This window comes from Mucilaginibacter sp. BGA-UO-ETr-C110, assembly GCF_059567985.1.
Map to the genome: position 1 here is coordinate 115344 of NZ_JCAQPB010000001.1, position 56318 is coordinate 171661.

At 41.3% G+C, this 56318-nt stretch carries 67 protein-coding genes (2 of these 67 cut by a window edge); 43 read left to right on the forward strand and 24 right to left on the reverse strand.

The genetic code is table 11. The annotated features are described in order from the left end of the window. A protein-coding gene (locus tag AC57BQ_RS00495; protein WP_496404436.1) for a glycosyltransferase family 4 protein crosses the window boundary here: on the reverse strand, positions 1-1030 show its 5' portion. It extends 56 nt beyond the left edge of the window; the window shows 1030 of its 1086 coding nt (coding positions 1-1030); it begins with the start codon at positions 1028-1030; its stop codon lies off the left edge, out of view. Positions 1031-1387: 357 nt separating this feature from the next. Between AC57BQ_RS00495 and AC57BQ_RS00500 the strand changes: the two genes are divergently transcribed. From AC57BQ_RS00500 to AC57BQ_RS00510, 3 genes are all read left to right on the forward strand, one after another. Further along, entirely contained in the window at positions 1388-1873 is a 486-nt protein-coding gene (locus AC57BQ_RS00500; protein ID WP_496404437.1) for a hypothetical protein, read from the forward strand. A gap of 5 nt (positions 1874-1878) precedes the next feature. Then, entirely contained in the window at positions 1879-2262 is a 384-nt protein-coding gene (locus AC57BQ_RS00505; RefSeq protein WP_496404438.1) for a hypothetical protein, read from the forward strand. A gap of 292 nt (positions 2263-2554) precedes the next feature. Continuing rightward, entirely contained in the window at positions 2555-4471 is a 1917-nt protein-coding gene (locus tag AC57BQ_RS00510) for a hypothetical protein (RefSeq protein ID WP_496404439.1), read from the forward strand. 291 nt (positions 4472-4762) lie between these two features. Here AC57BQ_RS00510 and AC57BQ_RS00515 read toward each other — a convergent pair whose 3' ends face one another. From AC57BQ_RS00515 to AC57BQ_RS00525, 3 genes are all read right to left on the reverse strand, one after another. Then, complete coding sequence (locus AC57BQ_RS00515) at positions 4763-6070, reverse strand: DUF3472 domain-containing protein (protein WP_496404440.1); 1308 nt, start codon at positions 6068-6070, stop codon at positions 4763-4765. A 476-nt stretch (positions 6071-6546) separates the two neighbouring features. Next, positions 6547-7590 (reverse strand): hypothetical protein, encoded by a 1044-nt coding sequence (locus AC57BQ_RS00520; protein ID WP_496404441.1) that lies wholly within the window; start codon positions 7588-7590, stop codon positions 6547-6549. Between the two features lie 173 nt (positions 7591-7763). After that, a complete protein-coding gene (locus tag AC57BQ_RS00525) occupies positions 7764-9170 on the reverse strand; it encodes a C45 family autoproteolytic acyltransferase/hydrolase (RefSeq protein ID WP_496404442.1) in 1407 nt (468 codons plus the stop codon). Positions 9171-9631: 461 nt separating this feature from the next. Between AC57BQ_RS00525 and rplC the strand changes: the two genes are divergently transcribed. From rplC to dnaK, 30 genes are all read left to right on the forward strand, one after another. Continuing rightward, positions 9632-10249, forward strand: a complete 618-nt coding sequence (gene rplC, locus AC57BQ_RS00530; protein ID WP_090462764.1) for a 50S ribosomal protein L3 — start codon at positions 9632-9634, stop codon at positions 10247-10249. A gap of 1 nt (position 10250) precedes the next feature. Further along, the gene (rplD, locus tag AC57BQ_RS00535) at positions 10251-10883 is read left to right on the forward strand and encodes a 50S ribosomal protein L4 (protein ID WP_090462767.1); all 633 of its coding nucleotides are present in this window, start codon (positions 10251-10253) and stop codon (positions 10881-10883) included. 2 nt (positions 10884-10885) lie between these two features. Further along, a complete protein-coding gene (gene rplW, locus AC57BQ_RS00540; RefSeq protein WP_076377423.1) occupies positions 10886-11176 on the forward strand; it encodes a 50S ribosomal protein L23 in 291 nt (96 codons plus the stop codon). A gap of 7 nt (positions 11177-11183) precedes the next feature. Further along, complete coding sequence (gene rplB, locus AC57BQ_RS00545) at positions 11184-12011, forward strand: 50S ribosomal protein L2 (protein ID WP_090462770.1); 828 nt, start codon at positions 11184-11186, stop codon at positions 12009-12011. Next, on the forward strand, positions 12011-12277 hold the full coding sequence (rpsS, locus tag AC57BQ_RS00550; protein WP_076377419.1) for a 30S ribosomal protein S19: 267 nt from the start codon (positions 12011-12013) through the stop codon (positions 12275-12277). The genes rplB and rpsS overlap by 1 nt, the downstream gene beginning before the upstream one ends. Before the next feature lie 6 nt (positions 12278-12283). Beyond that, on the forward strand, positions 12284-12712 hold the full coding sequence (gene rplV, locus AC57BQ_RS00555) for a 50S ribosomal protein L22 (protein WP_090462773.1): 429 nt from the start codon (positions 12284-12286) through the stop codon (positions 12710-12712). A 6-nt stretch (positions 12713-12718) separates the two neighbouring features. Beyond that, a complete protein-coding gene (rpsC, locus tag AC57BQ_RS00560; protein ID WP_090462776.1) occupies positions 12719-13594 on the forward strand; it encodes a 30S ribosomal protein S3 in 876 nt (291 codons plus the stop codon). Positions 13595-13641: 47 nt separating this feature from the next. Next, entirely contained in the window at positions 13642-14064 is a 423-nt protein-coding gene (gene rplP, locus AC57BQ_RS00565; RefSeq protein ID WP_076377413.1) for a 50S ribosomal protein L16, read from the forward strand. Positions 14065-14187: 123 nt separating this feature from the next. Next, positions 14188-14397 carry a 50S ribosomal protein L29 gene (gene rpmC / locus AC57BQ_RS00570; protein WP_496404443.1) on the forward strand — a complete coding sequence of 70 codons (210 nt, stop codon included), beginning with the start codon at positions 14188-14190 and terminating at the stop codon, positions 14395-14397. Positions 14398-14413: 16 nt separating this feature from the next. Continuing rightward, entirely contained in the window at positions 14414-14668 is a 255-nt protein-coding gene (gene rpsQ / locus AC57BQ_RS00575) for a 30S ribosomal protein S17 (RefSeq protein ID WP_090462782.1), read from the forward strand. 1 nt (position 14669) lies between these two features. Continuing rightward, positions 14670-15038 (forward strand): 50S ribosomal protein L14, encoded by a 369-nt coding sequence (gene rplN / locus AC57BQ_RS00580; protein ID WP_073405786.1) that lies wholly within the window; start codon positions 14670-14672, stop codon positions 15036-15038. A gap of 1 nt (position 15039) precedes the next feature. Further along, positions 15040-15384, forward strand: coding sequence for a 50S ribosomal protein L24 (gene rplX / locus AC57BQ_RS00585; RefSeq protein ID WP_090462785.1), 345 nt, complete (start codon positions 15040-15042; stop codon positions 15382-15384). Continuing rightward, complete coding sequence (gene rplE / locus AC57BQ_RS00590) at positions 15384-15947, forward strand: 50S ribosomal protein L5 (protein ID WP_090462789.1); 564 nt, start codon at positions 15384-15386, stop codon at positions 15945-15947. Before rplX ends, rplE begins: the two co-directional genes overlap by 1 nt. After that, positions 15940-16209 carry a 30S ribosomal protein S14 gene (rpsN, locus tag AC57BQ_RS00595; protein WP_090462792.1) on the forward strand — a complete coding sequence of 90 codons (270 nt, stop codon included), beginning with the start codon at positions 15940-15942 and terminating at the stop codon, positions 16207-16209. Before rplE ends, rpsN begins: the two co-directional genes overlap by 8 nt. Before the next feature lie 158 nt (positions 16210-16367). Continuing rightward, the gene (rpsH, locus tag AC57BQ_RS00600; RefSeq protein WP_076377401.1) at positions 16368-16766 is read left to right on the forward strand and encodes a 30S ribosomal protein S8; all 399 of its coding nucleotides are present in this window, start codon (positions 16368-16370) and stop codon (positions 16764-16766) included. Between the two features lie 16 nt (positions 16767-16782). Then, positions 16783-17340 carry a 50S ribosomal protein L6 gene (gene rplF / locus AC57BQ_RS00605; protein ID WP_090462794.1) on the forward strand — a complete coding sequence of 186 codons (558 nt, stop codon included), beginning with the start codon at positions 16783-16785 and terminating at the stop codon, positions 17338-17340. A 5-nt stretch (positions 17341-17345) separates the two neighbouring features. Continuing rightward, a complete protein-coding gene (gene rplR / locus AC57BQ_RS00610; RefSeq protein WP_496404444.1) occupies positions 17346-17696 on the forward strand; it encodes a 50S ribosomal protein L18 in 351 nt (116 codons plus the stop codon). 12 nt (positions 17697-17708) lie between these two features. Further along, on the forward strand, positions 17709-18227 hold the full coding sequence (gene rpsE / locus AC57BQ_RS00615) for a 30S ribosomal protein S5 (RefSeq protein WP_076377395.1): 519 nt from the start codon (positions 17709-17711) through the stop codon (positions 18225-18227). Between the two features lie 6 nt (positions 18228-18233). Then, a complete protein-coding gene (gene rpmD / locus AC57BQ_RS00620; RefSeq protein WP_183556590.1) occupies positions 18234-18413 on the forward strand; it encodes a 50S ribosomal protein L30 in 180 nt (59 codons plus the stop codon). Positions 18414-18417: 4 nt separating this feature from the next. Continuing rightward, positions 18418-18864 carry a 50S ribosomal protein L15 gene (gene rplO / locus AC57BQ_RS00625; RefSeq protein WP_076377391.1) on the forward strand — a complete coding sequence of 149 codons (447 nt, stop codon included), beginning with the start codon at positions 18418-18420 and terminating at the stop codon, positions 18862-18864. Between the two features lie 6 nt (positions 18865-18870). Then, positions 18871-20211, forward strand: coding sequence for a preprotein translocase subunit SecY (gene secY / locus AC57BQ_RS00630; protein WP_496404445.1), 1341 nt, complete (start codon positions 18871-18873; stop codon positions 20209-20211). A gap of 8 nt (positions 20212-20219) precedes the next feature. Next, a complete protein-coding gene (gene map, locus AC57BQ_RS00635) occupies positions 20220-21011 on the forward strand; it encodes a type I methionyl aminopeptidase (protein ID WP_183588340.1) in 792 nt (263 codons plus the stop codon). 64 nt (positions 21012-21075) lie between these two features. Further along, positions 21076-21294, forward strand: coding sequence for a translation initiation factor IF-1 (gene infA, locus AC57BQ_RS00640; protein ID WP_022833270.1), 219 nt, complete (start codon positions 21076-21078; stop codon positions 21292-21294). Positions 21295-21301: 7 nt separating this feature from the next. Next, positions 21302-21418: a 50S ribosomal protein L36 gene (rpmJ, locus tag AC57BQ_RS00645; protein ID WP_074487407.1), complete on the forward strand. Its 117-nt coding sequence runs from the start codon at positions 21302-21304 to the stop codon at positions 21416-21418. Positions 21419-21490: 72 nt separating this feature from the next. Beyond that, positions 21491-21868, forward strand: coding sequence for a 30S ribosomal protein S13 (rpsM, locus tag AC57BQ_RS00650; RefSeq protein ID WP_496404446.1), 378 nt, complete (start codon positions 21491-21493; stop codon positions 21866-21868). A gap of 132 nt (positions 21869-22000) precedes the next feature. Continuing rightward, positions 22001-22390, forward strand: a complete 390-nt coding sequence (gene rpsK, locus AC57BQ_RS00655; protein WP_076377383.1) for a 30S ribosomal protein S11 — start codon at positions 22001-22003, stop codon at positions 22388-22390. A gap of 68 nt (positions 22391-22458) precedes the next feature. After that, complete coding sequence (gene rpsD / locus AC57BQ_RS00660; protein ID WP_076377381.1) at positions 22459-23067, forward strand: 30S ribosomal protein S4; 609 nt, start codon at positions 22459-22461, stop codon at positions 23065-23067. A gap of 95 nt (positions 23068-23162) precedes the next feature. Continuing rightward, complete coding sequence (locus AC57BQ_RS00665) at positions 23163-24155, forward strand: DNA-directed RNA polymerase subunit alpha (RefSeq protein WP_090462806.1); 993 nt, start codon at positions 23163-23165, stop codon at positions 24153-24155. A gap of 137 nt (positions 24156-24292) precedes the next feature. Further along, on the forward strand, positions 24293-24889 hold the full coding sequence (gene rplQ / locus AC57BQ_RS00670) for a 50S ribosomal protein L17 (RefSeq protein WP_496404447.1): 597 nt from the start codon (positions 24293-24295) through the stop codon (positions 24887-24889). 982 nt (positions 24890-25871) lie between these two features. Beyond that, the gene (dnaK, locus tag AC57BQ_RS00675) at positions 25872-27782 is read left to right on the forward strand and encodes a molecular chaperone DnaK (protein WP_496404448.1); all 1911 of its coding nucleotides are present in this window, start codon (positions 25872-25874) and stop codon (positions 27780-27782) included. 86 nt (positions 27783-27868) lie between these two features. Here the strand turns inward: dnaK and AC57BQ_RS00680 are convergent, their stop codons facing one another. The 3 genes from AC57BQ_RS00680 to AC57BQ_RS00690 form a co-directional block, all read right to left on the reverse strand. Further along, positions 27869-28045, reverse strand: coding sequence for a hypothetical protein (locus AC57BQ_RS00680; protein ID WP_496404449.1), 177 nt, complete (start codon positions 28043-28045; stop codon positions 27869-27871). A 151-nt stretch (positions 28046-28196) separates the two neighbouring features. Further along, complete coding sequence (locus tag AC57BQ_RS00685) at positions 28197-29099, reverse strand: nucleotidyltransferase family protein (protein WP_496404450.1); 903 nt, start codon at positions 29097-29099, stop codon at positions 28197-28199. A 99-nt stretch (positions 29100-29198) separates the two neighbouring features. Beyond that, entirely contained in the window at positions 29199-30314 is a 1116-nt protein-coding gene (locus AC57BQ_RS00690; protein WP_496404451.1) for a M42 family metallopeptidase, read from the reverse strand. Between the two features lie 280 nt (positions 30315-30594). Here AC57BQ_RS00690 and AC57BQ_RS00695 point away from each other — a divergent pair, with 280 nt between their 5' ends. Beyond that, the gene (locus AC57BQ_RS00695; protein WP_496404452.1) at positions 30595-31461 is read left to right on the forward strand and encodes a DUF6340 family protein; all 867 of its coding nucleotides are present in this window, start codon (positions 30595-30597) and stop codon (positions 31459-31461) included. Here the strand turns inward: AC57BQ_RS00695 and AC57BQ_RS00700 are convergent. From AC57BQ_RS00700 to AC57BQ_RS00710, 3 genes are all read right to left on the reverse strand, one after another. Then, the gene (locus AC57BQ_RS00700; protein ID WP_496404453.1) at positions 31451-31864 is read right to left on the reverse strand and encodes a GNAT family N-acetyltransferase; all 414 of its coding nucleotides are present in this window, start codon (positions 31862-31864) and stop codon (positions 31451-31453) included. The genes AC57BQ_RS00695 and AC57BQ_RS00700 overlap by 11 nt on opposite strands. A gap of 66 nt (positions 31865-31930) precedes the next feature. Next, entirely contained in the window at positions 31931-32488 is a 558-nt protein-coding gene (locus AC57BQ_RS00705; RefSeq protein ID WP_496404454.1) for a hypothetical protein, read from the reverse strand. Further along, the gene (locus tag AC57BQ_RS00710; RefSeq protein WP_496404455.1) at positions 32478-33041 is read right to left on the reverse strand and encodes a hypothetical protein; all 564 of its coding nucleotides are present in this window, start codon (positions 33039-33041) and stop codon (positions 32478-32480) included. Before AC57BQ_RS00710 ends, AC57BQ_RS00705 begins: the two co-directional genes overlap by 11 nt. A gap of 127 nt (positions 33042-33168) precedes the next feature. Here AC57BQ_RS00710 and pruA point away from each other — a divergent pair, with 127 nt between their 5' ends. After that, positions 33169-34806: an L-glutamate gamma-semialdehyde dehydrogenase gene (gene pruA / locus AC57BQ_RS00715; protein ID WP_496404456.1), complete on the forward strand. Its 1638-nt coding sequence runs from the start codon at positions 33169-33171 to the stop codon at positions 34804-34806. Between the two features lie 126 nt (positions 34807-34932). On the opposite strand, the gene can is transcribed toward pruA, so the two are convergent. The 5 genes from can to AC57BQ_RS00740 all read right to left on the reverse strand — a co-directional run bounded on the left by can (position 34933) and on the right by AC57BQ_RS00740 (position 39614). Continuing rightward, the gene (gene can / locus AC57BQ_RS00720) at positions 34933-35595 is read right to left on the reverse strand and encodes a carbonate dehydratase (RefSeq protein WP_496404457.1); all 663 of its coding nucleotides are present in this window, start codon (positions 35593-35595) and stop codon (positions 34933-34935) included. Positions 35596-35620: 25 nt separating this feature from the next. Continuing rightward, positions 35621-36367 (reverse strand): YoaK family protein, encoded by a 747-nt coding sequence (locus AC57BQ_RS00725; protein WP_496404458.1) that lies wholly within the window; start codon positions 36365-36367, stop codon positions 35621-35623. 494 nt (positions 36368-36861) lie between these two features. After that, entirely contained in the window at positions 36862-37584 is a 723-nt protein-coding gene (locus tag AC57BQ_RS00730; protein ID WP_496404459.1) for a carbonic anhydrase, read from the reverse strand. An 8-nt stretch (positions 37585-37592) separates the two neighbouring features. Beyond that, on the reverse strand, positions 37593-39200 hold the full coding sequence (locus AC57BQ_RS00735) for a SulP family inorganic anion transporter (RefSeq protein WP_496404460.1): 1608 nt from the start codon (positions 39198-39200) through the stop codon (positions 37593-37595). An 81-nt stretch (positions 39201-39281) separates the two neighbouring features. Next, on the reverse strand, positions 39282-39614 hold the full coding sequence (locus tag AC57BQ_RS00740; RefSeq protein WP_496404461.1) for a hypothetical protein: 333 nt from the start codon (positions 39612-39614) through the stop codon (positions 39282-39284). A 251-nt stretch (positions 39615-39865) separates the two neighbouring features. On the opposite strand from AC57BQ_RS00740, the gene AC57BQ_RS00745 reads away from it, so the two are divergent. The 7 genes from AC57BQ_RS00745 (at position 39866) to AC57BQ_RS00775 (ending at position 47610) form a co-directional block, all read left to right on the forward strand. After that, positions 39866-41407: an acyl-CoA carboxylase subunit beta gene (locus tag AC57BQ_RS00745; protein WP_090462859.1), complete on the forward strand. Its 1542-nt coding sequence runs from the start codon at positions 39866-39868 to the stop codon at positions 41405-41407. Between the two features lie 62 nt (positions 41408-41469). Beyond that, positions 41470-42207: a hypothetical protein gene (locus tag AC57BQ_RS00750; protein ID WP_496404462.1), complete on the forward strand. Its 738-nt coding sequence runs from the start codon at positions 41470-41472 to the stop codon at positions 42205-42207. A gap of 39 nt (positions 42208-42246) precedes the next feature. Next, positions 42247-43392, forward strand: a complete 1146-nt coding sequence (locus AC57BQ_RS00755) for a redoxin domain-containing protein (protein WP_496404463.1) — start codon at positions 42247-42249, stop codon at positions 43390-43392. 22 nt (positions 43393-43414) lie between these two features. Beyond that, the gene (locus AC57BQ_RS00760; RefSeq protein WP_496404464.1) at positions 43415-43762 is read left to right on the forward strand and encodes an MmcQ/YjbR family DNA-binding protein; all 348 of its coding nucleotides are present in this window, start codon (positions 43415-43417) and stop codon (positions 43760-43762) included. Between the two features lie 122 nt (positions 43763-43884). Beyond that, on the forward strand, positions 43885-44295 hold the full coding sequence (locus AC57BQ_RS00765; protein WP_496404465.1) for a VOC family protein: 411 nt from the start codon (positions 43885-43887) through the stop codon (positions 44293-44295). A 245-nt stretch (positions 44296-44540) separates the two neighbouring features. Beyond that, on the forward strand, positions 44541-46085 hold the full coding sequence (locus AC57BQ_RS00770) for an MAC/perforin domain-containing protein (RefSeq protein WP_496404466.1): 1545 nt from the start codon (positions 44541-44543) through the stop codon (positions 46083-46085). A gap of 76 nt (positions 46086-46161) precedes the next feature. Further along, on the forward strand, positions 46162-47610 hold the full coding sequence (locus tag AC57BQ_RS00775; RefSeq protein WP_496404467.1) for an MAC/perforin domain-containing protein: 1449 nt from the start codon (positions 46162-46164) through the stop codon (positions 47608-47610). Positions 47611-47786: 176 nt separating this feature from the next. Here the strand turns inward: AC57BQ_RS00775 and rpsJ are convergent, their stop codons facing one another. The 6 genes from rpsJ to AC57BQ_RS00805 form a co-directional block, all read right to left on the reverse strand. Then, the gene (gene rpsJ / locus AC57BQ_RS00780) at positions 47787-48092 is read right to left on the reverse strand and encodes a 30S ribosomal protein S10 (protein ID WP_022830652.1); all 306 of its coding nucleotides are present in this window, start codon (positions 48090-48092) and stop codon (positions 47787-47789) included. A gap of 161 nt (positions 48093-48253) precedes the next feature. After that, positions 48254-50365: an elongation factor G gene (gene fusA, locus AC57BQ_RS00785; RefSeq protein ID WP_496404468.1), complete on the reverse strand. Its 2112-nt coding sequence runs from the start codon at positions 50363-50365 to the stop codon at positions 48254-48256. 148 nt (positions 50366-50513) lie between these two features. Further along, positions 50514-50981, reverse strand: coding sequence for a 30S ribosomal protein S7 (gene rpsG / locus AC57BQ_RS00790; protein WP_076377343.1), 468 nt, complete (start codon positions 50979-50981; stop codon positions 50514-50516). 19 nt (positions 50982-51000) lie between these two features. Then, positions 51001-51414 (reverse strand): 30S ribosomal protein S12, encoded by a 414-nt coding sequence (rpsL, locus tag AC57BQ_RS00795; RefSeq protein WP_002993550.1) that lies wholly within the window; start codon positions 51412-51414, stop codon positions 51001-51003. A gap of 155 nt (positions 51415-51569) precedes the next feature. Beyond that, a complete protein-coding gene (locus tag AC57BQ_RS00800) occupies positions 51570-52571 on the reverse strand; it encodes a hypothetical protein (RefSeq protein WP_496404469.1) in 1002 nt (333 codons plus the stop codon). 125 nt (positions 52572-52696) lie between these two features. Continuing rightward, positions 52697-53974: a hypothetical protein gene (locus AC57BQ_RS00805; RefSeq protein WP_496404470.1), complete on the reverse strand. Its 1278-nt coding sequence runs from the start codon at positions 53972-53974 to the stop codon at positions 52697-52699. A gap of 86 nt (positions 53975-54060) precedes the next feature. On the opposite strand from AC57BQ_RS00805, the gene AC57BQ_RS00810 reads away from it, so the two are divergent. Beyond that, on the forward strand, positions 54061-55266 hold the full coding sequence (locus AC57BQ_RS00810; RefSeq protein ID WP_496404471.1) for a LamG domain-containing protein: 1206 nt from the start codon (positions 54061-54063) through the stop codon (positions 55264-55266). 74 nt (positions 55267-55340) lie between these two features. Here the strand turns inward: AC57BQ_RS00810 and AC57BQ_RS00815 are convergent, their stop codons facing one another. The 3 genes from AC57BQ_RS00815 to AC57BQ_RS00825 form a co-directional block, all read right to left on the reverse strand. Next, a complete protein-coding gene (locus tag AC57BQ_RS00815; RefSeq protein ID WP_496404472.1) occupies positions 55341-55529 on the reverse strand; it encodes a hypothetical protein in 189 nt (62 codons plus the stop codon). A 221-nt stretch (positions 55530-55750) separates the two neighbouring features. Next, positions 55751-55891 carry a hypothetical protein gene (locus AC57BQ_RS00820; protein WP_176851899.1) on the reverse strand — a complete coding sequence of 47 codons (141 nt, stop codon included), beginning with the start codon at positions 55889-55891 and terminating at the stop codon, positions 55751-55753. A 92-nt stretch (positions 55892-55983) separates the two neighbouring features. Next, positions 55984-56318, reverse strand: the 3' end of a protein-coding gene (locus AC57BQ_RS00825) for an acyltransferase family protein (RefSeq protein WP_496404473.1). 622 nt of this gene lie beyond the right edge of the window; 335 of the gene's 957 nt are visible here — the last part of the coding sequence; the start codon falls outside the window, past its right edge — the gene reads right to left on this strand; it ends in the stop codon at positions 55984-55986.

Here is a 56318-nt window from a genome sequence, read left to right on the forward strand (position 1 = left end):
AGCTAAATTGCTTTATATAATTATTTGCTTGTTTGGCTATCTGCATCCTTAAATTATCATACTCAATTAAGGTGATTATCTTTTCTGCCATTTGTTCAAACTGGCCCACATCAACAAAAAATACAGTTTGTTCATCGATCATAAAATCTACATGACCACCTACTTTTGTACAAACACAAGCACAACCACAGGCCATTGCTTCCATGGGAGGCAAGCCCCATCCTTCATGAATGCTAGGCGATATGAAGATTGCCGACTTATTATAAATCTCCCTTAAATTATTGGGCTGGTAATGATATTCAAATGTATCAGGAAAAGGTATCATCGGCTTTTCATAAACACCAAACAAATGCACTTTAATTTCCGGATATTTCTGGGCAACAGTTTTTAAAGCCTCCAATCCATATGTTGTCCCCTTTCTTTTATCGTCAGAGTATAGCATGCAAATGTTAAACCTGTTTTTTTGTTCAATGGGGGTTTCAATAAAAAATTGCCGGGGATCAATGGCATTAGGGATTACCGGAGGTCTTTTATTTGTTTTGGATTCGAGCAGGTTTGCCAGGTAATTGGCTATAACAATATGATGCAGGTTTAAATGGAACGATTTATCCACCAGTTCGGGATAAATGGTCATTACCGCCTCGTAATCCTGTATCAGATTAAATTTCTGACCTTTTCTTTTATTTAAGAAACTGATCTCTGTGGCTGTTGCCCACCATGTACAAAGGATGATATCGGCATTGCGTATCAGTACATTATCAACTTTTAAAATTTCAAAGCTTTTAACGGAGGAGGCCAAATCATACCAAACAGGTCTCTTTTCTTCCGGAATGTGTTTCTGGAAGAAAAAATTGCTTTTTTTGAGATCGATTTCTGTAGTCCAAGAGGTATGTATAGCGTGATATATAACCACATCATGACCTTTTTTGGCAAGTTGGTTGGCGTATTGGTACATTACTTTAAGCCCTCCGCCAGGCCCATTGGATAAAAAAGGCAGCACAATATTTATCTTTAATTTTCTATCTATCATTCTGACAGGATCTTATAGCGGCAGGCGCAAGCGTTTTGATGATTTTAACATTGCCCGGGTTTGAATGTAACAGGTTTAGTGCTTTTGAGTCACACCTTAATGACGGGTATTTATTCTCTTTATTATTGGCTTCCAAGATATAAAATTCTTTTGTGCGGGTTTAATCTAAAGGCCACATCGGATATTCGTACCGGTTGCAGCAAAAAGTGGTGATGCTGCGCTTACAATATTGCCCGTACATCAGACAGTTCGCTAATTAATATCATAAAATAGATTAGCCCTGTAGCATATGGTCAGGTTGGGCACGTAATGTATATAATCGTAATACCCGATGCCCTAGTTATAGCCAATTTGCTCATGAAAAACTTAAGCCGATACATTGCTTGCCTGTTTCTTTTATTAACCGCTGTATCCTGTTCAAAGAATAAGGATAAAACCAAGGTTTGCCCTCCTGTACCGCTTGCATTAATATTACAGGCTATTAAATTTCAGGTGGTTGATAAAACCAGCGGACAAGATCTCTTCTTTTCGGCAAACGCCCCTTATGCCTTAACTGATATTAAAATTGTATTCCGGAACAGCTCCAATAAATTAGATTCTGTTTCTCCGCCGCTGAAAGAAGAACTGCCCGCCGGCTCGCATTTTGTATATCCAATTCCTTATACCAGGATCCTGGATACCTGTTATATTAAAATTAAAAGCCTGAAAGTTGATACCGTAATTAGCACCATTGCAGTAACTAAAACGGAATGCAGTACCTCGTATTCTTTAAATAAGGTACAGGTAAACAAGAACGCGCCTATTGCTTATTCATACAGTAACGTCATCGTTATTAAAAAGTAAAGCGTATGAATGGCGAAAAATTTTCGGGTTTGGTGAATTATCTGCAAGAAGTTCCTGCTGTTGATGTTTTTGGCAGCGGGATATTTGAAAATGGCCTGTGGTGGGTTAAGTTTAGTATCGATATCAAGCACCAGTATGCCTGGCAGGTGGTGCAGGAAATTGGCCATGTGGTTAACTATGTATCACTTGATGAGCGGCTGCCAACTGTGTTTTACCCGGTTTCGCCACCTCCGTACATGAACGGTGGACCTGGTGATTTCCTTTCATGGATAATTGAAACCGAAGATGCCGATTTTACGCCCGACGATATGAAAGATTGGCTTTTTGGCCGCTTGCCCCAACCGGTAAGTGATTTAACAGCCTGGAATACCAGTGATGAGGAAGTTTAGCTGAAAGCCTAAAGCGGAAGACGTAAAGCTTTTTAGCCCCTCAATCTTTGCAGTCGCCTCGGGCCTCTCGTAGCGTATCCCTGTAGCTCGGTGCTGACAAACTGGTGTCACCATGCTGAGGGTTTATATGCCGTACCTTTGTAATGATCCGGTTAATGGCGCGGGTTTCCACAACTCTTGGTAAACCGGCTACGCTAAGTTTCAAATACTTACGTTATAAATTGCATTAACCTGCCTGGCCAAGACAAGATCATTGTTAACCTATTTTTTTACTTAATCACATTATCACACAATGAACGAAGATTTAGAAAATGCTACCGGCGATTATCAAGGAATAGCCACTCCCACAGACGCTGCCCCACCTGCGGGCGATGCACCGATATACTGGCTGGCTACCACGCCCGGCGTTTACACCAATTACGGTGGGATAGTGGTGCCGGTAAATACTATTGGCATCATATCCCGAACAGGTGCCATTTATTCCCTGGCACCAATTACGCTTACGCAGATGTTTAAAATCATTACTCCTGATGGTACACATGCTACGGTACAGGACTGGACACCAGATTTTAAAGGACAGATTGGGGTGGATGGTACAGGCGGTAACGAGGTTTTTTACCTTGCCCGGTCGGTAACTTCGCCAACCACCAAATGGGAAAAGCTGTATACCTCCTTTTCGCTTAACGCGGTACTGAGCAACTATGCCTTAACAACCGCGTTATCGGCGTATGCCTTAAACAGTTCGCTGGCGGCCTATGCTACAACTGCCAATATGCTCAAAGTGCTGGCCACCGCCAATCCTAATGATGGTAATGCCGGGAATCAGCCTTTATATAAAGGTCAGCTCGGTGTAACCATCGATGGCACAAACGAAGTTTATTATATAGCCCGCTCCACCGTATCGCCAACCGCCAAATGGGTCAGGATCAATACCGATGCAGCTGATGCTGTGTCGGCAGGTATCAAAAACCAGGTAGCGGCTAATTCCCTTGTCGATAACGCAAAAATTGTTTCGAAGTTTGATACCGAGCGATACGCGCATGCATCATACATCCAACTTTCGGGCGATTACGGATTTGTGGTATACATGTGTAATGAAACGGGTACCGCCGAGGGCGACCCCGGGCAGTTTATCCGCCTGGCGAAGTTTCATATACTAACGCCCGAACAAAAAACTATTAAAACTGTGGCTGTACCTGGTGGTATCTATGGCGCTGTTACTTTAGATAATATAGGTTTGCAGGTGCCTAACCTGATAACTATTGGTAGCGGAAACAATCAGGATGTGCTCCGGGTATTTTTCAGAGGTACGGCAGGTGGTGTTCAGGCTATTTATTACCGGGATTATACCATATCAACCGATACCTTTGGGGATGCGTTCCAGGTACAGTGCAAGTATAAGACCAGGGCTGATGGAGATACCATTCATACAGGGCCTTTTAACCAAACAAATGCTTACGCTCATTATGACTGGTTAAGAAAAGATACCGACGCCCCAGATCAGGCCTTGCCTGGTACGTACAAGGAGGTTTTTATTTCGAGCGAAATGAGGAGGTTTACCGATGGCAAATTATATTCCTGTGTAAGTTTAGGTAGCGGATTAAATAAAACCACAACGTGCGTGTTAATATCGTCTGATGATAACGGAGCTACATGGACCTTATATTACGGCCCTGATCCAAGAACGATGCCCGGTACAACCGAAACGGATTATAAATACTTTTGGGAAGCTGCGGTAAGTGAAGATGCCACTTATATTTATATTCATGCAAGAGGGGCATCATTTGGCCCGGCCAAAGGGGTATGGCTGCAAAAGATTGCGAAGGCGGATTTGTATACCACAACAAACTCGTTAGTAAATGTATACCCCAATAGCGGCCAAAAACCAACATTGATCGACTACCCGGGTATTGGCCCCATCCTGATCACACAATCGGATAAAGCTGTGCTGCCGGTAACATCATTCCGGACTGGGGTAGATTTTGTGTTGATCAACGCCGGTTATACTACGTATACCCGCTTGTTTACGGCCCTGGATTTTAATGGTATCCATACCTTTTCTTCGGTACTGAAAAACAATGGAGAGGTTTATCTTACCTATTCTACATCAAAAAGACGAATAGCGCAACAAAGACCGGCGCCTGTAGGGGACTCCTACCAAAATACATCTGAAATAGCTATAACCAAGCTCGACAGAAGGTATTTTTAAGGAAGATCAATAATATACCAAAAAGAAGGGGCTGTCATCCTGAGCTCCGTCGAAGGATCGAGCGCTGAGGCCTGCCCACCATGGTTCGACGGGCTCACCATGACACCCGTCCCTTTAGGGTTTTCTGAAAGGAATCCAAAGGGGACAAAAGGTGCTTCTGAAGTAGTTAACATACAAAACTATTTTCGATTGAGGACACTGAGGTTTGGATTGGGCGGCCCTCAGGGCACAAAAAGGCCACGCTGCAAAAGCAGCGTGGCCTTTTTGTTATATCCAAAGTTTTATTAAGAACTATGGCAGCGTAGTGAAATTGATGCTTGGCGGTGTACCGGTTGCCGTACGTGTAAATGTTTGGTTAAGGCTTACATAATTGGCAAAGAAGCCTCCGTTTTGTAAATAGAAGTTGCTGCCTGAAATACCCCCTCCATAATCCATCCTTTGCTCATTGTTGGCCGTAGCGTCGCCGTCAAAATAGGCGCTGGTTAGTTCGGTCCAGATGCCGGTTGAGCTCTTTACCCATTGATTACCAAAATTTCCTTTACGGCCCAGGTAGCCGTTGGTGTCCGTAAAATTCTCTACAAATGAATACAGTCCTGTTAAATAGGTATTGGTAGATGGTCTTAACCAGGAGGTGATAAATTTCCAGGAACCAACTTCGGGAGCATAAAACCATGATGAAAAGGTAGTATTGCCAGAAGCATCGGGCACGGCCTCGGTCAAAAATTTATAGGTAGTACCGGCTACCCAGTTATAATCCAGGTAAGCCTGGCCGCCTTCGCCTTCACCGCTAAAGGTTTGTACTACAACACCGGCACCTGCCCGTGTGCTGGTTGTGGTACCGCCGGTTGGGTTCCATACTGAAAACAGGATGCGGCGTTCGCTTGAGGAATTTACCTGCATCCCAAAATATCCCTGACTAAAACCATTGGCCATAAAATAGGAGCCAACCGGATCCTGGCCAACTGGTACGGTAACCTCATTATAAAACCATTGCGAGTTGGCCGGCGCGGTATAACCTAAGTGAACCGATGGCCCCCGGCGCGACCAGTAAAAATTGGTGGAGTCATTAGCATACTGCACATTGGATGCCACCACCGGACCACTGATGATCAGGTCAGATACATCGGCATAATATCCGCCGGTTTTGCTTACTCCTTTAAAATCTACCCGCACATATCCCGGACTGGTAACATTCACCGTACCTACATTATAGGTGGTGAAAGCGGAGCCCGTCATGGATACGTTGAACGGGACTCCGTTAACGGTAAGCTTAATGACGCTGCTGCCGGATGCAACTTTGGCTTTTACTTGTAAGGTTAAGGAACCGGTATTACCTAAGCGGAAGTAGGCCGAGAAAATACTGTTGGGGTTGGTCCAGTTGGCCAGTGTGGTTGATGTTACGGTTTCCACACCGCCCGAAGCCAGGGTGGTTACAAATGCATTGCCACCCATTGAAACCCGGAGCGATGAGCCGCCGAGCGATTGTGTTTTGGCATCGGGAGCACCGTTAGTGGCTAAATTCTTTTGCGCATCCTTTTTACAAGAAAATAATGCAAGCATCATCAGGCACACCAGGTAGTGTAATTGGTTCTTTTTCATAATGTAAAGGTTTGTTAAAATTTTGTCGGTTAATTTTAACTTAAATTATGAAATGGGTATTTAATCAGGTAGTTAAAGGCTACGCAAACGTTTGCTAAAAATTTAACCTAAGGATAATTTTATGTGCTTTCGCGAGATATTAGCAAAATCATCTTTTGAAAATAGCAATGCTGACCAATGCCTTGCTAAAACGTGTTTTTAGTAAGCTGTGGGGATATCGGGTGGAATGGAAGTGTGTAATTTAATAGTTCTCAAATACTTAGGAGGTATCTTTCTAAATGATTTTATCGATCATGTTTTATGAAACAGCACTTACAGTCATAAACCACAACACAAACGTTTGAAATTGTATTTCAGGCGGTTATGTGTCCGGAAGAAAGCAGGGCCCTGTGTATAATTAGCGAAAACCTTTTAAAGACAGGCCTGTCACCCTGAGCTCCGTCGAAGGGTAGAGCGCAGAGGCCTGCCCATCATGCTTAGTTTATTCCATCATTCAAAATTATCTGCTTGTCACGAAGCATATTGGCAAAAGCATCATAATCATCAATATTCATTAATATGGTATCAAATTGTTTACCTGAACCATAAAGTTTGTCAATTTGCACGGGTGTTTTAAAGCTAATAAGCAGGTTACCGCTTGTTTTAATTATGCCTCCTTTAAAATAAAGGCTTTCTGACTGATAATCGTTGGTGATTTTTTTGATGGAGTTGATATTGCTTAATTGGGTTTTGGCCCGCCAGCGTAATCCTGTTTGTAAAAGTAAATGCTCATCACTTATCTGTACTTTTCGTTTTAGAATGGCCGATAGATCGGCAACAATGAAAACAACGCCATATAATGAAAGCATAGTAACAACTGTAGCTGCAATATGGCTCCATTTGAGTAGCAGTAAATGAATGGCTGTTACCTCAACCATTATGGCAACAACCAATATACACCAGATAGCAATGTAACCAACCTCTTTATGTGTACTAAAAGAAACGCTCTCCTGCAGGCCCGATCTTTCTTTGCGCCAGCATAATAAACCGTATCTTAAAATAGCTAATTCAGATGCTATGATCTTTACCCCTAAAGAGTCGCCCAACGCATCGGCCATAGCCGACCGTAAATTATAAATAGGATCGGCCATGACAGCCTGATGAATCTTGTAAAAAGTTATTAGCCCTTTTATTTTGGTAACAGCATAAACGAGAAAAAGCAATTCAGCCAGTGCTGTCAGTTTTCGCATCTGCAAAATATATTGTTGTTGATGTGCAGGCAGCACCAGATAAGCTATAACCGAACACAGGCTTATCACAATAAGCAGGTTTTTTGCCGATTTTTTAAAGGGTCTGATAACGATAAAATAATAGAATACCGGGAAAGTAATGATAAAATCGGCCAGTAAACCATTGGCCACTTTATCTTTAATGGTTGCCGGTACAGTATGAAGAATACACAACCCACCAGTAAAAATGAGCAAAGCGATTACCGTGATCAATATGATGTTCCGGTTTATTTTTACTGGATTCGTGGTCATAATCAAAAATTTTCTAAATATAAACATTTCCGACCCTTGGGGTTTCCAGAAAGGGGGGTGAGAGTCCAAAGGAGTTGAGGCGCATGTGATCCCTTCCCCGGAGAGGAGTTTTTCAGACTTACGAAGTTTTCAAAACTTCGTAAGTCTGATGATTAGTATGTTTGTGACAGCCTTTACTTCGCCGAAAACAACGTCCAGGGATAGGCTTTCATATCCCTCAGGTATTTGGCCTGGTAATTATATTCCGGGTGTTGCTTAAAGAAGGGTGCAGCCAGAAAATCCGTTCCTCCGGGATGACCCATGTGTGCCCATAGCTGCATTTTGTTGGCCAGCGCTGTGCTGGTTACTTTACCCTGTACAGCACCCATCGGGAAGTAAGGGCCTTCGCTCCACTCGGGACAGCCTTTGGGATCCTGATCAATATGGCCATCGATGATACAGCGGTTAAAGGCATTTTTGCCCTGTAAGGCATCAAAGGTATCGCCCTCAATGATCTTTCCATTCTCGGCATCCAGCTTGCCTTTATAATCCAGGCATACCAGTTTTTCCATGCGGAGCTTGCGGGCATTGGGTGAGGTAGTTTTGTCGTTCACATCAAAAGTGGTTTCTGTTTTGATCAGCGCCGGATCACTCGGGAAGTTGGAGCCTATCATAGCCGTATCTTTTGATCGCCATACTTTCACCGTTTTTAAACCGAGCTCCAGTTTTGCCACCTCGTTGGTTTTGGTATCGCCGATGAGCCAGTCGTTGGCATAACCGCCGTTGTTATCCGTACTCATGATCCTGATCACATCGTCAATACTTTTACTATACTGCGCTGCTTTGCGGGCGCGCACAAACTCGGGGGTGCGGGTGGTATCAAAACCTTTAAAACCGGTAATGGTGGTTTCGGTAATGAGTATACCATTACTGGTGACCACAAAATCATCGCCACTATGGATATAACCCGGCGCGCAGTCCATTAATATATGATTGCCCTTTTCGGGTACCACGTCGGCAATCACGTTCCAGCGTTCACCTATAATATAGTCGGTCCAGTTATTATGACCGATCACGATCTTGCCATCCTTGGTATACCTACCGGTAGCTATAAAGGCGCTGCAATTGCCGGGAGCTTTGTTATCGCCGCTGCCGGGTTTTATTTTATTCATGAGGCCGGGCACATAATATTGTGCCAGCTCAATGTTGGCATTCAGGGCGGTAATGTCAAGCGTATCATATTTAAGTCCGTGAGCTTGCAGGCCCTCGGCTATCCCGCGTATTTCATCCTGGTATTCCTTGTCGATCTTTTTCCATAAAAACCTGGCCGACGCGCTGCGGTAAAAGGCCCAGTCTTTTTTACTGCTGTAGGGCAGGTAATAGGCCATCACTTTAAGCAAAGTATCTATCTCCTTATATAATAGGTATCCGTGCTGATAACCCATATCGGCTGGCGAACCTTCTATGTGCAGGTACACCCAGCCGTTTTTATCGGTCCGGCCGGCCTTGCCCATACGGTCATGCGGTTTGGTTTCGGGTTTACAGCTAAAAAGGAGGGAGCAGGTGAGCGCGATAGCAATGGTTAGGGTAGTGGCTTTCATGATCAGTAATAGTTTTTAAGGAAAGCTCAATTTAATAAAAGAATATTGAATTGCAGGAGCTTAGGTGGTCAAAAGTTTAATTCTGCCGGATATTAACCCTGATCAAATAAACGTAGTGCATTTACGGCTAATATGAGCTTTACGCTGAGTTGTTATAAAACCCGATTTTGAAAAATTAAAATAGAGGAATTTCGATTTCAGGAATCTTTGCGGATATGTTTTTTATCATTTCTGTATAAGGGTTAAAAATCATAATTTCGCGATCCTTATTAAATACCTTAGACGCCAGCGAAATACCTGCAAAGCTCTTGTTAAAAACGTTTGTGGAAAAATATTAAAAAATAATTCACTAACTATTTGAGAGTTAATACAAAATTCCTATCTTTGCCGTCCCTTAAGGGGGAAATAATATGCCTTGAACGAAGCCCTACTGCTTCGATGGGCACAAACAAATTAAAGAAATGTCAGGAATTATTGGTAAAAAAGTAGGAATGACCAGCATTTTCGACGAAACAGGGAAGAATATTCCCTGCACAGTAATCGAAGCTGGCCCTTGCGTGGTAACACAAGTTAGGTCTGTTGATACAGACGGGTATGCTGCTGTACAGCTGGCATATGGCGACAAAAAGGAAAAAAACACCTCAGGCCCATTAAAAGGTCACTTCCAAAAAGCAGGTACTGCTCCAAAGCGTAAACTTGTTGAATTCAAAACTTTCGAAGACGAAAAAAACTTAGGTGACACTGTTACTGTAGAGATTTTTGCTGCGGGAGATTTTGTGGATGTGGTTGGTACCTCAAAAGGTAAAGGCTTTCAGGGTGTGGTAAAGCGTCACGGTTTTGGTGGTGTGGGTATGCAAACTCACGGTCAGCACAATCGTTTACGTGCGCCGGGTTCTTTGGGTGCGTCATCATGGCCATCTCGCGTATTTAAAGGTATGCGTATGGCGGGTCAAACCGGAAACGGCCGTGTTAAAGTTCAGAACTTACAAGTTGTGAAAGTTTATGCGGAGCAGAATCTGTTAGTTGTTAAAGGTTCCATCCCAGGAGCTAAGGGTTCATTCGTAATAGTTGATAAATAAGATGGAAGTTAACGTATTAAACGTATCAGGTAAAGAAACAGGTGCCAAGGTGCAGCTTCCTGAGTCGGTATTCGGCATTGAACCCAACGATCACGCGATCTATCTTGATGTAAAGCAGTATTTAGCTAACCAGCGTCAGGGTACACACAAAGCAAAACAGCGTAACGAAATTGCAGGTTCAACCCGCAAATTATATAAACAAAAAGGTACAGGTGGTGCCCGTGCAGGTAGCGTAAAATCTCCGTTGTTTAACGGTGGTGGCCGCGTTTTCGGTCCGCAACCACGCGATTACAGCTTCAAATTAAACAAGAAACTGAAATCACTGGCACGTAAATCAGCTTTATCATACAAAGCAAAAGATAACAACATTTTAGTATTGGAAGATTTTAGTTTCGATAGCATCAAAACTAAAAACTACATTAAAATGGAGGCTGACCTGAATGTTACTAATGATAAAACATTATTAGTAGTAGCAGGTGCTGAAAATAACAATGTGTATTTATCAAGCAGAAATCTGAAAAAAACAAAAGTTATTTCAGTTGAGCAGTTAAACACTTATGATGTGTTAAATGCTGGCAAACTGTTATTAACTACAGGTGCTGTTAAAACTTTGGAGGAAGCATTAGCTAAGTAATTATGGAAATTTTAAAGAAACCCCTACTTACTGAAAAAGTAACTCAATTAACCGAGAAACTTAACCGTTATGCTTTCAAAGTTGATCACAGAGCAAACAAAATTCAGATTAAAGGCGCCATTGAGGCAATGTATGGTGTAAACGTTAAGGCGGTAAACACCATGAAATACGTCGGCAAACTTAAAACTCGCAACACTAAGGCAGGCGCCGTTTCAGGCCGTGCTGCAACTTACAAAAAAGCGATCATTACGTTGAAGGACGGTGAAACAATTGATTTTTACAGCAATATATAATTAAGACATGGCAGTAAAGAGATTTAAACCGGTTACTCCGGGTACCCGCTTCCGAGTTGATGTATCTAACTCAGATATTACAACAAACGTTCCTGAAAAGTCGTTGGTTGTATCAGCCAACACAAGATCGGGCGGTCGTAACAACAGCGGTAAAATGACTATGCGCTACATGGGTGGTGGTCATAAACAAGCATATAGGTTAATTGATTTCAAACGTAATAAGTTTGATATCCCGGCAAAAGTTGCAACTATCGAGTATGATCCTAACCGTTCTGCACGTATAGCACTGTTACATTTTGTTGATGGTGAAAAACGATACATGATAGCTCCGGAAGGCTTAACAGTTGGTACGGTAGTTGTATCTGGCGAGAGTGCTGCTCCAGAGGTTGGTAATACCATGCCTTTGAAAAACATTCCGTTAGGTTCTATCATCCACAATATTGAGTTAAACCCAGGCCAGGGCGGTATCATTGCACGCAGTGCAGGTACTTATGCTCAGCTTTCAGCACGCGATGGTAAATATGCTATCATCAAATTGCCTTCAGGCGAAACCCGTATGATACTGTCAACTTGTTTGGCAACTATCGGTACCGTTTCAAATGGCGAAAAAGCAAATGCGGTGCTAGGTAAAGCAGGTCGCAAACGTTGGTTAGGCCGCAGGCCGCGTGTTCGTGGTGTAGCCATGAACCCGGTAGATCACCCTATGGGTGGTGGTGAGGGTAGAGCCTCAGGTGGTCATCCACGTTCACGTAAAGGTTTGTTAGCTAAAGGCTACAAAACTCGTGACAAGAAAAAAGGGTCGGATCGTTATATCATTGAAAGAAGGAAAAAATAATGGCACGTTCAATTAAAAAAGGACCTTATATTGATCATAACCTGGAAAGAAAAGTTCTTACCTTGAATGAATCAAGCAAAAAATCAGTTGTAAAAACATGGTCACGTCGTTCCATGATCTCTCCTGATTTCGTTGGTCATACATTCGCAGTACACAACGGTAACAAATTTATACCTGTGTATGTAACAGAAAACATGGTTGGTCACAAGTTGGGAGAATTTGCTCCAACCCGTACATTCCGCGGTCACGCAGAAAAGAAAAAATAACAGGCAATGGAAGCAACAACAAAAATCAAAAAGTCTGTATTGATCAGGCAACAAAAAGAAGCAGCAAAAGCCCAGGTTGGCGGTGCTTCAGTTGCTAAACTACAGGACTGTCCAACTTCACCACGCAAAATGCGTTTGGTGGTTGACCTTATCCGTGGCGTGAACGTTGAAAAAGCGTTGTACATATTAAAATATACTAACAAAGAAGCTGCTATTCGTGTAGAGAAACTTTTGTTATCAGCCATCAAAAACTGGGAAGCAAAAAACGAAGGCAAACGTGTTGAAGACAGCGCTTTATTTGTTAAAGAAGTTTCAGTAGGTGGCGGCCGTCAGCTAAAAAGGTTACGCCCTGCTCCGCAAGGAAGGGGATACCGTATACGCAAACGCTCAAACCATGTAACCCTTATTGTGGATAGTAAAAACGATAATAATTAATTTGAAATGGGACAGAAAGCACATCCAATAGGTAACAGGTTAGGAATCATCAGAGGATGGGATTCTAATTGGTTCGGAGGTAACAACTACTCTGACAAATTAGTTGAAGACGAAAAGATCCGCAAATACCTTTCAGCTCGTATTGCTAAAGGTGGGGTATCAAAAGTAGTTATCGAACGCACATTAAAACGCATCACTGTAACTATTCACACTGCCCGTCCGGGTATCGTGATCGGTAAAGGTGGTCAGGAAGTTGACAAGATCAAAGAAGAGTTGAAAAAACTTACCAAAAAGGAAGTTCAGATCAACATATTCGAGATCAAACGCCCTGAGCTTGATGCACAATTAGTGGCAGAAGGTATCGCAAAACAACTGGAAGCACGTATCTCTTTCCGCCGTGCCATGAAAACTACAATTGCTTCAACCATGAGAATGGGTGCTGAAGGAATCAAGATCATGACATCAGGCCGGTTAGGCGGTGCCGAGATGGCACGTAGCGAACAATATAAAGAAGGAAGAATTCCTTTGCACACATTCCGTGCTGATATTGACTACGCACTGGCAGAAGCCTTAACTACTTATGGTAAAATAGGTGTTAAAGTATGGATCTGCAAAGGCGAAGTTTACGGAAAACGTGACTTGTCTCCAAACATCGGCGGCACAAGCAGCAGCAGCGGTAAAGGTGGTCGTCCAGACGGTGCTCCGGCATTCGGCGGACGTGACAACCAACGCGGTGGCGAACGTGGCGGCGAGCGCAGAGGTGACAGGAAACCAGGTGGTGACCGCCGTGGTGGTGGAAACAACAACCGTGGTGGTGGTCAAGGTGGCAACCGTCCAGGTGGCCAAGGCGGCAATCGCCCGGGTGGTCCAGGAAAGAGATAATAATTAAAGTAGAGAAAGATATCGTAACGATATAAAAGCTTAAGAAAATGCTACAGCCAAAAAGAACGAAGTTCAGAAAGATGCAAAAAGGCAGGATGAAAGGTTTAGCCACCCGTGGTGCAGAACTTTCATTCGGATCTTTCGGTATAAAATCACTCGAAGCGGCCTGGATTACCAGCCGCCAGATCGAGGCTGCGCGTATCGCTGTAACACGTTTTATGAAACGTGAAGGCCAGGTATGGATCAGGATATTCCCTGACAAGCCTGTAACCAAAAAACCAGCAGAGGTACGTATGGGTAAAGGTAAAGGTGCTCCAGAATACTGGGTTGCGGTAGTACGCCCCGGAAGGATCATTTTTGAAGCCGAAGGTGTACCATTGGACGTTGCTAAAGAGGCCTTACGCCTTGCAGCACAAAAACTTCCGGTACAAACCAGATTTATAGTACGTAGAGATTACGTAGAAGCATAAACGGAAAGTTAGTTGAAAAGTTGTAAAGTTTTCATGTTGTGAAGTTAGATGCCGAACATTCACCCATCAAAAAAACAATACAGCGTTGAAACTGCGAACAACAACAACAAATAACAAAAGAAAATGAAGAACTCAGAAATTTTGGAGCTATCAACTGAAGAATTGGTTGCAAGAGTAGGAGAGGAGAGATCAAACCTTACCAAACTTAAATTTGCCCATGCAGTATCAGCTATTGAGAATCCAACACGTATAACAAAAGTACGCAAGGACATCGCTCGGTTAAATACTGAATTAACAAAGCGTAAAGCTGCGTCAACTTCTGAAAACAATTAATTAAGCGTTCAGAAAAATGGAAAGAAATTTAAGAAAAACACGTACCGGTTTGGTAGTTAGCAATAAAATGCAAAAATCAATCGTAGTAGCAGTGGAACGTAAAGTGAAACACCCTATCTACGGTAAATTCGTAAAGAAAACTACCAAATTCATGGCTCACGATGAGACAAATACTTGTGGTATAGGTGATACCGTATTGATTATGGAAACACGTCCGTTGAGCAAAAGCAAAAACTGGAGATTAGTTCAAATTATAGAAAGGGCTAAATAAGATGGTACAACAGGAATCAAGATTAAACGTAGCCGATAACAGCGGAGCTAAAGAAGTTTTAGTGATCCGTGTATTGGGCGGTACTGGTAAAAGGTACGCATCAATCGGCGATAAGATAGTAGTAACTGTAAAAAGCGCTTTACCATCAGGTAACGTGAAAAAAGGTACTGTATCAAAAGCCGTAGTAGTACGCACCAAAAAAGAGATCCGCAGAAAAGATGGTTCATACATCCGTTTCGACGATAACGCAGCTGTATTGTTAAATAACCAGGACGAGCCGAGAGGTACCCGTATCTTTGGCCCTGTTGCAAGGGAACTGCGTGAGAAACAATTTATGAAAATTGTATCATTAGCACCGGAGGTATTGTAACATGGAAAAGAAAAAACACGAGCAACCAGCTAAATTAAAGATCCGTAAGGGTGATCTGGTTAAAGTTATAGCCGGTGATTCAAAAGGAACACAAGGCAAAATTGTTGAGGTAATATTAGAAAAAGGCAGGGCTATTGTTGAAGGTGCCAATATGGTATCAAAACATACCAAACCTAATGCTGCCAATCCAAACGGTGGTATTGTTAAACAGGAAGCCGCTATACATATTTCAAACCTAATGCTGGTTGATCCTAAAACAGGTAACCCAACCCGTGTTGGCCGTAAGAAAAACGATGCCGGCAAATTAGTAAGGGTAGCAAAAAAATCAGGGGAGGAAATTAAGTAATGACTTACATACCAAGACTCAAAACAAAATACAAAGAGGAGATCCGTACCGCTCTGAAAGATAAATTTCAGTATAAAAGCGTAATGCAGGTTCCTAAACTGGAAAAAATTGCCATTAACCAGGGTGTTGGCGCTGCCACAACCGACAAGAAATTGATCGAAAACACCATCACTGAGTTAACTACCATCACCGGTCAGCAGGCAGTTGCTTCAAAATCTAAAAAAGATATCTCAAACTTTAAATTGCGTAAAAATATGCCGGTTGGCGTACGTGTTACCCTGCGTGACAACACAATGTATGAGTTTTTGGATCGTTTAATCGCTGTTGCCCTGCCACGTATCCGTGACTTTAAAGGTATCAACGACAAAGGTTTTGACGGAAGAGGTAACTATACATTAGGTATTACAGAGCAAATTATATTCCCTGAGATAAATATTGACAAAATCAATAAAATTCAAGGTATGGATATTACCTTTGTAACCTCCGCAACAAACGATGTTGAAGCATTGGAGTTGTTGAAACAATTTGGATTACCATTTAAAAATCAAAATAACAATGGCTAAAGAAGGTGTAAAAGCACGTGAAGTAAAACGCGCTAAATTGGTTGCTAAATACGCAGAGAAAAGAGCAGCCCTTAAAGAGGCCGGCGATTATGCAGCCTTAGATAAATTGCCTAAAGCTTCGTCACCGGTAAAATTACACAACCGTTGTAAATTAACCGGCCGCCCTCGTGGTTATATGCGTCAGTTTGGCATTTCACGTGTAACATTCCGTGATATGGCATTAGCTGGCAAAATACCGGGAGTAAAGAAAGCAAGCTGGTAAAAAATATAGTATCAAGTAATTAGTATCAAGTATCAAGACAGTACGAAATGTAGTACTTGATACTTGATACTTTCGACTTGATACCCCAATAAGAATTTAACCGATGGAAGGTCGCCCGGGATGTTACCGGAAGGAAACCACTATCATAACACAATAAAATGAATACAGATCCAATCGCAGATTATCTTACAAGAGTAAGGAATGCTATTAAAGCCAACCATAGGGTTGTTGAAATTCCTGCATCAAATCTGAAAAAGGAAATCACGAAAGTGCTTTTCGACAAAGGTTACATTGCCAATTACAAGTTTGAGGAAGTTGGTCCGCAAGGCAGCATTAAAGTTGCTTTAAAATACCACCCGATAACTAAAATTTCTGCTATCCGTAGCATTCAGCGCATCAGTAAACCAGGTTTGAGGAAATACGCAGGTACTGATAACCTGCCAAGAGTTTTAAATGGTTTAGGAATCGCTATCCTGTCAACTTCAAAAGGTGTAATGACCGATAAAGAAGCTCGTCAGCAAAATGTAGGTGGCGAAGTATTATGCTACGTTTATTAATAGGAGAAATTAAGCAATGTCAAGAGTAGGAAAAGCACCGATAGCACTACCTCAGGGAGTTGCCGTTACCGTATCAGCAGAGAATGTTGTTACTGTAAAAGGCCCTAAAGGTGAGTTGCAGCAAGCGGTTGATAGCGATATCACCATTGCACAGGAAGACGGCCAATTGTTAGTTCAACGCCCGTCTGAACAAAAACGTCATAAAGCATTACATGGTTTATACCGTGCGCTTTTAAATAACATGGTAGTAGGTGTAACCACTGGTTACAAAGTGGAGCAGGAATTAGTAGGTGTAGGTTACCGTGCTACCAATACAGGTAATACTTTAGATTTAGTGTTGGGTTACTCTCACCACTATGTATTTGAATTACCAAAAGAAATTAAAGTTACAACCACTGCTGAGAAGGGTAAAAACCCTACCATCATCCTGGAATCTATCGACAAGCAATTGATCGGTCAGGTAGCGGCAAAAATACGTTCGTTACGTGCACCAGAACCATACAAAGGTAAAGGTATCAAGTTTGTTGGCGAAGTATTGAGAAGAAAAGCAGGTAAATCAGCATCTAAAAAATAATCGTCATGGGAGCTAAATTATCAAGAAGAGACAGGATTAAAAAAGGCATCAGAAAACGCCTTTCAGGATCAGCAGAGCGTCCTCGCCTGTCAGTTTACAGAAGTAACAAAGGAATTTACGCGCAGATCATTGACGATTTAACCGGTAAAACTATCGTATCGGCTTCATCTTTATCAAAAGATTTTGCAGCAGATGGCACTAAATCAGATCAATCAGTAGCCGTAGGCAAACTGGTAGCTCAGAAAGCTATTGCAGCAGGTATCAAAGATGTGGTTTTCGACAGGAACGGTTATTTGTACCATGGTCGTGTTAAATCACTGGCCGAAGGTGCACGCGAAGGTGGTTTAAACTTTTAATCGAAAAGAGAAATGTCAACAATCAACATAAAAAGAGTAAAAACAAGCGAGATCGAATTAAAAGACCGCTTGGTAAGCATACAACGCGTTGCCAAAGTAACCAAAGGTGGCCGTACATTCAGTTTCTCTGCCATTGTGGTAGTAGGTGACGAGAACGGTGTTGTAGGTTACGGCTTAGGTAAAGCCAAAGAGGTTACCGAAGCTATTGCAAAAGGCATTGATGATGCTAAAAAGAACCTGGTAAAAGTTCCTATCTTAAACGGAACTATACCTCACGAGCAAATTGGTAAATTTTCTGGCGGTTTTGTTTTCATTAAACCAGCAGCAAATGGTACCGGTGTTATTGCGGGTGGTGCAATGCGTGCCGTATTAGAGTCGGCAGGTATCCACAACGTACTGGCAAAATCAAAAGGTTCATCAAATCCGCACAACGTGGTAAAAGCAACTGTATCGGCATTAGCGCAATTACGCGATGCACATACTGTAGCTCAGCAACGTGGCGTTAGTTTAGGTAAAGTATTTAACGGATAATCAGTCATGGCCAAAATCAAAATAACTCAGATTAAGAGCGTGATCGACAGAAGTGAACGCCAAAAAAAGACAATCGAAGCTTTAGGCTTACGTAAAATTAACCACAGTGTGGAAGTTGAAGCTACACCTGCTATAGTTGGTATGGTTAGAAAAGTTAATCACCTGGTAGCGGTAGAAAATATTTAATATCATGAATTTAAGTAATCTAAAACCTGCAGAAGGTTCTACTAAAAATAGAAAAAGAATTGGCCGTGGTACAGGTTCTGGCCGTGGCGGCACGTCAACCCGTGGTCACAAAGGCGCCGGTTCACGTTCAGGTACCAGCACTAAGGTAGGTTTTGAAGGCGGTCAAATGCCTTTACAACGTCGTGTGCCTAAGGTTGGTTTCAAAAACCCTAACCGTGTTGAATACACAGGTGTTAATTTGGATGTATTGCAAGGCTTAGTTGAGAAATTCTCACTGGCGGCAGTTGATTTCGATACCCTGAAAGAACATGGTTTGGTTTCTCGTAACGACCTGGTTAAGATCCTGGGCCGTGGCGAACTGAAAGCCAAATTGGAAGTTAAAGCACATGCATTTACTGCAACGGCGCAAAAAGCGATCGAAGCAGCTGGTGGTACCATAGTTAAGTTGTAAGTTTCAATGAAGAAATTTTTCACCACATTATCCAATATCTGGAAAATCGAAGATCTGAGAGTGCGTATTATAAACACACTCTTATTTCTTTTAATATATCGCGTAGGCTCATTCGTAGTGTTGCCTGGCGTGAACGGTGCGTCATTCGCAAACCAAAAAGCAGAAGGATTAGTAGGGTTGTTGAATATGTTTGCAGGAGGTTCGTTTTCACGTGCTTCTATTTTCGCCTTAGGGGTAATGCCTTACATTTCGGCTTCAATTGTGGTGCAACTGCTGGGTATTGCTGTGCCTTATTTCACTAAACTTCAAAAAGAAGGTGAAAGCGGGCGTAACAAGCTTAACCAGTGGACACGCTACCTAACCATCGGTATTACTGCTTTGCAGGCTATCGGTTATGTACGTTCACAAATTGGTCCTGATGCACGTTTAATCGGCGATCCGATCTTTACCTTATTAACTACAGTAGTTTTAACCGCGGGTACATTATTTGTAATGTGGCTGGGTGAAAAAATTACGGATAAAGGTATCGGTAACGGTATATCGTTAATTATCATGGTGGGTATTATTGCCCAATTGCCAGGCGCGTTTATAACAGAGTTTAGCTCCCGTACCAGTGGTACAGGTGGCTTGGTAACTTTCATTGTTGAAATTGTTGCATTGATAGCTGTGGTAATGTTCACTATATTAATAGTACAGGGTACACGCAAAATCGCGGTACAATATGCTAAACGTATAGTAGGTAACAAGCAATATGGTGGTGTACGCCAGTATATACCTTTAAAGGTAAATGCTGCAGGTGTAATGCCTATCATATTTGCCCAGGCCCTGATGTTCATTCCGCAAACTGTGCAACAGTTTTTCCCTAATGCAGCATCAAATGGCATCCTGATCGCAATGTCAAACTCTAATTCATGGCAACATAATCTGGTGTTTGGTATCCTGATCATCCTGTTCACTTATTTCTATACAGCTATTACGGTTAATCCTAACCAGATGGCCGATGATATGAAAAAGAACGGTGGTTTTATACCAGGCATTAAACCAGGCAAATCAACTGCCGATTTTATTGACGGTGTAATATCAAAAATAACATTACCGGGATCAATATTCCTGGCTATTATAGCCATTATTCCGGCCATTGCCAGTTTGGTTGGCGTATCTCCGATCTTCGCAAGATTCTTTGGTGGTACTTCACTGATTATCCTGGTAGGTGTAGTTTTGGATACCCTGCAACAAATTGAAAGTCACCTGTTGATGCGTCATTATGATGGTTTAATGAAAACCGGACGAATTAAAGGGCGTACAGCAATGCCTGCTGCTGCCGGAACAAGTCCGACAGCTATCTAATTTTAAGCATGTCAAAAATTCTTTACAAGTCTGCCGAAGAAATAGAACTCATCAGAGAAAGCGCCCTACTGGTATCTCGCACACACGCGGAGGTTGCCAAAGTGATCGGACCTGGTGTTACAACTATTGAACTCGACAGACTTGCTGAAACCTTTATACGCGACAACGGCGGAGTACCTACTTTTTTAAACTACGGCGGCTTTCCTTATTCTCTTTGCATATCGCTGAATGACCAGGTAGTGCATGGTTTCCCCGGAAACTATACTTTGGTTGAAGGAGATCTGGTATCTGTTGACTGCGGAGCTACCTTAAATGGCTTTGTGGGAGATTCTGCTTATACCTTCGCTATTGGCGAGGTAAGCGATACCGTTAAGAAACTCATGAGGGTAACCAAAGAGTGTCTTGACTTAGGAGTTGCGAAAGCAGTTGTTGGTATGCGCATAGGTGATATTGGTTATGCGATACAAGAACATGCAGAGAAGAATGGCTTTGGCGTAGTGAAAGAGCTTGTAGGGCATGGTGTAGGCGTTAAGCTGCACGAAAAACCCGAAGTACCTAATTATGGTAAGCGCGGAGCGGGCATCAAACTGGAAGAAGGAATGGTGATTGCTATTGAGCCCATGATCAACGCGGGTCGTGCGGGTGTTAAGTTTTGGGATGATGGATGGACAGTTTCAACTGTCGATAAAAAGCCATCGGCCCATTATGAGCATACCGTAGCTATTGGTAAAGGTAAACCAGACATTTTATCAACGTTTGAGTATGTTGAAAATGTTTTGAAAGAAAAGAATAATAATTAAATAATTTTTTATTAATTTTGCATCCCGGTTTTAGGGCGGATAATTAAGTAATAATCAACAAAATATGGCTAAACAATCTTCGATTGAGCAAGACGGTACAATTAGGGAAGCATTGTCAAATGCAATGTTCAGGGTTGAACTGGAAAATGGTCATGAGATTATTGCACATATTTCCGGCAAAATGCGTATGCACTACATTAAGATTTTACCTGGCGACAGAGTGAAATTGGAAATGAGCCCGTATGATTTAACAAAAGGTAGAATAACCTATAGATATAAATAACAAAGAGATGAAAGTTAGAGCATCCATTAAAAAACGCAGCGCTGATTGCAAGATCATTCGCCGTAACGGGAAACTTTATGTAATTAACAAAAAGAATCCTAAATACAAACAGCGTCAGGGATAATTAAAAAAACTGTGATAATTCGTACAACGGTGGCCCGCCGTTCGGTTATCATTTAAAAAACAAACAATAAATATGGCAAGGATTTCAGGTATAGATTTACCGAAAAACAAAAGAGGAGAAATCGGACTTACTTACATTTTCGGTATAGGCCGCTCAACAGCTCAAAGAATTTTGACTGAGGCAGGTATTGATTTTGATACAAAAGTACAAGATTGGACCGATGAGCAATTAGCCTCAATTCGTGGAATTATCAACGATCAAATCAAAGTGGAAGGTTCACTTCGTTCTGAAGTGCAGCTTAACATCAAACGTTTGATGGATATAGGTTGTTACCGTGGTACACGTCACCGTAAAGGTTTACCATTACGTGGTCAGCGTACTAAGAATAACTCACGTACCCGTAAAGGAAAACGTAAAACAGTTGCTAACAAGAAAAAAGCTACTAAATAATATTGAATAGTGATTGGAGAGCGGTGAGTTTTATCGCTTAACAATTCATTAGGATTACCTCATTTGAAAATATAATTAATGGGTCAGGGTTATTTGATAATTCAGTAATTCATTAATTCAAAAATTAAAAAAATGGCTAAGAGCAAAAAAGTAACCAAAAAGCGCGTTGTAATTGTTGAGCCTGTAGGCGAAGCACACATCAATGCTACTTTTAACAATATCATCATCACCCTTACCAACAAAACCGGTCAGGCTGTATCATGGTCTTCTGCAGGTAAAATGGGTTTTAAAGGTTCAAAAAAGAACACCCCTTATGCTGCCGGACAAGCTGCTGCTGATTGTGGCAAAGTAGCTTATGACCTGGGCTTACGTAAAGTTGAAGTATTTGTAAAAGGTCCGGGTGCCGGCCGTGAGTCAGCTATCCGTACTTTGCAAACTGCAGGTATTGAGGTTACAACTATCAAAGATATCACACCGCTTCCGCACAACGGTTGCCGTCCTTCAAAAAGAAGAAGAGTTTAATTAACAATTATTTTTAAAGCTAAGATTCGGCAGCAACAGGCTGCTTGATACTTTAAGAACACACAAAAATGGCTAGATATACAGGACCAAAATCCAAAATTGCACGTCGTTTCCGTGAGCCGATCTTCGGCCCGGATAAAGCGTTAGAACGTAAGAACTATCCACCGGGAATGCACGGTGCCTCAAAAAGAAGAGGAAAACAATCTGAGTATTCAACTCAGTTACAGGAGAAACAAAAAGTAAAATACACTTATGGTGTATTAGAGCGTCAGTTCGAGAACTTGTTTCACCGCGCATCAGCTAAAGAGGGTATCACAGGTGAAAACCTGCTGAAATTCTTAGAAGCACGTTTAGATAATGCTGTTTACCGTTTAGGTATTGCTCCTACACGTTCTGCAGCCCGTCAGTTGGTTAATCACAAACACATTAATGTTAATGGTGCTGTGGTAAACATCGCTTCATACGCTTTAAAAGCAGGTGATGTGATCTCTGTACGTGAAAAATCTAAATCATTAGAAGCAATCACTACATCAGTAGCCGGAAGAAGAATCAATAAATACAGCTGGTTAGAATGGGATGCTAACGCCTTAACAGGTAAATTCCTAAACTATCCTAACCGCGACGAGATACCTGAGAACATCAAAGAAAACCTAATCGTCGAGTTGTACTCAAAATAATAACGATAATTATCCATGGGATGGTTGGCATTTTATGTCAATCATTTTCGTGGTTTAAATCAATTCAATTAGTAAACAATAAATAAAGGATATAAATGGCAATTTTAGCATTTCAAAAACCAGACAAGGTTATCATGCAGAAAGCAAATGATTTCGATGGTACGTTTGAGTTTCGTCCGTTAGAACCAGGCTTCGGTGTGACCATTGGTAATGCTCTGCGTCGTATCTTACTTTCATCACTCGAAGGTTTTGCCATCACTTCTGTTCGTTTTTCAGGAGTTACGCATGAATTTTCAACCATCAAAGGTGTTGTTGAAGACGTAACCGAGATCATTCTGAACCTGAAGCAAGTTCGGTTCAAAAAAACAGGCGAGTCTGGTGATACTGAAAAGGTATTCGTTATCATAAATGGCCAGGACGCTTTTAAAGCTGGAGATGTTACTAAATTCTCTAATAACTTTACTGTTTTAAACCCTGACCTGGTTATCTGTAACATGGACTCATCAGTAACGCTTGAAATTGAGCTTACTGTAGGTAAAGGCCGTGGTTACGTAGCAAGCGAAGAAAATAAAAATCCGGATGCAAACGTTGGTGTAATAGCTATCGATTCCATCTTTACGCCTATTAAAAACGTAAAATATACTATTGAAAACTATCGTGTTGAGCAAAAAACTGACTATGAAAAATTAGTTCTGGATATTGCTACCGATGGATCAATTCATCCGGAAGACGCGTTAAAAGAAGCAGCCAAGATCCTGATCCAGCACTTTATGCTGTTCAGCGATGAGAACATGATGTTGGAAGCACAGGCTAAAGAAGAAACTAAAGAAGTTGACGAAGAGATCCTGCATATGCGCAAGATCCTGAAAACTGAATTGGTTGATCTTGACCTTTCTGTACGTGCATTAAACTGCCTGAAAGCTGCCGACATCCGCAGTTTGGCCGACTTAGTATCATACGATGTTGCTGACATGTTAAAATTCAGAAACTTTGGTAAAAAGTCATTAACTGAAATTCAGGACCTGGTTAAATCAAAAGGCTTATCTTTTGGTATGAACCTGTCTAAATTTAAGTTAGACGAAGAATAAAAATTTAAAAAGTGAGGCTGAGCAGATGCTCAAACCTCACTTTTTTATTTATATAATAACAAACAATTAGCGAAGGCATAATTCCGAAGGCTTGATTTAATCGCCGGACGGTATGCACGTGAAATAATTTAATAACAATGAGACACGGAAACAAAAACAATCACTTAGGCCGTACTACCAGCCACCGCAAAGCGATGCTGGCTAACATGGCAACTTCGCTTATTTTACACAAGCGTATCACTACAACATTAGCAAAAGCAAAAGTTTTACGCGGTTATGTTGAGCCACTTTTAACAAAATCAAAAAACGATACTACTCACTCTCGTCGTACAGTGTTTAGCTATTTACAAGACAAAGACGCGGTTACTATCCTGTTCCGCGAAATTGCTGAGAAAATTGCTACCCGTCCAGGTGGTTACACCCGTATCGTGAAGTTAGAGAACCGTTTAGGCGATAACGCTGAAATGGCAATCATTGAATTAGTAGACTATAACACTGTTTACGGTGTTGATACTGCAGCTGCAGCTAAAAAATCAACACGTCGTCGTGGTGGTTCTACAGCAAAAGCTAAAACAGCAGCGCCAGCTACTAAAGAAACTGCTGCTCCTGTTGAAGAAGCGAAAGTTGTTGAAGAAGAAGTTAAAGCAGCACCAGTTGCTGAAGCTACTGAAACTCCGGCTGCTGAAGCTCCTGCAACTCCAGAAGCAGAAGAAAACGCTGAAAAAGGAGAATAATTTCTCTTTTGAGATATTAAGAAAGCGCCTTGCTCATTTGAGCAAGGCGCTTTTTGTTTTAATCGATTTTACATACATCAGGTTTCTTTTTATGATAACTTTGAAATGAACCTTAAAGCAATGAAAGTACAGTGCCCAAAATGTAAAAGTGATTTTGTAACAAGTTATACTAAGAGGAAGTATTTTATAAAATCGGTTGCATGCTTTCTGGTGATCGTACTTTGTTTGTTTGAATTTAGTGGATTACTAAAAGAAGAGGATATTGACCCGGTTATTATAATAGGATTGCTGGCCACTCCTTGTTTAGCCCTCTTATCTTTAATATCAGGTATTTACTTTGCCATAAAAGGTTTTTCGGCAAAGGAAACAAGATACAAATGTGAGTATTGTAAAAATAGATTTATAACTCCGTTAGCCCTTAATTAAATGTTTATCATTAACTTGATTTAGATTAGGTGGTGAGCTATGTACCTTATAATAAAACCAGAGCCAAAAAACTAAATTAAAGAGAGAAATGAAAGCTAATTTTGGGAAAACCCTTGATCGAAAAGAAATGAAGCAAATTAAAGGCGGTATAGGCATTGGATGCGCCATAGCGGGGAATAAAGGGAATCTTTGGACAGAAGGATGTTGCCATGGCCTTTATACCTGCCCAGTTTCCACGCTTTGCGTAACCTCCCTGGATAACTGCTTATCTTAGTATAGATAGACATAGCATCTAAATCACCATTACCAGCCTTTCGGAGGATGGTGATTTAGCTTATTGAATACCCAGAAAAAAATTTCGAGATTCAGATAATGAGGAACCTTCCTGGCTTTCTTTAGCCTTTCATCCTAATTTCTGCCAACCTGTCACCAATGTGTATAGCATTTCTGACGCAATAATTGTCATCCTGACTATATACACTGCCAAATAGCTATTGGCACAAACGTTGATAAATGGTTGTAGTTAGTAAAATATTAAATCAAGTAAAACAATCATATGTCTAAAATAATTGGAATCGACTTAGGAACAACAAACTCCTGCGTAGCTGTAATGGAAGGTAATGAGCCTGTAGTTATTGCTAACAGCGAGGGAAAACGTACTACGCCGTCCGTAGTAGCTTTTATTGACAACGGCGAGCGTAAAGTTGGCGACCCTGCAAAACGTCAGGCCATCACCAACCCTACAAAAACCATATCGTCAATCAAACGCTTTATGGGTAACCAGTTTAACGAAGTTACAAACGAAGCTGCCCGTGTGCCTTACAAGGTAGTAAAAGGCGACAACAACACCCCGCGTGTTGAAATTGGCGATCGTAAATACACTCCACAAGAGATTTCGGCCATGATCCTTCAGAAAATGAAGAAAACTGCTGAGGACTTTTTGGGTACCGAAGTAACTGAAGCGGTTATTACCGTACCAGCTTACTTTAACGATGCGCAACGTCAGGCTACTAAAGAAGCCGGCGAAATTGCAGGTTTAAAAGTACGTCGTATCATTAACGAACCTACTGCTGCTGCCTTAGCTTATGGCTTTGATAAAGCGCACAAGGATATGAAGATCGCGGTATTTGACTGCGGTGGTGGTACACATGACGTATCTATCCTGGAATTGGGTGACGGTGTATTTGAAGTAAAATCAACCGATGGCGATACTCACTTAGGTGGTGACGACTTTGACCAGGTAATTATTGACTGGTTAGCCGACGAATTTAAAAGCGACGAAGGTATTGATCTGCGTAAAGATCCAATGGCTTTACAACGCTTAAAAGAGTCTGCTGAGAAAGCTAAAATTGAGTTATCAAGTTCTGCACAAACAGAGATCAACTTACCATACATCACTGCTGCCGATGGTATGCCAAAGCACTTAGTTAAAACTTTAACCCGTGCTAAATTTGAGCAACTGGCAGATAGCCTGATCAAACGTACTATCGACCCATGTAAATCAGCATTGAAAAACGCTGGCTTAAGCACATCAGATATCGACGAAGTTATCCTGGTAGGTGGTTCAACCCGTATTCCTGCTATACAGGAAGCTGTTGAAAAATTCTTTGGCAAAGCGCCTTCAAAAGGTGTTAACCCTGATGAGGTTGTAGCTATCGGTGCTGCTATTCAAGGTGGTGTATTAACCGGTGAAGTTAAAGATGTGTTGCTGTTAGATGTTACCCCGCTTTCATTAGGTATCGAAACTATGGGTGGTGTAATGACCAAATTGATCGAGTCAAACACAACTATTCCAACCAAAAAATCTGAAACTTTCTCAACCGCGTCTGATAGCCAGCCGTCTGTTGAGATCCACATATTACAGGGTGAGCGCCCAATGGCTGCGGGTAACCGTACTATAGGCCGTTTCCACCTGGATGGTATACCACCAGCACCTCGCGGTGTACCTCAGGTTGAAGTAACTTTTGATATTGATGCGAACGGTATATTGCACGTATCTGCTAAAGATAAAGCAACTGGTAAAGAGCAAAAGATCCGTATCGAAGCTTCTTCAGGTTTAACTGATGCCGAGATCAAAAAGATGAAGGACGAAGCTGAAGCTAACGCTGATGCTGACAAAAAAGCAAAAGAAGAAGTTGAAAAACTGAACGCTGCTGATGCCCTGATCTTCTCGACAGAAAAACAATTGAAAGAGTACGGTGACAAAATTTCAGCCGACAAAAAAGGTCCTATCGAAGCTGGTTTAGCCAAGTTGAAAGAAGCTTATGCTTCTAAAAACTTTGACGCCATTGAAGCGGCCCAAACCGAACTGAACGCTGCATGGGCTACTGCATCTGAAGAGATGTACAAAGCCTCTGCCGAAGCAGGTCAGCCAGGTGCGGAAGGTGCTCCAGGCGCAGGTCCACAAGATCATGGCGACACCGTAACCGATGTTGACTTTGAAGAAGTAAAAGACGATACAAAATAAAATAAGTGTTGTTTAATAAAAAAAGCCCGGTCAGGATTTTCCTGAACGGGCTTTTTTGTTAGGCTTGCCGCAAAACAAAAGCATAATTATCTGAGATTATTAATGGCGTTTTTTGCTGTATCTTGTTTTGTCTTCGTAAAGTTAAAAAGGGTTGTAAAGCTGTTAGCTTCAACCAATTCCGCCATTCCGCCAGAAATTTTTCTTTGTTCATCTTTAGTCAGTTCTGTTAACTGTAATTTTTCATTAATTGTTTTGTTTTTCATTTTATTAAGTTTTAAAAGTTAAAAAATGGTTATCCTTCTCGAAAGCACAAAATCAAAATAACAAATTAAACGATAAGTATTGAAAAAACTTTTAATACAAAACAAAAAATCCCGCACAATGGCGGGATTTTTAATATTGGAAAGGATTAAATTAATCCCAAAGTTTTGACGGATAGGTGCCGTTGTTTACCAGTTCTGATATGCTTTTTTGAACAATGGGTTTATCCTCTTTGTAAGTTACACCAAACCATTTTGAGCCGGTTGGGATAACCTTGAATGAAGCAGTACCCGCTTTGATCAGCTCATCGGCTACCAAAGGAATAAAGAACTCTGATTTTGGGTTATTTTCATTCGCCGCCACAAATTCTTTAAACATGTTTTCGCTTTGCGCAAATACAGCAGGCGTAAAGCCCCAAAAATTCATAGATACACGGGTATCGTTTGATAAAGGGTGCTCGCCGGTAGCATCTTTGTAAGCTACGCTGCCGTCTTCTTTAAAGTAAACTTCGGTGCGTTCGTTGATCTCCACCATGTTGCCTTCGTCGTTAACTTTACAAACACCGCGCGATACGGAACCATAGTCAGATAAGGTCCTGTCAATCTGGTAACCGATCAGCGAGTAGGTATCGTCCGCTACTTCGGAGGTTAAAAATTTGGCCATTTTCTCAAAGGAGTCATAACCATAAAAGTCATCGGCGTTGATCACGCAAAAAGGCTCATTAACCTGGTTGCGGGCGGCAAGTACCGCATGGGCAGTACCCCATGGTTTGGCGCGTTCAATCGTTTTATCAATACCAAAAGGTGTTAGATCAAAACTTTGAAAGACATAATCAGTTTCGATACGGCCTTTAAGCTTAGGTTCAAAAATAGCTTTAAAATTATCGGCGAATTCTTCGCGGATAATAAAACTAACCTTGCCAAAACCCGCTTTGATAGCATCGTAAATGGAATAGTCAATAATAGTTTCTCCGTTGGGGCCAAAGCCATCAACTTGTTTCATACTGCCATAACGGCTGGCCATTCCTGCGGCCAAAATAAGGAGTGTTGGTTTCATAGATATACGTTGGGGTATTTTGAAATAACTATATGCCCTTGCATAAATTTTTATAGTGAAATCAATCTATTACTTAAATTGTTTTAAAAAAATGAGTAATTATTTGATATATCTGAAATCCTGACCGGCTTTGATATTCAATAACGATTCATAAATAAGACGTATCACATTGTCTACGTCTTCTTTGTGGATCATCTCAACCGTAGTATGCATATACCGCAGTGGTAAAGAGATCAGTGCCGATGGTACGCCATCGTTTGAATAAGCAAAGGCGTCGGTATCGGTACCAGTTGAGCGTGATGATGCCTGGCGCTGAAAAGGGATATTTGCTTTTTGAGCCGTTTCGATAAGCAATTTGTTCAGGTTGTTTTGAACCGCAGGCGCGTATGATACCACCGGACCTTTACCACAAGCCAGATCGCCCTGGGTTATTTTGTTGATCATGGGTGTTTGTGTATCATGCGTAACGTCGGTTACAATAGCTACGTTAGGTTTTATTTTGTGGGCTATCATTTCGGCGCCACGCAAGCCTATTTCTTCTTGTACCGCGTTTACGATATACAAACCGAACGGAAGTTTTACTTTATTCTCTTTCAGTAAACGGGCAACCTCGGCTATCATAAAGCCACCTGCACGGTTATCCAGCGCGCGGCCAACATAGTAACGATCATTCAGGATCATGAATTCATCCTCATAGGTAATTACGCAACCTACATGGATGCCCAGTTTCTCCACCTCTTCTTTCGAAGTACAACCGCAATCCAGGAAAATGTTTTTTAAGGTTGGCGCTTCTTCCTTGTCACCACCCAAACGGGTATGAATTGCAGGCCAGCCGAAAACCGCTTTAACCACACCTTTATCGGTATGTATATTCACTCTTTTTGAAGGAGCTATCTGGTGGTCTGAACCGCCGTTACGGATCACATATATTAAGCCGTCATTGGTAATGTAATTTACAAACCATGATATCTCATCGGCATGGGCTTCAATAACTACTTTGTAGTCGGCCTTTGGATTGATAACACCTACTGCGGTACCGTAATTATCTACATAATGGGTATCGATATACGGTTTCAGATAGTCGAGCCATAATTCCTGACCTTTCCATTCAAAACCGGTAGGGGAAGGATTGTTTATATATTTTTCAAAAAATGAAAGAGAAGTTTCGTTTACGATGGGAGTATGCGTTGAGGCATCAGATTTTTTTTTAGCCATATTTTTTTAGCAAACTATTTTTTAGTAATAAGCAAATATAACAAAGTTGATGTTAAAGCCCTAAAATAACCTGTCATATTGGAAATAAAAACACGTTTTTATTATTAATTTAATACTAATGTTACAGCATTAGCGTTTTTTTTTGAAATATGTAAAATTTACGGCACTTGATTAATTAGTTGTGATTAACTGTAGATTTTACATTAATGCCACATTAATATTCATTTCAAATTCATTGTAGTTTCTTAATTTTACATCCATCTATAATTTACCTCACACCGTGAAACTGTTTAAGCTAATCTGCATATTATTTATAGTTGGGCTAACCTCATGTAATGTGGTGCAATACGCCACCGTACCTGTTGATTATGCCCCCAAACTGGTATTTAAAACTGATACCGCCCGCATCCTGGTGGTTAACCGGGTTACTTTTGATTCAACCCGTATGAATAAGCGCAAGATCATGGCCCTTAAAGCCGCGGCCTACAGCGCCATAACCGGGGCCGAAAAAGAACTGAAATTGCTGCCTGGTGTTAAAATTTCCAGCCTTGTTGATTCCGTATCATTTAGTGCCAATAAAGATTCCGTAAAGCATCTGGCAGCTAAATACAAAGCCAACTACGTTTTAACGCTTGATAGTTTTAACGCAGGCCTCGTGCTTGACAATGTACAGTATGATGGCAACGCCCAAATAGCTTATTATAGCACCAAAGCCAGTGTAGCTTTTACTTTACATGAAAGTAATGGCATCTTCTTTAAAAAGCTCAAGGGCTTAGCTACAGAACCGCAGGATGGCAGGTTTGGCTATTCTATTGATGGCGCAGCCCGCAATGCAGCGCTTGATGCACTGAAAGATTATTTACCCTATACCATCACCAATTACAGGCCTCTTTATAATCAAAGCGACCAACTGGCATTATCCGTGCGACAAATACTGGCCGGCCGATTTGATATCGCTTTTAAAATACTCAACCCGATCATCGATGGCCCCGACCCAAAACAGGCCAGCAGAGCGGCTTATAATTTAGCTGTAGTTTATGAGGCACAAGGTGATATTGATGAGGCCCTTGAGCTGGCTAAGCTATCCAATCAGAAACAGCAAAATGATTATGCTACAACACTTATCGCGGCGCTGATTAAAGAGTAAGATCTTTTTCGAGTATTTCGTAGTCAAAACCATGCCGGGTAAACAGCTGCCCGGTATGTTCAAAACCCGCCTTAATGTAAAACCCGATGGCCGTTACACGCGCATTGCACCATAACCTTTTGGCACCATTTGTTTTAGCGAACTGGGTAATATGTTCCAGCATCTGCCTGCCAATGCCCATATTTTGCAAACTATCGTCAACCGCGAACTTGCGGAACTGGTAATCATCGCCTTTGGCAAACAGGGACACTACAGATACAATGGCATTATCCTTAAAAGCGGCAAAATGTAAACCGTTATTATCCTCTTCCATCTCCATCTCATACAGCTTTTGTTCGGGATATAAAATTCTTTGTCGTAGGCGCCAGGTTAACTCAGGGCGTATTTGTTCTATGTGGATCACTGGTTGGTATTATGGGTAATACTTTGGAGTAAATGGATAAAAGAATAATGTATTAACAAACAGAGGTTAGGATGATCTCCTAAAGTTCGATATTTTTCTCATATTTTCAATATGAGTTTTTATTAAGCTTGGCAGATCTTTTTTGGATGCCCCCTTTTTTTTATAATTCTTTTTCAATGTATCATATAGGAACTCTTCCCATTTTTCATCAAAACCTATCTCTGGAACCTCGATAATAATTCTATCAATTCCTGGAGTTGAGACTTTATCTTCCTTATCACCACTTTGAAACATAAATCCTCTAGTTTGAATTATACCATCGACTAAAGAATATTGAGTAGCTAAGTCAAATTCAATACCAAAAGCAACAGCCATCGGTTTTAGAAACTCTATATTAAGAATTAATTTATTATTATTGAAAATGGATAATGGTTTAGACCAGATTGTTTTCGCATCTCCCGGAGGGGTTGTATTATGAACGGCCAATAATTCTTTAATCGAGGGCTCATCAGAAGCATCAATTATCAGAGCTGGAAAAAACCTCCCCTCGCCGAGGTCTTGAGAAGAAAACATTCCTTCTGCCACGATTTTAAAAACTTTATATGTGACTTTTTTATATTTCATCGTGCAGGTCTTTCATTAAAAATATTTCAGTTTTTTGTTCAACTTCATTGATATCCGTTAACCTTATTGTATACTTTGCTATTCTATAATCAATGAATGTGCTAGTTGGTTGCTCAAAAATCAACCATTTAGATTCAATGTGTTTCTCTTCAACTCGAATGTCATTTTCAAATATTAATAATTTTTTATTAGGTACTAATTCAATCAGCTTTGGATCATGATCTACCAGCACCTTTGAAATAGAATTGTCTTTTCTTTTAAACTCGATTTCCAAAACTGCTTTAAATGAATTTTTATTTTCGGATTTATTATTTATTTTAATATTGAACAATAATAATTTTCTTGCTCCTTTATCATTCACAATAAAGCGAAAATTATTAATTAAATAAATTGTAAAGTCCGACTGTTTATTTGAGAAGTCTTTTTTTGATAGTTTTAATAATTCAGATGTTAATCGAGTATATCTGAAAGTATAAAAAGCAGATATGCCCGCTGCTAAAGTAGCAACTAAAGAAATGTAATCCGAACGTGTAAAATCATCGAAATTTATCATATATATAATTTCTTTAAACTTACGTTTATACTTTTATTTTTAAAGTGCTCACTAACATTTTGACATTGCCACAATTCACCCATCACTTCAAAATTCTTATCTTTGCGGCAACATAAATAACCCATCTATGCTTAAAGGATTTTTTAATGTTCCACCACCGCAAAACGAGCCTGTTTTAAATTATGGCCCGCGCAGTTTGGAACGTGTAGCGCTTAAAGCCGCCTTAGAGGAGGCCCGTGCTCAACAACTGGATATACCTATGTACATCGGCGACAAAGAAGTACGTACGGGCACTAAGCTCGAGATCCGTCCGCCGCATGATCATAAACACTTACTGGCCACTTTTTCTGAAGGTGATGCCAGTCACGTTACCGCTGCTATTAACGCTGCCCTGGCCGCCAAAGCCAACTGGGAAAACTTAGCCTGGGAGCAGCGCGCCGCTATATTTTTAAAAGCCGCCGAACTGTTAGCAGGTCCTTACCGTGCTGAAATTAACGCGGCTACGATGCTTGGTCAGTCTAAAAACGCATACCAGGCCGAGATCGACGCTGCTTGTGAGCTGATCGATTTTCTGCGTTTTAACGTAGAATATATGACCGAGATCTATAAACAACAACCCCCGGTATCAGGCAAAGGTGTTTGGAACCGTGTGGAGCAACGCCCGCTGGAAGGTTTTGTGTTTGCCTTAACACCATTCAACTTTACGGCTATTGCTGGCAACCTGCCTGCATCTGCTGCTATGATGGGTAATGTGGTGGTATGGAAACCGGCCTATACTCAGATATACGCTGCCAACGTGATCATGAAGGTGTTTAAAGAAGCAGGCGTACCTGCCGGTGTTATTAACCTTATTTATGTTGATGGCCCGGTTGCAGGCGAGGTGATATTTAACCATCCTGATTTTGCCGGTATCCACTTTACCGGATCAACCAAAGTGTTCCAGAACATCTGGCAAACCATTGGTACCAACATTCATAAATACAAAACCTACCCGCGCATTGTGGGCGAAACCGGTGGTAAAGACTTTGTGTTGGCCCACCCAAGCGCCAATGCCGATGTGGTAAGTACAGCTTTGGTTCGTGGCGCGTTTGAGTACCAGGGACAAAAATGTTCTGCTGCTTCCCGCGCTTATATCCCGGCCTCATTATGGCCTGCTGTAAAAGCCAATATGCAGCGTGATATCACTTCGTTTAAAATAGGTCCGGTTGAGGATTTTGAAAATTTCATCAACGCTGTGATCACCGAAGTATCGTTTGATAAGCTGGCTAAATATATTGATGCGGCTAAAGCTGATAAAGGTGTTGAAGTAGTTGCCGGTGGTAACTATGATAAAACCAAAGGCTGGTTTATAGAGCCTACCGTATTAAAAGTAGATGATCCGTACTACGTAACCATGTGCGAGGAGCTATTTGGCCCCGTATTGACCATTTACGTGTACGAGGACGCCAAATTTGATGAGGTGCTTAACATTGTAGACAAAACATCTATCTACGCGCTAACAGGCTCTATTATATCGCAGGATAGATATGCTATTGAAAAAGCTACCTATCATTTGCGCAACGCTGCAGGTAATTTTTACATCAATGATAAGCCTACAGGAGCCGTTGTTGGTCAGCAGCCATTTGGCGGTGCCAGAGGTTCAGGTACTAACGATAAGGCTGGTTCTATGATCAACCTGCTGCGCTGGGTATCACCACGTACCATTAAAGAAACTTTTGATCCACCAAAGGATTACAGATATCCGTTTTTGGCAAAGGAGCTGTAAGCTCCAGAGTCAAGAAGTTAGAGTCAAGAATCAAGACAGGAGGATTCAAAATATGAAGGGCAGCATGTACAACATGCTGCCCTTTTAACTTGGTCTTGATTCTTGACTCTTATCTCTTGATTCTTCCTATTTAAACCTAAACACGTTCTCCATGTTCTCGTTGTTGTAGGTGCTCACGTTCATGTCGCCAATTTTACCGGTGCTCAGGCTGTAAACCCAGCCATGCACACCCAGTTCCTGACCGTTTTTCCAGGCACTTTGAACAATGGTTGTTTTACAAAGATTATATACGTTTTCGATCACATTAAACTCCACCAGGCGGTCACCGCGTTTTTGCTCATCGGTGATGGCGTTAAGCTCATCAGCATGCAGGCGGTAAACATCTTTAATATGGCGTAGCCAGTTATCGATAAGTCCGTATTCTTTATTGCTCATGGCAGCCAAAACACCACCGCAACCATAGTGGCCGGTTACAATAACATGTCTTACTTTTAAAACGTTCACCGCATAATCCAGTACGCTCAGCATGTTCATATCTGAGTGGATAACCATGTTGGCGATATTACGGTGTACAAATATTTCACCAGGAGCGGTATTGGTGATCTGATTGGCCGGAACGCGGCTATCGGCACAGCCGATCCATAATACAGGTGGATTTTGGCCATTGGCCAGTTTGGTAAAAAAGTCGGGGTCGGCGTCTAACGCGTTCGCAATAAACTGCTTATTACCTTCCAGCAAGCTTTCGTAAGTGATATGGCTGGTGTCGTGAATGTTTGTCTTAGCGCACATAGATGTAAATGATAAATTTAATATTTTAAACCGGTTTGCTTTTGCCTGCCTGAAATATCCGGCTGATTTTATGCAAAGCTACCGGCGAAAGATCGTAATATAAAATGGTAAGCAAAATTAGTGGAATGAAATAAAATATGGCAAAATCATACAAATTAAAAAAGAAGCCGCCCATGATGCCGCCGAAAAAATAAAAGCCCAGTACAGTGAGTCGCACATAGATCTTGTTCCGGGTGGTTTCGGTTTTGGCGGTGTTGGGATGCAGCCATTCGGATACATCGCCGCCCAGATCGGTAAACAAGCCTGTTAAATGGGTTGATTTGATGAGCCCGCCGGATATGGTGGATACCAGGCTGTTTTGTAAACCCATACAAAAAATGATCACCCCAATCACTACTTCACGTTCGGTTTGGGTTTCCCTGTAAAAATTATGACCGTAAATGGCTACGAACAACAGTAGTATGATCTCGATAACGATAGGGATGGAGTGTGCCCGGTAGCGGCTTTTATGTTCCAGCGAGTGTACAATAAAGTTGGATATAAAGGCGCCTGCAAAAAACATCAGCAACCAAACAACAAATACCACGATCTCGCTCCAGTTTTGCTCCACAATATGTTTGGCCAGGTTAGCCACATGGCCGGTGATATTGGAGGTGAAAGCTAAAAAGGCGATCATACCTGCTACATTGGTTACACCCGATACAAAAGCGGTTGACGATGCCAGCAATAAATTCTGTTTTAAAGTACGTGTTTCTTTTGATTGCCTCAGCATAAAATTTCCCTGCTTGTTGCTTCAGGATAAAAATAGGATAAAATTAATGAGGATGTGTATGAAGTTTGAAATTTGATGAGGAGGAAAATAATAGTAAGATCGAAGTCATCCCGAATTTATTTCGGGATCCCACATGTAAGTAAAGATAGGTTTAAGCATAATCCTTAACCAGGTGACCATTTTGTTACAAAAGTGGGGTTACATAGTTTACACAATTCATGGTTAATATTGATTTATTTAATTGATAATCAATTTGTTAAATTTATTACCTTTATTTAATGTAAGCCCAAATGTAAACCCATTAAATGATTTGGATATTGGAAATTCAAAATTCATTATTCGATATTATTTCCCTTAGTTAAGTTCAGCATGACTACTTTTTTATTAAAAAAAGAACCCCGGCCATTTCCATGAACCGGGGCAAACCAAACATAAACCTCTCCCTTAGCAGGTAGCGGGGAGAATTCTTGAAGGCTTAAGGGCAGCAGCCTTAATTAATGTTGAGCTACAGCGTTAACGCTGTCTAACTCATACACATAACCCAGGTTATGCGGACTGCTGCTAGATACTTTAAGATCCTTAATGAGGCCTGTGCCCAGGTCAATCACCCAGCCATGAACTTCCAGGTCGTGGCGTTCCATCCAGGCATTTTGAACAATGGAGGTTTTGCACAGATTGTACACCTGTTCGCTCACATTAAGTTCCACCAGGCGGTTTTGCTTCTGTACATCATCTGTAATACGGTCAAGCTCATGACTATGCAGACGGTAAACATCCTTAATATGTCTCAACCAGTTATCGATCAAACCAAATTGCTTATTGCTCAGGGCTGCTGCTACACCGCCGCAACCATAATGACCGGCTACAATAACGTGTTTTACTTTCAGCACGTTTACGGCATAGTCCAATACGCTCAGCATATTCATGTCTGAGTGTACCACCACATTGGCAATATTGCGGTGTACAAATACTTCGCCGGGCTTGGTGCCGGTTACTTCGTTGGCGGGCACGCGGCTGTCTGAGCAACCGATCCACAGTACCTGCGGACTTTGACCTTTGGCCAGCTTTTTAAAGTAGTCTGAATCCTCTTTCAGTTTCAGCTCAACCCATTGGCTGTTGCCGTGTAATAAAGCGTTATAGCTATCGGTTTGGGCCAGTTTTAAAGTTGTAGTATCGATGGTAGGTTTACCATTTTTTTTATCTTCTATGAGAGCCATGTTGTTTCTTAGTTATTGGGGTTATACAATAATTCTTTTAAAGGAGGTACGTCGTACTTATCCTTTATATCCTGTAATTGCACAATGATGCCTTTAGTGTAAGCATTGTGCTTGTAGTTGTGGATGATCTCGATCACATCCGGGTCTATATACCTGGAGTTGGAGCCATCGATGATCACATCTGAACCTTTGGGCAAACTGGTTAAAGTAACCTGTATAGCGGCTTTGTTTAAAAAGGAAACCTCTTCGGCAAGGTGTATCCTGATCACTTTTTTATCGCCGTTCTTTATTATCTGGTAAAAATAAGGGTTGCGTAAATTGGTGCGCAGTATATAAAACACACCTACTAGCATACCTATGCCAACGCCTATCAGCAGGTCGGTTAATACCACGGCTACGATAGTTATTACAAAGGGGATGAACTGGTTCAGCCCCATATGCCACATGTGTTTAAACAGACTGATGCGGGTTAGTTTATATCCCGTCATGAGCAGTATGGCTGCCAGGCACGACAGCGGGATAAGGTTGATGAATGTAGGAACAAGCAGCAACGCTATCATTAATAAAATGCCATGCACCACGGCACTGGTTTTTGTACGGGCACCGGCATTTACATTGGCTGATGAACGGACAATTACAGCCGTCATAGGCAGTCCGCCTAATAAACCACTGGTAATGTTACCAATTCCCTGTGCCACCAGCTCACGGTTGGTGGGTGATATACGCTTTATTGGGTCAATTTTATCAACAGCTTCCAAACTGAGTAATGTTTCTAAACTGGCTACTACGGCTATGGTGAAGGCGGTTATCCAAACTTCTTTATTGCCAATAGCACTAAAATTCGGCGATTTAAACAGGCCTAAAAACTCGCTGGTGCTGTTTACGATCGGTATACGCACAAATTGTTTATCGAGTAATGCGAAATCGCTGCCTTTAAAAGCAAAGCTTAAACCAATACCAGCCAAAACAACCAATAGAGGCGCCGGTACAATAGCCAGTTTTTTAAACCGTGGCCAGTATATCATAAATAACAGAGAAACAGCGGCAATAATAACAGCACCGTAATTGATCTTGGCTACCGCGCCCAGTATACCCGAAAAAGTATTATGGGTATCCGACTGGCTAAACCGTTCGTCGCCTTCATAATCGGCATCGTAACCAACGGCATGCGGAAATTGCTTCATGATCAGGATAATACCGATAGCGGCAAGCATGCCCTCAATAACCGATGAAGGGAAATAGTTGGCTATAGTACCTGCTTTTAATACACCCAGCAACATCTGAAAAACACCTGCCAGTACAAGAGCAAGCAAAAATGTTTCGTATGACCCAAGTCCGGTTATAGCGTTTAGCACTATAACGGTTAAACCCGCTGCCGGACCGGCTACGCTAAGCTGCGAACCGCTTAATGTACCAACCACGATACCTCCAATAATGCCTGTTAATACACCGGCAAACAGGGGGGCACCTGATGCCAGTGCAATGCCTAAACATAAAGGCAGTGCTACCAGAAATACAACGATACTTGAAGGAAGGTCTTTTTTTAAGTTTTTGGGCAAAAAATATTTTTTTAGGTTGAGACTGCCCATAGCAGAACCACCTTGCTCAGTTTGCATAAGATATTAATAATTTTGAATGAGAATTTAAATGAATTGTAAAGCGTTAGGATCCGGATAGGGAAGTATCCGGTTAATCATTTAAACGTTGGGTGGGGGCGTGGGGACAACAGGGTGATATGCCTGTTTATACAAATGATCTTCTTGGTTATGGAGTATATTGTTTTCCGCAACAAATGTAATATAAGCTACACTGTGCAGATAGTACTCATCAAAAACCTTTTTCTCCTTAAAAGTATCCTTATCCGGATTTTCCTTTTCGGTTTTGGATTCCTGTTCAAGCTGCAGTATCACCGCTCTTACAGTTTTATTATCAAGATACAAAAACGCAGGAGCAAGCGATATGGCCATCTTTATCATAAAGACACCCATAAACATTACTACTATCAGCGTTTTGAAATTCCTGATCTTCATTATTACAAATATACAAAATTACAGCTGTTAAAACGTGGGGAATATGGTTTTAGTCTAATCTTACAATTTAATTACTATTTTTAACCTATTGGATCGTGAATCAAGATATTAGAATCAAGAGTCAGGACAATAATAAATATGGCTTCTATGTAGATAAGATTGCTTATCTGAAATGTTGGTATTTGAGTAGCTATTGTTTTTGTCTTAATTCTTGACTCTCACTTCTTGATTCTTTTTAATCAACCTGAATTGTGAATAAAAAGCTCGGATTATTAAGGGATAAACGCCAAAAAGCGTTTGAAGGCGGCGGCGCGTTACGTATTGAAAGTCAGCATAAAAAAGGGAAACTAACAGCGCGGGAACGCCTGCATTTTTTAATGGACGAAGGCTCATTCCAGGAGATCGGGATGCTGGTGGCACATCGCTCTACCGACTTTGGGATGGAGAAAGAAAAGTATCCCGGCGATGGCGTAGTGACCGGATATGGTACGATAAACGGGCGATTGGTTTATGTTTTTTCGCAGGATTTTACCGTTTTCGGTGGATCACTATCCGAAACCCACGCCGAAAAGATCTGTAAGATCATGGATCTGGCCGTCAAAAACGGGGCGCCGGTTGTAGGGCTTAATGATTCGGGTGGTGCACGTATACAGGAAGGTGTAGTATCTCTTGGAGGCTATGCCGATATTTTTTATCGCAATACGCTGGCGTCTGGTGTAATCCCGCAAATATCGGCCATTATGGGTCCCTGCGCAGGTGGCGCGGTGTACTCACCGGCCATAACCGATTTTATTTTGATGGTTGAGAATACCTCTTATATGTTTGTGACCGGGCCAAACGTGGTAAAAACGGTTACCCACGAGGTAGTAACCTCCGAAGAACTGGGCGGCGCTACTACCCATGCTACCAAATCGGGTGTTACCCATTTTGCCTGTGCCAATGAAATAGCCGCTATTCAAAATATCAAAGCTTTGCTAAGTTATATGCCGCAGAACTGTGAAGACAAGGCCCCTGCGTTACCTTACGAAACACAGAACGAGCTACGGCCGGAACTAAATACCCTGCTCCCCGAAAATAATTCGACACCTTATGATATCAGGGAGATCATTGATCATGTTATAGACGAAGGCTCATTCCTGGAGGTACATAAGGACTTTGCCGAAAATATTGTAGTTGGCTTTGCCCGGCTTGCCGGCAGAAGCATAGGTATTGTGGCCAATCAGCCGGCTTTTTTGGCCGGGGTGCTGGATATTCATTCTTCTATTAAAGCGGCGCGCTTCGTTCGTTTTTGTGATAGCTTTAATATACCGTTGCTGGTGTTTGAGGATGTTCCCGGGTTTTTACCAGGTACGGATCAGGAATGGAACGCTATTATTACTAATGGCGCCAAATTACTGTATGCTTTTTGCGAGGCTACTGTGCCACGTATTACCGTGATCACCCGTAAAGCCTATGGTGGTGCTTACGATGTGATGAACTCCAAACACATAGGTGCCGATATGAATTTTGCATGGCCGTCGGCAGAGATTGCCGTAATGGGGGCCAAGGGTGCCGCCGAAATTATTTTTAAGCGGGAGATCAGTACTGCCGAAGATAAGGAGGTCAAATGGCGGGAGATGGAACAACTGTACTCAGATACCTTTGCCAATCCATACCGTGCCGCTGAGCGTGGTTTTATTGACGAGGTGATAGAGCCTGCCGAAACCCGCTTTAAGCTGATACAGGCCTTTAAAATGCTTGAAAATAAAGTGGTGAATAATCCCCGGAAAAAACATGGTAATATGCCTTTGTAAGCTCAAAGCTGAAGGCTTAAAGCGGAAAGCGTTTTATATGGATGTTTAAAATGGTTTAATATATGGGTGCTTTTAGAGGGCCAGACAATGTTTATTGGTTATTTAGCTCTTCGGCTCAGGCCATTGCAGCTTTCATTGGGTTTTTGGCCGCTGGTTTCTTCTTTGCTTATGACTTGATGGATAAACAAGTTGAAAAAGACGAAACGCTTGAAGTAATTTATGTTGATATAAAAAACCAATACTTTAAAAGATTAAAAGCCTTATTTATTCTTACAGGCCTTTCCATCATATTAAGCTTGATTGTGGTTTTTATAAATGGCTATGATTTTGGCATGTACAATATCATCATAGCAGTAATTGTGGGGGTGGTAAATGTAATAACGGTTATATGGGCAATTACTTTTGTTATTTTTATTATTGATCCAGATAAGGTTAAAAAGACTGTCGAAAAATTGATCAAAGAAGACGAAAGTGTTTTTGAACCCACGCAGGGAGTTTCTTTAACCCGGGCAAATTTTTTGGAAAGTTTTATCGAGTTGGAGAAGCTATTAAGAGATTTAGCGAAGAAGTATAAGTTAGAGTCTTTTGGTCGTTTCCGGGACTTTATGCCACTTGGGCAAATTATTCGGTCTTTATACGAAAGAGGGGCCATCAACATGGAATCATTACGCGAGCTTAGTGAGATGAACAAAATCCGTAATCTGGTAGCTCATGGTGAAATAAATAATATCGAGCAACGGATCGGGGATACCTTAAATAAAATACGGGATGAGATTAAAGCGAAAATACACGCCAATTAATCCCACCAATATCAAGTTTGTTTTTTTATAAAGAATAGTATGAAAAAGCTTTGTTTACTTATGGGATGTCTGTTACCTATGTCATTAATGGCGCAAGGGACTTTTAATATGAATGGTAACGTAAAAGCTTTAAAAGCAGGGGATAGGATCTATCTGTTTTACCAGATCGACAGTCAAATAAAGTCGGATTCCACAGGTGTAAAGGATGGTAATTTCTATTTTACGGGAGAAGTGCCTCACGCTGTACAAGCTACTCTATGCCTTAATAAAAATATTTTAGTGAATAAGGCAGGCAAAGGCGAGAATTTGGATGTGTTTCATTTTTATATAGAGGCTGGCAAATTAAACCTGAATGCAGCCGATTCACTCAAGCATATAACCATTGCCGGGTCACAAATAAACGATGATGCTACCGAACTGAGGGCCTTGCGTAAACCCGCTGATGATAGACTAACAGCATTAGACAAAGAATATGCGATGTTAACCGATTCGCAGAAACGTGATAAGCAGATCTTTGCTAGCATGTTAGCCCGGGAAAAGCAATATATGCAGGAGTTAAATGTAGCTGGTTTGGAATTCGCTAAAACACATCCCAAATCATATCTGAGCCTGATCTCTTTAAAACAGGCGGCTGCAGGGGCCGAAACGGCCGCAGCTGCTACACAGGCTTATTACAATCTTTCGCCGCAATTAAAAAATACAGAAATAGGGAAGAGTATTGTGGTGTTGTTAGCCTCGTCTGCAAAAACGAAAATTGGCGAACCCGCACCTGAATTTACACAGACCACTCCGGAAGGTAAAGCCGTAAAACTATCTGATTTTAAAGGTAAATATGTGCTGATAGATTTTTGGGCAAGCTGGTGCGGCCCCTGTCGTGAGGAAAATCCCAATGTGGTTACTGCTTACAATAAGTATAAAGACAAAGGCTTTACTGTTCTAGGTGTATCGCTCGATAACCCAGGCAAAAAGGAAGCCTGGATGAAGGCAATAGCAGATGATAAGTTGACATGGACACAAGTTTCTGATCTGAAAGGCTGGGACAATATCGTCGCACTGCAATATGGAGTTCGTAGTGTTCCGGCAAATTTCTTGATTGATCCTGCCGGAAAAATCATCGCCAAAGACCTCAGAAACGAAGCCCTGAATAGTAAACTGGCTGAATTATTCAATGAGACTGCGAAGTAAAAGCTAAGAAATTAATTATCGAATGACCATAGAAACCATACAAAATATTTGTCTGCAACTGCCGGGGGCGACTGAGGATCTGAAACTTGGGGATCATTTATGTTTTAACGTAGGAGGAAAAACATTTGTATTCACCGGCCCGGATAGTGTTCCTCCAACGGCATCGGTAAAAGTTCCGGATGAGAATTTTGAAGAAACATTGCAAAAAGAGTGCTTTTCGCCACAGGCTTACATCGGGCGGTACAAATGGGTGCATATTGCCGATATCAGTTGTCTCAGTGTGCAGGAGTGGGAATTTTATATCAAACAATCATACCGGCTTATTGCCGAAAAACTACCTGCCAAAATAAAAAAGGAAATGGGCCTTTAACATTTTTCCGCTTTGTCATGATTTACCCTTAATTTGTCGTTTTTACACCTCATTGGGTTGCGTTAATGCCCGTATGTTTGTTTCAGACATTTAAACAAATAAACATCTAATCATAAAACATCATGGCAACTCAAATTTTTGTAAATCTACCTGTTAAAGACCTTAACAAATCAATCGAGTTTTTTACCAGCTTAGGCTATAGCTTTAATCCGCAGTTCACCAATGAACAAGGTGCATCATTAGTTATTAGCGATAATATATTTTTTATGCTGCTAACCGAGCCTTTCTTTAAATCATTTATTAAAAAAGATATCGCTGATGCTACCAGGGTAGCCGAAACCATCAATTGTATTTCGGTAGATAGCCGCGAAGCGGTTGATGAAATGGTGCGCAAGGCAGTGGCGGCGGGTGCCACAGTACCCAACGAAAAGCAGGATTACGGTTGGATGTACGGTCACGGTTTCCAGGATCTTGATGGCCACTTGTGGGAATTTGCCTATATGGATATGAGCAGTATTCCAGAGCAAATGTAAGATGATAAAAAAGTACGAAAAGCCATTCTTTAAAGGATGGCTTTTTTTATATCCTGTAAAAAAATATATTATTTATAGTTTTTATTTTATACTTCTAATAATCAGGTATTTGTAATATTTATTAATGAATTTAATTATTAATTGTATCTTTTTTTAAGATATGTTGAAATTCTATGGAATATTTAATAACTTATTAATAGTATATTTCGAGAATAAATCTTATTTAAAAATATTATTAGTAAATTATGTTAAAAAATCTAAACCTTAAAGTTTTAGCTACAGGGACCGTTATTGTATTAACGTCCATTGTTTCGAGTTGTAAAAAAGATATTGCCCGCGCACCCGGCACAGGCAATCCACCTTCAAAACTAAACACACAATCTGCCGGGGATAATAAGTATGACCTGCTGGGTTTTGGTTACGATGTGACCGGCGAATACGCCAGTTCAAATTCATCTACCTACAAAGTGATCGACATTGATAAGTTGGTACTGGATGCACCGGACAGGTACGTAACAGATGTAAATGTTAGTCAATACGCGGAGTATAACGCTGGCGGAAACGCTGAAGATTATTCAAGTGCTTTATCTCAAAATTATAGTGCGACTATTGGACTAAAGGTTTTTGGTGCAACCCTTTCGGGATCATTTAAGGAAACCAGCGCTATATCATCAAAATACTCTTATGCAAGTGCTTCACAGATAATCAGGCAGAAACGGTTAAAGTTTAGCGCCCCTCTTGATCTGATCAAGTCCGGTTATCTAACCGCCTTGTTTAAATCAGACGTTAATAGCCTTACAGCACAACAGTTAGTGGCCAAATATGGTACGCACGTACTAACTGATATAGTTTTAGGAGCCAAACTGAATGTTTTTTATAGGTCTGAAACCAGCAGTTCAAATAAAACTCAGGCGGTAACAGCAGGTATGAAAGCCAATGGTTTATTTAAAATATTTAGTCTTTCTGCTGATATTAATTATACAACCTCTGATGTCAACTCAAATTATAATCAAAATTTATACTACAGTACAGTAGGTGGCGATGGTTCAAAAGGATTATTTGGGGAAATTAGCCTGGATAACACGGCGCCTAAAATAAATATAGGTAACTGGCAAAGTAGCTGTACCCGTGATAATGCCGCGTTTATTCAGATAGGTAGCAAAGATGGGTTAATTGCGCTTTATGACCTGATAGATGATGCTACTAAAAAACAAGCTGTTCAGGCTTATATAACACAATATTTGATTGATCACCAGGTAAAAGTAGTACAAGAGCCGGTACATGGCAGCGGATTGCCTGCAGACTGGGTTTCCAGGGCTAAATTCATATCATCAGGTATGCCAGCCGATGCTATACATACAGGTGCTATTCCCATCTTGTCATCAAATGGAACCAATACATTATACTCGCAAAATCATGCCTACAAATTTGTTTTACAGGGTGATGGCAACCTGGTTTTATATAATTCGGCAGGCACGGGTTTATGGAATAGTAAAACTAACACTACGGCTACCGGGTGGACATATAGATTATATTATGCAGCTGATGGAAATATAATACTGAAGAAAGTTTCAAGTACTGGTGCCGAAGCGGATATCTGGGCTTCATATACCGAAGCCCGTGCCGGAACCGCTGGGTTAGAAAACGCACGTCGTGCTTATTTAGTGGTACAAAATGACGGAAACGTAGCATTATACTACAATGGATTAGATGGTGGTCAGTACTCACTGGAATATTCAACCGCCACAGATGGAGGTAGAATGAGCCCAAGACAAGGAAGCTTTAAATAATAAAAAAATATTCTTTTTAAATTTTATATAGCAACAAAGGCTGGTATAAAAGCCAGCCTTTGTCAAATAAATTATAATGAAAAATCTAAACCTTAAATTTTTAGTTACAGGAACCGTTATTGTATTAACGTCCATTGTTTCGAGTTGTAAAAAAGATATTGTCCGTGCACCCGGAACAGACAATACACCTTCTGCACGTTCAAAATTAACCGACGGATTTGCCGGAGATAACAAGTATGACCTGCTGGGCTTTGGTTACGATGTAACCGGCGAATACGCCAGCTCAAATTCTGCAACTTACCAGGTGATTGATATAGAGAAAATGGCGCAGAACGAACCCGGCCGGTATGTTCCGGATGTAAATGTTACTCAATATGCAGAATATGCCGCCGGCGGAAACGCTTCGGATTATTTGCATAGCTTAACGTCAAATACAAGTGCAACATTATCAGTGCTAAAACCTGTGTGGGGCGCAACACTTACCGTAGATTTTCATGAAACAAGTAAGATTTCATCAAAATATTCATACGCAAGTGCCTCTGTGATTATAAAACAAAAAAGGTTAAAATTCAATGCACCGCTTGACCTCATCAAGAGCACCTACTTAACGGCACTGTTCAAATCGGATGTTAGCGCCATGTCTGCTCAACAATTGGTAACCAAATACGGCACGCATGTTTTAACGGATATCGTTTTAGGCGCCAAGTTAAATGTGTTTTATCGCTCACAAAGCTCGAGCTCAAACAAGGGTCAATCTGTAAAAGCTGGTTTAGATGTTCACGGTTTATTTGGAACCTTTGGAATAAAATCAAGTGTTACTTATGCCGATTCGTCTGTAAATTCTAACTACGATCAAACAATGTATTACAGTACTGTAGGCGGCGACGGAACTAAAGGTGTATTTGGCCAACTAAGCCTGGATAATACAGCTCCTAAAATAGACATAGCCCCGTGGCAAAGCAGCTGTACCCGCGATAATGCGGCTTTTATACAAATAAGTAACGTAGACGGGAGCCTTATCCAGCTTTCAGATCTGATTGACGATGCAGCGAAAAAACAAGCTGTAAAAACTTATATTGATCAATACCTGGCAGGTAAACAAACTATTATATCAACAGACCCTATTTATCAATTTTATAGCGGTCCTGGGAGTGATCATTTTACATCGGGCGATCCCAATGCAACAAATGGGTTTGCCAACTGGCGGAGTGACGGTGTCGATTTCAAGGCTTATCTAGGTCAGGCTCCCGGCACTGTACCTGTTTATTTATTTTATAATGGTCCAGATGGCGATCATTTTACTACAACAGACAGGAATGCTACAAATGGCTATGCTAACTGGCAATATTATGGCATAGCATTTTATGCTTATAAAACTCAGGTTGCAGGCACTATACCTGTTTATCTATATTATAGTAGAAGTGATCATTTTACCACCGCTAATCCTAATATAGCCAGTCAGTTCCCCGGCTGGGCAAAATACGGCGTAGATTTTTATGCATATCCTACAAGTTATCCTTACTAGCATAACCCATACTAAAATAAAGAGCCATGCAGAAACCTGCATGGCTCTTTATTTTAGTATGGATATTTTCTGCATTAACAGGAGTAAGCTTTACTATCTTAAACAAAAAAACACCATCCGGTTATGGATGGTGTTTTTTTATGTTGTCCCACACCTTTCAGTGGGCCGGTCGTCTATCAAACTTTGATCTCAACTTCAACACCGCTAGGCAATTCAAGCTTCATCAAAGCATCTACAGTTTTTGAATTAGAGCTGTAAATGTCTAATAAGCGCTTGTATGAGCATAATTGAAATTGCTCACGTGCTTTTTTGTTTACGTGTGGTGAACGTAATACGGTGAAAATTTTCTTTTCGGTTGGTAACGGAAGTGGTCCGCTAACTACAGCGCCTGTTGGCTTTACTGTTTTTACGATCTTCTCGGCAGATTTGTCTACCAGGTTGTAATCGTAAGATTTTAATTTGATCCTGATTCTTTGGCTCATTTTGTTTTTGTTTTTTTGATGATTTCACCGATTTCGCAATGATTTCACCGATTTGATTTTAGCCACCCTAAGAGCTATTTATTAGAGTGACTGTTTATTGTATTAAGATTACACCGATCATCTGCGAAATCACAAAAAGATCGGTGTAATCAAAGATTTAATTACGCGTTAGCAGCAGCTTTTTTGCCTTTTACTTTAGCAACTACTTCTTCCTGTACGTTACGTGGCGCTTCAGCATAGTGATCAAACTCCATGGTTGAAGTAGCACGACCTGAAGTAATGGTACGTAACTGAGTTACATAACCGAACATTTCAGAAAGTGGTACAGTAGCTTTAATTACCTGTGCACCTGCACGTGAATCCATACCTAAAAGCTGGCCACGACGACGGTTCATATCACCGATAACGTCACCCATGTTTTCTTCAGGGGTAAGGATCTCGATTTTCATGATCGGCTCAAGCAATACTGGTTTACATTTTGGCAATGCCTCACGGTAAGCCATTTTTGCAGCTAACTCGAAAGATAGCGCATCTGAATCGACCGCGTGGAACGAACCATCAATTAACCTTACTTTTAAGCTGGTTAATGGGAAGCCGGCCAATACACCGTTATCCATCGAAGCTTTAAAGCCTTTTTCAACAGATGGGATAAACTCACGAGGGATTGAACCACCGCTAATTTCGTTCACAAACTGTAAACCTTCCTGACCTTCGTCATTTGGTGATAATATAACTTGTATATCAGCAAATTTACCACGACCACCGGTTTGTTTCTTATATGTTTCGCGGTGTTGTATAGTACCTGTGATAGACTCTTTATAGGCTACTTGTGGCGCACCCTGGTTAACCTCTACTTTAAACTCACGTTTTAAGCGGTCCATGATGATATCCAGGTGAAGCTCGCCCATGCCTGAAATTACAGTTTGACCAGTTTCTTCGTCTGATTTTACGTGGAAAGTAGGATCTTCTTCAGATAATTTACCTAAAGCTATACCTAATTTATCTACGTCGGCCTGTGTTTTAGGCTCAATAGCTAAACCGATAACCGGCTCAGGGAAATTCATCGACTCCAGAATGATCGGGTGTTTCTCATCACAAAGGGTATCACCTGTTTTAATATCCTTAAAGCCTACTACCGCGGCAATATCACCAGCACCTACGTTAGGGATTGGGTTTTGCTTGTTAGCATGCATCTGGAATATACGGGAGATACGCTCTTTGTTGTCAGAACGCATATTGTGTACATATGAACCAGCCTCTAAATTACCTGAGTATACGCGGATAAAGCACAAACGACCTACGAAAGGATCGGTTGCAATTTTAAACGCTAATGCTGCGAACGGCTCTTTTTCTGATGGTTTACGCAAAATTTCTACACCTGTATCAGGATGATGACCTATAATACCTTCAACATCCATTGGCGATGGCAATAATTCCATCACGTAATCAAGCATGGTTTGTACACCCTTGTTTTTGAATGATGAACCGCAAACCATAGGAACAATTTTGGCATCTAAAACCGCTTTACGTAAAGCGTCAAGCACTTCGCGTTCAGTGATGGTTTCAGGAGCATCAAAAAATTTCTCCATCAGGCTTTCGTCATACTCAGCTACTGATTCCAATAATTTCTCTCTCCACTCAGTTGCTTCCTCAATCATATCCTCAGGGATAGGCACTTCAGTAAAGGTCATACCTTTATCATGCTCATTCCAAACAATACCTCTCCAGTTAATTAAATCAACAACGCCTGTAAATTTCTCTTCAGCACCAATAGGTAATTGAAGCGGTACAGCGTTGCTGCCTAACATGCTTTTTACTTGTTTTACAACATTTAAAAAGTCGGCGCCAGAACGGTCCATTTTATTAACGAAACCTATACGGGCAACATTATAGTTGTTGGCCAATCTCCAGTTAGTTTCAGATTGTGGCTCAACACCATCAACCGCACTAAAAAGGAATACTAAACCATCTAATACACGCAGGGAGCGGTTTACCTCAACGGTAAAATCCACGTGACCCGGAGTATCAATAATGTTGATATGATATTTGTGTCCTCTGTAATTCCAATCTACAGTTGTAGCTGCAGATGTGATAGTAATACCGCGTTCCTGCTCTTGCGCCATCCAGTCCATGGTTGCAGCACCTTCGTGCACTTCACCAATTTTGTGGCTTACGCCCGAGTAATAAAGGATACGCTCGGTAGTAGTAGTTTTACCGGCATCAATGTGAGCGGCAATACCTATATTTCTTGTATATCTTAGATCTCTTGACATTTTATTTACTTTGTGATTTCACTGATTTATTTAATAATTACACCGATTTGTTTTGATTTTACTTATATAAAGTGCAATCATACAAAACCGGTGTAATCTCAATATATAATCGATGTAATCCTTTCTATATCGGTGTAATCTTTTATAATTAGAATCTAAAGTGTGAGAACGCTTTGTTAGCCTCAGCCATTTTATGCGTATCTTCTTTTTTCTTCACTGCTGCACCTTCACCTTTAGCTGCTGAGATGATCTCACCGGCTAATTTCTCCATCATGGTTTTTTCACCACGACGACGGGCATAGCTGATCAACCATTTCATACCCAAAGCTATTTTACGCTCCGGACGAACCTCTGTAGGAACCTGGAAGTTAGCACCACCTACACGGCGGCTTTTTACTTCAACAGCAGGCATTACATTGTTTAAAGCCTTTTTCCAGGTCTCTAAACCGCTTTCGCTGGTTTTTTTCTCAACAATATCAACTGCGTTGTAGAATATAGAGTATGCGGTAGATTTTTTACCATCATACATCATGTTATTTACAAACCTTGTTACCAGGGTATCATTGAACCTTGGATCAGGAAGGATAATTCTCTTTTTTGGTTTTGACTTTCTCATTGCTATCTATCCTCCTTAATTATTTCTTTTTACCTTTTGCAGGGGCTGCAGCAGCTTGTCCTGGTTTAGGGCGTTTAGTACCATATTTAGAACGACGTTGGTTACGACCGGCTACACCTGATGTATCTAATGCACCACGGATGATGTGGTAACGTACACCTGGTAAATCCTTAACACGACCACCGCGAATCAACACGATTGAGTGCTCCTGTAAGTTGTGACCTTCACCTGGAATGTAAGCATTTACTTCTTTTCCGTTGGTTAAGCGCACACGGGCAACTTTACGCATTGCTGAGTTTGGTTTCTTAGGGGTAGTGGTATACACACGGGTGCATACGCCTCTTCGCTGTGGACAGCTGTCCAACGCTGGTGACTTACTCTTGTCAACCAGAGCTACTCTACCTTTTCTAACTAATTGCTGAATAGTAGGCATTTTTCCTTTTTTGTATTTACAGTTTTATCCTTATTTTAAGGACTGCAAAGGTAGCTACTATTTTTTTCATTTTCAAGGGGTTGAGTGAAAAAGTTTTTGTAATAGATTGGCGACTCCATTTACTGAAGGGTTTTAAGGCAGGGTAATAGGCTAAATTATTTATTACCAGTGTGCTGCGGTAAGTGAATAGGGATCATTAAAATATTGCCCTGGCTGTTAAAAAGACTGTTGTTTTCTTCGATCAGCGCATCATAATTAAGGGCCGGTTTTTTGAGGTCGCGCTTATAAAATCCTTGTATACGATTGGAGCTATAATACAGTGTTTTTCCATCAGCCGAAACATATGGTGAGGAATTGCCATCGCCATTATTAACCGCCGGGCCTAACTTTTGAGCCTGACCCCAATTCTTGTTTTGTTTAAAACTGATGTAGATATCGTTACCGCTTAAAAAAACGAGATAGCTTTCATCCGGGGCAATAAATGGATCCTGTATCTCATTCACGCCGGGAATAATAAGCTGCTGAGGTTTATCATAATGATCGCCCAACCATGTGGCATAAAAACTTTGCATACCGGTAAGCTCTTTACGGCGCGAGCAATAAAAAAGTGTACCCTTTGCGCTTACCGATGGGGCGTAATTGCTGATGCCGGTTAAATTAATAGTTGAATCGATGGGTTGAGGCGTACCCCAATCATCACCACGCAGATGACTAGCATACCAGATATGTTCGGCTTGCTGTGATTTGTCCTGGGGCTTACCTTTTGGCGGGCGATTAGAGATAAAAAAGATCTTTTTTCCATCGGGTGTTACAAACGGATCGGTATCCCTGAATTTGCCCGAAAATGAGGCAACCTGCGGTTTCATCCATTTCCCGTTCTCTTGTTTTGAAAAAACGATGGTCCAGTAAATACTACCCTGGCTGGAGTAAACCGTCTGCCCATCGGGTGTAAAAGATGTTGACCATTCAGCGTAAGGCGTGGATATCACCCCGGGCGCAAAAACCTGGGGCATGATGCCCGTATCTATGATGCTGATTTGCCCATAACTGGACGAGTATATAACGCATAAAGCAATCGGGAGCAGATAGCGGGTAATATGGGTTAGAGGGAAAGTGCTGGCAATAGAGCCGCCTTTAACAGATAAGGTTCTTTTCATAAAAAATAGCTTGTTATCATAAAGCTTGCTATTAGTTTTTTATAAAAGAATCTTTTTCAATGTATGGGCAGTTGTTTTTAATAGCGGTGGTTTATTATTCAATAACATGCGATATCAACCAGAAATCACTTCCCAAATTGATCGTCCAGTACTAATTTATCCTGATTGCCCAATTTCACATCCTTTATTTCGCCGGAGCCTTCAAAGGCGATACAGATACCCGCGATTTGGGTGATGGTTTGGGTGATGGGTTTTGTAAATATGAGGTTGTTGTTTAAATACACACGTAGTTTCATGTCCTTTACCTCGCATTTGAGCTTTTGAAAATTGCTAAAATCGCAGCCAAAAGCGCTCAGGTCATGGTCTTTACCTGATACCCAGTCGGATGAGGTAAATATGCTCAGGTCCGAGATGCAGCCTTTATCGGCCAGGGGGATGATGATGGCGTCGCGTTTACCTAAAATATACAGGATGGTTTTTCGGCAGGATGATTCATCAGATCGTGAAGTATTACGCAGTGTGGTTTCAAAAGTAAAATTGCCGCCCTCCAGGCCGTCAAATTCCCGTACGTTATAAAAGCTGAGCCATTGACCATTAAATACCGGTGATGATAGTTTTAAGGCCAATCTTTTATTATCGAGGCCCATACCGCCGGGCAAGTGAATATCCTTATCGGCCAGGTAAACCGGATTGTTATTCCGTCTGATAATGCCCATCCAGCCCTTAGTTTTAATGTATACTGCGTTCTCTTTTTTTACCTGTCCGTTAGCTATCAGCTTTGCTGTAAAATAGCCAGGGTAGTAATATATAGAGGTATGCTGCCGGCCGCTGGTGGCCAGTCTTTCTATCCGCGATGGATCCCAGGTTTGCTGCAGAGTCACGCTATCTACATTTAATGCCGATGCATCATAATCAAACACAACAGAATTGGGCAGACCGTCGGTCACTTTTCTGCTCGAGAATTTAATCGCGCCATTTAAAGTTGCTCTGGTTTCTTTTTTAGGGTTGGCATTCCACGCTGCCAACACACCCAATACCACAATTACTAAAGCCGCAGCAAGCGTAGCTATAATATACTTTTTTTGTTTGGCGCCAATTGGGGTAAAGGCCTGGCTATCGCATTTTTGATCGGTTTTTGTAGTCTTTTTATAGGTACGCCAGTCCTCAGATCCGGCAAAGCGGGCCATGGTATTTAAGGTGGCTGTGGTGGGCGAACTGTTGTATTTAACCCTTCCCCAGATACGTTTAAGAGTGGTGATACTTAACAGGGTGCCGGTTTTCTGAAATATAAGCTCACCCAGTTTTTCAAAATCATGATCGCTCCAGGACGAGCTTTCGCCCCAATCCAGTGATTTTTCTACCGTTTTGCACCAGGTATTGATATAGGGAGCCTCTTCCTGCATGGTTTATGACCGTGAACGTGATTGAATGTAGTTGAATATGGCTTTACGCCAATACAATTTCACCTTTAGCTAAAATACTCATAAAGATGAAAAATAGACTTAACCAACACAAAATTAAACCATTAATTACAAGTATGCTATGCCTGTTCCTTTTCAGTACCGCAGGTATGGCCCAGGTAAAAACAGGTAAGGGCAAAGCCATATCCATTCCCTTTGAAGCAAGCCGCTGGGATACTTCTAAGCAGCACGCGGAGTTTATCACCTATAAAAATGTAAAAGCTATGAAAATAGTGCGGGGCAAAAGCGGGAATAACCAGGTAATATTAAAGGATTTTAACTTTACTAATGGCACTATCGAATTTGATACGCAGCCTGTTGATGGCAGCCGACCATCGTTTATGAGCGTGTACTTCAGGCAACAAAGTCCCAGCGAAAGCGAAATTGTTTATTTACGTACCCGGCCCGATGAAAGCCAGCAGCGTAATGATGGCATTCAATATGCCCCTATATTGCATGGCATAAACCTTTGGGATATATATGGTCAGTTCCAGGCATCCGCGCCTATTCATAACGACGACTGGAACCATTTTAAACTGGTGATATCGGGCCTGCAAATGAAAGTATATCTCAATAACATGGAACGACCAGTGCTGCAAATTCCGCGCCTGGAAGGGGAAAGCCATGCCGGTACCATCGCTTTTGACGGGCCGGCCTATTTTGCCAACCTTACCGTAAAACCTAATGAAACGGAAGATTTATCACAAGAAGAGGGTGCGGATCTGACCAATCATGATATCAATTATATCCGTCGTTGGGATGTATCGGCCTCTCAATTCCTGGAAAACGGGAGGGAGCTTATCATTAAAGATCTGCCAACAGATACCACCAAATGGAAACCTATTTTAGCCGAGCGGAGGGGACTGATCAATCTTACCCGCATGTTTGGTGGGGTAGAAAACCGCTATGGCGGCGTGCAGGAAAAAAATCGTTACGTATGGCTTAAAACCACCATACACTCTACCAAAGAGCAGATCGCCAAAATTCAGCTGGGCTTTAGCGACGAAGTATATGTGTTTATAAACCGTGGATTGCTTTATGTAGATAAGAACCAATATCCACAACCCATCCGCAAATATCCCGATGGCCGGTTGGATATTGCCAATTCCGCCTTTGATATCCCGCTTAAAGCCGGCGATAATGAATTGATTATTGGGGTATCCAACTATTTTTATGGCTGGGGTATTGTTGCCCGTATGCAAAATATGGATGGCATTACGGTGTTGCAGCAGTAATTAAAACAAAAAAGAGCTGTGAATCAACACCGCCCTTTTTCATCATTTATCAAAAACTCAACAAAACTTAATTCTTAATAACCACGGTCGTGGGTACTGTCATGATAGTGGTCGCCGCGGTTATAACCATTGTTATAACCGTTGTTATGGTACGGGTCATGATGGTTCCTGCGGTTTCCGTATCCTTCACGTACCATGCAACCCGAGGTTACTGATACTATGGCTGTTAATAATAACATATATGCAAACAAATTCTTTTTCATGGTGATAATCATTAATGTGGCCGTCTAACTAACAGGCATTGTACAGGTTTGACTGGATTAAAATGAAAAGGATTAATATATAAGGGTTTATGTTTGGGTATTGGTATGACGTACCTATAAAAGACTGTCATTTGGTTTCTTCCCAACAAAAAAAGAGCGGAACACTCACGTACCGCTCTTTCATCATTTATCAAAAACTAACTCACTTAAACTCTACTCAATTAATAACCACGGTCGTGGTTATAATAGCCGTTATGATATCTGTGATGATATCCATATCCTCCTTCACGTACCACGCAACCTGAGGTTACTGATACAACTGCTGCTAATAAAAACATATATGCAAAAAATCTCTTTTTCATGATGATCGTATTTAAAGTTTGTCCATCTAATTAAAGATGTATAACTATATGACTGGATAAAAATGAAAAGGATTAATGGAGGATGAAAAGGGCTAACTGACCTTGATTTTTTTGGAGAATTTCAATACCGGTTTTTCGATCAGTATATAAAAGATATATGCAAAAATAATGCTCACCAGTATAGAAGTAACGCATAAAAATACCTGGTTTGATACATAGTGCTTAATAAACCCTAAATAAAGGCGCATCACCACGGTATGCGTTAAATACAAGGAGTAGGATATGTTGCCTAAGAGCAAAAAGAAAGCGGGTATCTTTTTATTGAGTAAAAGGATGGTTAACCCTGTAGCCGCCGGAATGAACCCCGTTAATATCGATACCTTAAAAGCGATGACTATACAAAATGCGACCAGGCAGATCACCGCTG

Bases quoted from the DNA above. Each gene is read 5' to 3' on its own strand.
- AC57BQ_RS00510 (WP_496404439.1), top strand. From the start codon at position 2,555: ATGAACGAAGATTTAGAAAATGCTACCGGCGATTATCAAGGAATAGCC.
- AC57BQ_RS00520 (WP_496404441.1), bottom strand. From the start codon at position 7,590: ATGACCACGAATCCAGTAAAAATAAACCGGAACATCATATTGATCACG.
- AC57BQ_RS00765 (WP_496404465.1), top strand. From the start codon at position 43,885: ATGGCAACTCAAATTTTTGTAAATCTACCTGTTAAAGACCTTAACAAA.
- AC57BQ_RS00770 (WP_496404466.1), top strand. From the start codon at position 44,541: ATGTTAAAAAATCTAAACCTTAAAGTTTTAGCTACAGGGACCGTTATT.
- fusA (WP_496404468.1), bottom strand. From the start codon at position 50,365: ATGTCAAGAGATCTAAGATATACAAGAAATATAGGTATTGCCGCTCAC.
- rpmJ (WP_074487407.1), top strand. From the start codon at position 21,302: ATGAAAGTTAGAGCATCCATTAAAAAACGCAGCGCTGATTGCAAGATC.
- AC57BQ_RS00740 (WP_496404461.1), bottom strand. From the start codon at position 39,614: ATGAAGATCAGGAATTTCAAAACGCTGATAGTAGTAATGTTTATGGGT.
- rplO (WP_076377391.1), top strand. From the start codon at position 18,418: ATGAATTTAAGTAATCTAAAACCTGCAGAAGGTTCTACTAAAAATAGA.
- rpsN (WP_090462792.1), top strand. From the start codon at position 15,940: ATGGCTAAAGAAGGTGTAAAAGCACGTGAAGTAAAACGCGCTAAATTG.
- AC57BQ_RS00515 (WP_496404440.1), bottom strand. From the start codon at position 6,070: ATGAAAAAGAACCAATTACACTACCTGGTGTGCCTGATGATGCTTGCA.
- rpsJ (WP_022830652.1), bottom strand. From the start codon at position 48,092: ATGAGCCAAAGAATCAGGATCAAATTAAAATCTTACGATTACAACCTG.
- AC57BQ_RS00810 (WP_496404471.1), top strand. From the start codon at position 54,061: ATGAAAAATAGACTTAACCAACACAAAATTAAACCATTAATTACAAGT.
- rplX (WP_090462785.1), top strand. From the start codon at position 15,040: ATGGAAAAGAAAAAACACGAGCAACCAGCTAAATTAAAGATCCGTAAG.
- pruA (WP_496404456.1), top strand. From the start codon at position 33,169: ATGCTTAAAGGATTTTTTAATGTTCCACCACCGCAAAACGAGCCTGTT.
- rplQ (WP_496404447.1), top strand. From the start codon at position 24,293: ATGAGACACGGAAACAAAAACAATCACTTAGGCCGTACTACCAGCCAC.
- AC57BQ_RS00505 (WP_496404438.1), top strand. From the start codon at position 1,879: ATGAATGGCGAAAAATTTTCGGGTTTGGTGAATTATCTGCAAGAAGTT.
- rplD (WP_090462767.1), top strand. From the start codon at position 10,251: ATGGAAGTTAACGTATTAAACGTATCAGGTAAAGAAACAGGTGCCAAG.
- AC57BQ_RS00690 (WP_496404451.1), bottom strand. From the start codon at position 30,314: ATGGCTAAAAAAAAATCTGATGCCTCAACGCATACTCCCATCGTAAAC.
- secY (WP_496404445.1), top strand. From the start codon at position 18,871: ATGAAGAAATTTTTCACCACATTATCCAATATCTGGAAAATCGAAGAT.
- rpsH (WP_076377401.1), top strand. From the start codon at position 16,368: ATGAATACAGATCCAATCGCAGATTATCTTACAAGAGTAAGGAATGCT.
- map (WP_183588340.1), top strand. From the start codon at position 20,220: ATGTCAAAAATTCTTTACAAGTCTGCCGAAGAAATAGAACTCATCAGA.
- AC57BQ_RS00500 (WP_496404437.1), top strand. From the start codon at position 1,388: ATGAAAAACTTAAGCCGATACATTGCTTGCCTGTTTCTTTTATTAACC.
- rpsK (WP_076377383.1), top strand. From the start codon at position 22,001: ATGGCTAAGAGCAAAAAAGTAACCAAAAAGCGCGTTGTAATTGTTGAG.
- infA (WP_022833270.1), top strand. From the start codon at position 21,076: ATGGCTAAACAATCTTCGATTGAGCAAGACGGTACAATTAGGGAAGCA.
- AC57BQ_RS00685 (WP_496404450.1), bottom strand. From the start codon at position 29,099: ATGAAACCAACACTCCTTATTTTGGCCGCAGGAATGGCCAGCCGTTAT.
- rpmC (WP_496404443.1), top strand. From the start codon at position 14,188: ATGAAGAACTCAGAAATTTTGGAGCTATCAACTGAAGAATTGGTTGCA.
- rplB (WP_090462770.1), top strand. From the start codon at position 11,184: ATGGCAGTAAAGAGATTTAAACCGGTTACTCCGGGTACCCGCTTCCGA.
- AC57BQ_RS00665 (WP_090462806.1), top strand. From the start codon at position 23,163: ATGGCAATTTTAGCATTTCAAAAACCAGACAAGGTTATCATGCAGAAA.
- AC57BQ_RS00730 (WP_496404459.1), bottom strand. From the start codon at position 37,584: ATGGCTCTCATAGAAGATAAAAAAAATGGTAAACCTACCATCGATACT.
- AC57BQ_RS00805 (WP_496404470.1), bottom strand. From the start codon at position 53,974: ATGCAGGAAGAGGCTCCCTATATCAATACCTGGTGCAAAACGGTAGAA.
- rplP (WP_076377413.1), top strand. From the start codon at position 13,642: ATGCTACAGCCAAAAAGAACGAAGTTCAGAAAGATGCAAAAAGGCAGG.
- AC57BQ_RS00735 (WP_496404460.1), bottom strand. From the start codon at position 39,200: ATGCAAACTGAGCAAGGTGGTTCTGCTATGGGCAGTCTCAACCTAAAA.
- AC57BQ_RS00755 (WP_496404463.1), top strand. From the start codon at position 42,247: ATGAAAAAGCTTTGTTTACTTATGGGATGTCTGTTACCTATGTCATTA.
- rplR (WP_496404444.1), top strand. From the start codon at position 17,346: ATGGGAGCTAAATTATCAAGAAGAGACAGGATTAAAAAAGGCATCAGA.
- rpsS (WP_076377419.1), top strand. From the start codon at position 12,011: ATGGCACGTTCAATTAAAAAAGGACCTTATATTGATCATAACCTGGAA.
- rpsQ (WP_090462782.1), top strand. From the start codon at position 14,414: ATGGAAAGAAATTTAAGAAAAACACGTACCGGTTTGGTAGTTAGCAAT.
- rpsD (WP_076377381.1), top strand. From the start codon at position 22,459: ATGGCTAGATATACAGGACCAAAATCCAAAATTGCACGTCGTTTCCGT.
- rpsE (WP_076377395.1), top strand. From the start codon at position 17,709: ATGTCAACAATCAACATAAAAAGAGTAAAAACAAGCGAGATCGAATTA.
- rplW (WP_076377423.1), top strand. From the start codon at position 10,886: ATGGAAATTTTAAAGAAACCCCTACTTACTGAAAAAGTAACTCAATTA.
- can (WP_496404457.1), bottom strand. From the start codon at position 35,595: ATGTGCGCTAAGACAAACATTCACGACACCAGCCATATCACTTACGAA.
- AC57BQ_RS00725 (WP_496404458.1), bottom strand. From the start codon at position 36,367: ATGCTGAGGCAATCAAAAGAAACACGTACTTTAAAACAGAATTTATTG.
- rpsG (WP_076377343.1), bottom strand. From the start codon at position 50,981: ATGAGAAAGTCAAAACCAAAAAAGAGAATTATCCTTCCTGATCCAAGG.
- AC57BQ_RS00815 (WP_496404472.1), bottom strand. From the start codon at position 55,529: ATGAAAAAGAATTTGTTTGCATATATGTTATTATTAACAGCCATAGTA.
- dnaK (WP_496404448.1), top strand. From the start codon at position 25,872: ATGTCTAAAATAATTGGAATCGACTTAGGAACAACAAACTCCTGCGTA.
- AC57BQ_RS00775 (WP_496404467.1), top strand. From the start codon at position 46,162: ATGAAAAATCTAAACCTTAAATTTTTAGTTACAGGAACCGTTATTGTA.
- AC57BQ_RS00760 (WP_496404464.1), top strand. From the start codon at position 43,415: ATGACCATAGAAACCATACAAAATATTTGTCTGCAACTGCCGGGGGCG.
- AC57BQ_RS00525 (WP_496404442.1), bottom strand. From the start codon at position 9,170: ATGAAAGCCACTACCCTAACCATTGCTATCGCGCTCACCTGCTCCCTC.
- AC57BQ_RS00710 (WP_496404455.1), bottom strand. From the start codon at position 33,041: ATGATAAATTTCGATGATTTTACACGTTCGGATTACATTTCTTTAGTT.
- AC57BQ_RS00750 (WP_496404462.1), top strand. From the start codon at position 41,470: ATGGGTGCTTTTAGAGGGCCAGACAATGTTTATTGGTTATTTAGCTCT.
- rpsC (WP_090462776.1), top strand. From the start codon at position 12,719: ATGGGACAGAAAGCACATCCAATAGGTAACAGGTTAGGAATCATCAGA.
- AC57BQ_RS00800 (WP_496404469.1), bottom strand. From the start codon at position 52,571: ATGAAAAGAACCTTATCTGTTAAAGGCGGCTCTATTGCCAGCACTTTC.
- AC57BQ_RS00680 (WP_496404449.1), bottom strand. From the start codon at position 28,045: ATGAAAAACAAAACAATTAATGAAAAATTACAGTTAACAGAACTGACT.
- rplF (WP_090462794.1), top strand. From the start codon at position 16,783: ATGTCAAGAGTAGGAAAAGCACCGATAGCACTACCTCAGGGAGTTGCC.
- rpmD (WP_183556590.1), top strand. From the start codon at position 18,234: ATGGCCAAAATCAAAATAACTCAGATTAAGAGCGTGATCGACAGAAGT.
- rpsM (WP_496404446.1), top strand. From the start codon at position 21,491: ATGGCAAGGATTTCAGGTATAGATTTACCGAAAAACAAAAGAGGAGAA.
- rplC (WP_090462764.1), top strand. From the start codon at position 9,632: ATGTCAGGAATTATTGGTAAAAAAGTAGGAATGACCAGCATTTTCGAC.
- rpsL (WP_002993550.1), bottom strand. From the start codon at position 51,414: ATGCCTACTATTCAGCAATTAGTTAGAAAAGGTAGAGTAGCTCTGGTT.
- AC57BQ_RS00820 (WP_176851899.1), bottom strand. From the start codon at position 55,891: ATGAAAAAGAGATTTTTTGCATATATGTTTTTATTAGCAGCAGTTGTA.
- rplV (WP_090462773.1), top strand. From the start codon at position 12,284: ATGGAAGCAACAACAAAAATCAAAAAGTCTGTATTGATCAGGCAACAA.
- rplE (WP_090462789.1), top strand. From the start codon at position 15,384: ATGACTTACATACCAAGACTCAAAACAAAATACAAAGAGGAGATCCGT.
- AC57BQ_RS00705 (WP_496404454.1), bottom strand. From the start codon at position 32,488: ATGAAATATAAAAAAGTCACATATAAAGTTTTTAAAATCGTGGCAGAA.
- rplN (WP_073405786.1), top strand. From the start codon at position 14,670: ATGGTACAACAGGAATCAAGATTAAACGTAGCCGATAACAGCGGAGCT.